Genomic DNA, 54,692 nt, shown 5'->3' on the forward strand with positions numbered 1-54,692 from the left:
AGATGTGTATAAGAGACAGGGCTAGAGGATTACAAGTCCACGCCCGCCGCGATCGCCTCGAGCTTGCGGATGCGCTCCTTGAGATCGGCGATCTCGATCCGCGCGCTCGCATTGGGCAGCGGTTGCGCTGGTGTCGGATCGCCGAACGCGTGGAGTTCCTGCTGCTTGAAGGCGAGCCAGCCGCGCCAGCCGGTCAGCGCGGCGCCGGTCAGCATCGCAAGCCCGGCGAGGCCGGCGGTGGCCATGGTGATGTAGAAGGTCGGGTCGGTCATCATCCCTGCTCCTGCAAAAAGGGTCATCGGTTAGGGCCGGTCGCGGAGCTTCTCGATCTCGCGATCGAGGCGGGCGCCGCTGTCGTTGTTGTCGGTGGCGAGGCGTTCGAGCACGGCGAGCCGCTCCTTCATCGCCCGCAGTTCGTCGCGCAGCCGGTCGTTCTCGGCTTGCGCTGCAGGATCGTCGCGGAAGCGGACGTCCTCGCCATGCTTGGTGTGGACCACGCCGTAGCGCGCCATCAGCACGCGGCCGAGCGTGACCACGACGATGATCGCGACGACCATTTCAAACGGGTTCATTTGGGTCACTCCTTCAAAAGGGTGGAACTGGACCGGCTTATTCGGCCGGGACGGCGGCTTCGCGAAGTTTGCGGCGGCGTGGGCGGTCGACGCTTTCGGTCGCCCAGACACCCCCCGCCGTGACGATGGCGAGCACGATAAAGAATGCGATCATGATATCCTCGGGGAGAAAGAGTTTGTTTGTAAAGAGTTAGTTGAGCGGTGCGTCGCGCAGCCGGTCGATTTCATGCGAGAGGTCGACGCCGCGGTCGGTGATGATCCGCTCGAGCACGCGGACGCGCTGTTCGAGCCGTTCGGTCTGCGCGGCATATTGCGCGGCCTTTTCGGCGACCAGCGTCGCTTCGATCTCCATGCGGCGCTCCTGATGGCGCAGCCACGGGCGGACGATGAAGATGCCGATCACGGCGCAGAGCGGGATGCAGATTGCGAAAATCGGGATGAGCAGTGCGATGGGGAAGCCCATGGCGGTATCCTTTCGGGATCAGCGCAGCGCGTCGATTTCGCGCGAGACACGCTCGGCGGGATCGGTGGCGATGCGTTCGAGCACCGCGAGGCGCTCCTCGAGCCGGCTGACCTGGCCGTGCAGCTTGTCGTTCTCGGCCTTGAGCAGGTCGGTCTGGCGGGTCAGGCTGAGATCGTCGCCGCGGTGGATCAATTCGCCCTTCTTTGTCTCGATCGGATAGCCGTGCTTGGCACGGACCCAGGTGTTCACGACCCAGGCGACGGGTCCGACCGTGATCGCCGCGACCGGGATCAAAAGTGCTAGGTTGCTCATGTGTTTTCCCCTGTTTGGCTTTGCCCCAAGCCCGGATCAGATCAGCGCAGGCTGTCGATCTCGTCGGCGAGGCGTGTGTTGCGGCTGGTGTACATCATCTCGATGTCGGCGAGGCGACGGTCGATGTCGCGGAACTTGCTGCGGACTTCGGCGGTCGAGCGCGTCGGGTTGGCGCGCACGCCCTGCCAGAACTTGGCGTCTTCGGCGCTATCGTAGAGGCCGAGCGGCTTCTTGTCGGCGACGCAGGCGATGATGATGTACGCCAGCAACACCCAGCCGCTGGTGACCAGCGTCAGCATCGCGGTGCCGACGCGGACGAGCGTCACGTCGATGCCGGTGTAATCGGCGATCCCCGAGCAGACCCCCAGCCATTTGCTGTTCTGCTTATCGAGGTAGAATTTGGTGCGGCTGGCGGACATTTCAGTTCCTCCGTGCTGGATCGTATGGGGTGGGCTCGGCGAGCGGCATGCTCGCGCGCCATTCGGGGTGATCGACGGCGATGATCCGCTCGACCGTGCCGAGGCGCTCCTCGAGCCGGCGGGCGAGCGAGTAGAGCTCGTCGAGCAGCTTCTCGTCTTCGTTGGTGATCTTGGGCGCCTGCCGCCACTTGGTGATGTAGTGCAGGATCACCCAGGGCATCCCGATGAAGAGCGTGCCGCAGACGGCGATGGGGACGAGGACGTCCTCCATCTCAGCCGTCCTTTCCGACGCGGGCCTTCATCGCGGCGAGTTCGGCCTCGACCTTCTCGGCCGACTTGAGCTCGGCGATTTCCTCGTCGAGCGTCTTGGGCGGGGCGCCGAAGCCGGCGACCTCGGCGCGGCCCTCGGCCATGTCGACACGACGCTCCATGATCTCGAAGCGGCTGAACGCGTCCTGCATCTTGGGCCCGGCGTAGAGGTCGCGCAGCTTGAAGCGGTTCTGCGCCGATTCGAGCCGCGTCGCGATCGAGTTCTGGCGGGTGCGTGCCTCGCGCAGCTTGCCGGTGAGCTTGGCGATGTCCTCTTCCGAGCTGCGCAGCGCCTCGTCGAGGACGCCGATCTCGCCGCTGAGCTGGCCGGCCATGTCGGCGGCCTTCTGCTTCTCGACGAGCGCAGCCTTGGCGAGGTCCTCGCGGCCCTTCGACAGCGCGAGCTCGGCCTTTTCGGTCCAGCTCTCCTGCAAGCTGCCGAGCTTGCTGATGTGGCGGCGCATTTCCTTCTGGTCGGCAATGGTGCGCGCGGCAGAGGCGCGGACTTCGACCAGCGTTTCCTCCATCTCGAGGATGATCATGCGGATCATCTTGGCGGGGTCTTCGGCCTTGTCGAGCAGGTCGGTGAAGTTGGCGGCGATGATGTCGCGGGTTCGGCTGAAGATGCCCATGATGTTACTCCTTCGGGGGGTACGCAGATACTGGCGAGAAAACTCAGGCGATCGTGTGGATCGCGGCAGGGGCGGCAGTGGCCGGGCCGACGGTGCCGACGATGGCGACCGACCCGATCAGGACGGTGGCGACGAGGGCGACGAAGATCTGGGCGACCGAGTTGCCCGACTTATATTCGCTGTTCATTTCGTGTCTCCTTGGCGGAAGTGCGGAGCCCCGTGGGGCGATGCCAACAGCTTTGCAGGGAGCGTGCCAGTTTTCGAAATGGCGGATTTGCGTGGGTTTGGGTGTGGTAGTTGAAAAACACACTTGCCAAGGCTTGGGATTTTACGCCAAGCGTTGGGAATGGAGCGAACGACCCAAGTGATCGGACAATCGGGCGCGTTTCTCGATGCGCTCGAACTCGCCAGCCGCGCGGCGGCGCTCGACCGGCCGGTACTCGTCATCGGCGAGCGCGGGACGGGCAAGGAACTCGTCGCCGAGCGCCTGCATCGCCTGAGCCCGCGCTGGGACCAGCCGCTCGTCATCATGAACTGCGCGGCGCTGCCCGAGACGCTGATCGAGGCCGAGTTGTTCGGGCATGAAGCGGGCGCGTTCACCGGCGCGACCAAGGCGCGGGCAGGGCGGTTCGAGGAAGCGCACCGTGGCACGCTGTTTCTCGACGAGCTCGGCACGCTATCGATGGCGGCGCAGGACCGGCTGCTGCGCGCGGTCGAATATGGCGAAGTGACGCGGATCGGGTCGTCGCGGCCGATGCGGGTCGACGTGCGGATCGTGGCGGCGACCAACGAGCATTTGCCCGACAAGGTCGCGCGGCATCAGTTTCGCGCCGATCTGCTCGACCGGTTGAGTTTCGAGGTGGTGACGTTGCCGCCGATGCGCGCGCGCGTGGACGACATTCTGGTGCTGGCCGAGCATTTCGGCCGGCGGATGGCGTCCGAGCTCGGGCGTGACCATTGGCCGGGCTTCACCAAACCGGCCGAAGCGGCGCTCGTCGCGTACCAATGGCCGGGCAACGTGCGCGAGCTGCGCAACGTGGTCGAGCGTGCGGTGTATCGCTGGGATCTGGACGGGCCGATCGACGCGATCCAGTTCGACCCGTTCCACTCGCCGCACCGGCCGGCGACAATGGTGTCGCTTGCCGAGCCCAGCGCAGTCGCACCAGCGGCACCGCCCGTCGCAGCGCCGCCGTCCGCGGCAGCCGCGGAACCGATGGATTACAAGGCGCGGCTCGCGCGCTTCGAGTGCGAGATGCTGCAGACGGCGATGGCCGAGAACCGCTTCAACCAGCGCGCGACCGCCGAGGCGCTGGGCCTCAGTTACGACCAGTTGCGCCACGCGCTGAAGCGCCACGGGCTGATTTCGGGCGCGGCGACAGAATCGGTTGCGTAACGAGCGGGCGGGACCCATTTGCCGGGCCTGACGTTTGCGTATCGAGCTTTACAGGAGAAGACCCATGGCTTTCGAACTTCCCCCGCTGCCTTATGCCTATGACGCGCTGGAGCCGACGATCTCGAAAGAGACGATGACCTTCCATCATGACAAGCATCATGCGGCTTACACGAACAAGCTCAACGAAGGCGTCGCTGCCGACCCGAAGCTCGAGGGCAAGACGATCGAGGAAATCCTCGGCATGATCTCGACGCTGCCGCCGCTCGTGCGCAACAATGGCGGCGGTTTCTGGAACCACGATTTCTTCTGGAAGATCATGGGCCCGGCCGGCTCGACCAAGCCGTCTGGCGCGCTCGCCGAGGCGATCGACGCCTATGGCGGCCTCGACAAGCTCAAGGACGATTTCAACACCAAGGGTGCGGGCCAGTTCGGTTCGGGCTGGGCGTGGGTGATCAAGGACGAGAGCGGCGCGCTGAAGGTCGTCTCGACGCCGAATCAGGACAACCCGCTGATGGACGACGCCAAGGACAAGGGCACGCCGATCCTCGCCAACGACGTGTGGGAGCATGCCTATTACCTCACCTACATGAACGACCGTCCGGGCTATCTGAAGGCGTGGTGGGACGTGGTGAACTGGGACGAAGCCGGCAAGCGGTTCGACGCGGCCTGAGCCACAGCGGCGGTTCAAACGATTGCAGTTGCACGCGGTGCAGTTGGTAGCGCGTACATTGCAGTTGCTAAGGATCCTGCTGCAGTGCACAAAGAGTGTGCCTTTCAGGCATCCTCTCCTAAAACTTTCACGGCCGGTCGAAAGACCGGCCTTTTTTTTGTTTGGGCGGCTGGTATAGCGAAATCGCTGTCGTAGCGCCGGATCAGAACACAAAAGACGGATGAGGGGCCGCCGGTCAAAACCGGCAACGGCGACACGATCGTGCGGGGGATCGAGCGAATGCGCTCTCCCCCGCGATTTGCAGGTATGGTCTAACTCTCCACGTCACCCCGGGCTTGTCCCGGGGTCTACCGTGCCGCGCGCACTTCGGGCGCAGAACGGGCATCCCGGTGGACCCCGGGACAAGCCCGGGGTGACGCTCAGGTAGCTTAATCTGCGCGAATCACTCCACTGGCGGGACGGGCGGGTCGTCCTGCGTGTTGAAGCCGTGCTTCATCAGCATCGGGACATTGGCGAAGGCGAAGATCAAGGTCAGCGGGATCACGCCCCACAGCTTGAAGCCGAGCCAGAAGGCGTAGCTGAATTCGTGGCGGACGATTTCATTGATGACCGCGAGGAAGGCGAAGAACAGCGCCCAGTTGATCGTCAGCTTGCGCCAGCCGGTCTCGTTCAAGCCGGGATAGGCAGCTTCGAGGAACAGGCTGAGCAGCGGCCGTCCGGTCACCAGGCCGAAGACCAGAATTGCCGAGAGCATCGCGTAGATGACCGTCGGCTTGATCTGGATGAATTCCTTATTGTGGAAATAGAGCGTCAGCCCGCCGAACACGAGCACCAGCGTCCCCGTCAGCCACAGCATGGGCGAGATCCGGCCCGAGCGGACGAGCGAATAGATCATCGCCGCGATGCTCGCGATCATGAACGCGGTCGTCCCCGCGATCAGTTTGACCATGTCGATTCCGGGCGTCAGGAAATTGACGAGGAAGAAGATCGCGATCGGGCCGATGTCGATCGCCAGGCGCTGCCCGGCGCCGAGCGGCTTCTTGGGGGAGGTAGGGGTCATTTGCGGACCCCTTCCACGCCGGCGATGATCCGCGCAACCTCGTTCGCGTCGAACGGGCGCAGATCGCCCATGCCCTCGCCGACGCCGATCGCGTGGATCGGCAGGCCGTATTGCTCGGCCGCCGCGACGAGCACGCCGCCGCGTGCGGTGCCGTCGAGCTTGGTCATCACGAGGCCGGTTACGCCGGCATCCTTCTTGAACACCTCGATCTGGCTGAGCGCGTTTTGCCCCGTCGTCGCGTCGAGCACGAGCAGCACGTCGTGGGGGGAATCGACGTTGAGGCGGCCGAGCACGCGGCGGATCTTCGAGAGTTCGTCCATCAGCTCGCGCTTGTTCTGCAGGCGCCCGGCGGTGTCGACGATCAGCACGTCGATGCCGGTGGCGGTCGCCTGCTTGACCGCCTCATAGACGATCCCCGCCGCGTCGCCGCCTTCTTTGCCTGAGATGATCGGCACGCCGGCGCGCTCGGCCCAGGTGGCGAGCTGGCCGATTGCGGCGGCGCGGAAGGTGTCGCCGGCGGCGAGCATCACGCCGTAATCCTGTTCCTTGAGCAGATGCGCGAGCTTGGCGATCGTCGTCGTCTTGCCCGAGCCGTTGACGCCGATCACCAAGATGACGTGCGGGCGCGGGAAGCCGGTGATCTCGAGCGGCTTGGCGACCGTATCGAGCACCTTCTCGATCTCCTCGGCGACGACGAGGCGGATGCCGAGATCCTCCATGTCGCGCTCGAACACGCCGGTCGACAGGCGGTGGCGGATGCGCGCGGCGGTTTGCGGGCCGAGGTCGGAGGCGATCAGCGCCTCCTCGATCTCGTCAAGCGTCGCGCGGTCGAGCGGGCCGGTGCCGAGCCCGGCGAGATTGCCGAGCAGCCGGTCGGAGGTGCGCTTGAACCCGCCGAGGAGTTTGTCGTGCCAAGTGGGGGTCATGCGATGATCTCTTGCAACTGCAACGGATTTTCCTTCCCCGGCGAAGGCCGGGGCCCAGGAGAAATGGCGGATGTTGGTGAGGGCTGGACTTCCCCACGGCCGTTCCACGACTGGGCCCCAGCCTGCGTCGGGGAAGCGGGGAGGGGAATGGCGCGAAGCGTGCTGCCGTTGGTGTCGATGATGCGAACGGTCTGCACCACCCCGACTGCCCGCGTGTCGAAGCGCACCTCGGCGAAACCGGGCGTATGGCCGCGATCGCCCGGTCGCTCGACCAGCACGTCCTGCGTCGTGCCGATCAGCCCGCTCAGCCACACCGCCTTGCGCCGCTCGCCAGCCGCGCGCAGCAGCGCCGCGCGCGTCTTGCGGACGGGCACGGGCACCGCCGGCATCCGTGCGGCAGGCGTGCCGTCGCGCTCCGAATAGGGGAAGATGTGCGCGTGGACCACGTCGCAATCGTCGATCAGCGCGAGCGTGTCGGCGAACATCGCATCGTCCTCGGTCGGGAAACCGGCGATCAGGTCCGCGCCGATCGTGATGTCGCCGCGCGCCGCCTTGAGGCGTTCGACCAGCGCGACGCTTTGGGCGCGCGCATGACGGCGCTTCATCCGCTTGAGGATCATGTCGTTGCCCGCCTGGAGCGAGAGGTGGACATGCGGCATCAGGCGCGGCTCCTGCGTCAGCAGCGCGAACAGGCGATCGTCGATCTCGATCCCGTCGAGCGACGACAGCCGCAGCCGTTCGAGCGCGGGAACGTGGCGGAGGATCCGCTCGACCAGCTGCCCGAGGCTCGGTGCGCCGGGGAGATCGGGGCCGTAGCTGGTGAGGTCGACGCCGGTTAGCACGATCTCGCGGTGGCCCGCATCGACCAGTCCCGCGATCCGCTCGATCACCGCGCCGGCCGGAACCGAGCGGCTGTTGCCGCGGCCGTAGGGGATCACGCAGAAGGTGCAGCGATGGTCGCAGCCGTTCTGCACCTCGACAAAGGCGCGGGCGTGCGCGGCGAAAGCGGGCGCAAGGTGCGAGGCGGTTTCGCGGACGCGGAGGATATCGCCGACGATCACCGGATCGGGGGCTGCCCACGCTTGCGCCGTCAGTTTCTCGGCGTTGCCGAGCACGCGGTCGACCTCGGGCATCGCAGCGAAGCTCGCCGGATCGATCTGCGCGGCGCATCCCGTCACCACCAACTGCGCCAGAGGCCGCTCGGCACGCGCGCGGCGGATCGCCTTGCGCGTCTCGGCGACCGCGCCGTTGGTGACGGCGCAGCTGTTGACGACGACCAGATCCCGCCCGCCAACAAGCGCGCGGATCGCTTCGCTTTCGGCGATGTTGAGGCGACAGCCGAGGGAGATGATCTGCGGTTCGGGCATTGCGTCGCGATCTAGGGGGCGTGGGGCGGTAAGTCCATGGATCGCGCGTCGCGGCGGCGGAAGGGCGGGCGCGGGAGTGGGTCGGCCTAAGGCTGGCGTCGACCTCTCCACGGGCCGCCCCACCCCCAGCCCCTCCTTTTCAGGGAGGGGGGTGAGAGGTCAGCCCGCGCGGCGTTCGTCGGGCTCGCCCGCTTCGCTCGCCGCGTTCTGCAACAAGCGCCGCTCGGCGAGCAGTCGCCGCGTGTTGGCGATGCTCGTCGGACGTCCGTAGAGATAGCCCTGGCCCTTCCCACAGCCGAGGCCGCGCAGCCGCTCCTCGACCGCGAGATCCTCGATCCCCTCAGCGGTGATCGGCAAATTGAGGCTGTCACCGAGCCGCGTGATCGCGGTGACGATCGCGGCGCTTTCGGTGTTCTCGGTCATCGACATGATGAAGCTCTTGTCGATCTTGATCCGATCGAACGGCAGCGCGCGCAAATGTGCGAGCGACGAATAGCCCGTCCCGAAATCGTCGAGCGCGAGCCGGATTCCCTGGTTCTTGAGGCTGCCGACGATCGATTGCGCGAGCGGGAGATTGTCGAACAACGCGGTCTCGGTGATCTCGATCTCGAGCCGGCTCGCCGGGAAGCCCGTCTCGGTCAGCACCTTGATGATCTTCTGTGCGAGCCATGCGTCGCGCAGCTGGCTCGGCGAGATGTTGACCGACAGCGACAGCGCCGCGTCCCAATCCTTCGCGGCAAGGAACGCCTGGCGCATCAGCGACAGCGAGAGATCGGCGATCATCCCGGTTTCCTCGGCGATCGGGATGAAGGTGTCGGGCACGATCAGCCCGCGCGTCGCATGTTCCCAGCGCGCCAGCACTTCGAACCCGCTTAGCCGGCCCGTCGTGAGGTCGATCTGCTGTTCGAAATAGGGGACGATCTCCTGGCGCGGGATCGCGTTGCGCAAGCCCACTTCGAGCTCGTTGCGCGCTTGCAGCTCGCGCTCCATCGACAGGTCGAACCAGGCGAAGCGGTTGCGGCCCGAATTCTTGGCGGCGTACATCGCGATGTCGGCCGAGCGCATCAGCGCGTCGATGCTCGCGCAATCGAAGTCCGAGCGGGAAATGCCGACCGAGACCGAAATGTGCAGCTGCAATCCCTCGATCCGGAACGGCTGGGCGAGTTGGCTGACGAGCTTTTCGGCGATCCGCTCGACGGTCGCGGGGTGCGCCGCATCGAACAGGAAGGCGCACGCGAATTCGTCGCCGCCGAAGCGCGCGGTGAGCGCGACGCTCGGCATCGCCTCGGCGATCTGCAGCGCGACCTGCTGGAGCAGCGCGTCGCCGGTCGCATGGCCGTGCATGTCGTTGACCATCTTGAAATGGTCGAGATCGAGCATCAGCAGCGCCATCGCCTTGTTGCGCGCCTGCGCCCGCACGAACATCGCGGCGCCTTCCTCGGCCAGGCTGCGGCGGTTGAGGAAGCCCGTGAGCGGATCCTTGGCGGCGAGCATCTGCGCGCGCTCCTCCGCGGCGGTGCGGATCGTCACTTCATGCGCGAGCTCGCGGTGGCGGCGCCAGCCGAACAGGATCAGCGCGACGTTGAGCAGCAGCGCGATCACCAGCGTCTGGTCGGGCCCTTCGCCGCCGTAGAAATAGCGCCGGACGGTGGTCGACAGTACCGAGCTGCCGGTCCCGACGAACAGCAGGATCGAGGCGACCGTAATCGCGCCGTTGAGGATCTCGCGGCGTTTGGGCGGGGCAGAGCTGCCCGCGTCGCTTGGTTCGCCACGTATCTCGACCGTCATAGAAAGCTGTCCACCCCACACTGAACCTGTCTCTTGTCATGACAGCCGTGTAGATCGCGTTAAGCCCGACGGTTGCGCGACGCATCGAAACGGCGTAGGGCGCGCCGATCGTTCCTGCACTGGAGCGTAAGGGCTGCCCCATGGGGCTACGCCGGCCGACGAGGTTTCGTCCGCCGGCGTTCTTTGCGTTACGGTGCGGCGGCGATGTTTTGGAAGGGTTTTTTCGGATGTTCGAGAGCCTGAGCGACCGTCTTGGCGGTGTGTTCGATCGGTTGCGGGGGCGTGGTGCGCTCACCGAGGCAGACGTGCGCGGCGCGATGCGCGAAGTGCGAGTCGCGCTGCTCGAGGCCGACGTCGCGCTGCCGGTGGCACGCGATTTCGTCGATAAGGTCACCGAACAGGCGGTCGGCCAGAACGTGCTGCGTTCGGTCACGCCTGGGCAGCAGGTCGTCAAGATCGTCAGCGATGCGCTGACCGAGATGCTCGGCGCAGAGGCCGCCGAGCTCGAACTCGGCGTGACGCCGCCGGCGATCATCATGATGGTCGGCCTGCAGGGCTCGGGTAAGACGACCAGCACGGCTAAGATCGCGCTGCGCCTCGCCAAGCGGCAGGGCAAGAAGGTCTTGATGGCGTCGCTCGACGTCAATCGCCCGAACGCGCAGGAACAGTTGGCCGTGCTCGGCACCCAGGCCGAAGTCTCGACGCTGCCGATCGTGGCGGGCCAGCAGCCGGTCGATATCGCGCGGCGCGCTGTGCAGGCGGCGAAGTTGCAGGGCTATGACGTCCTGATGCTCGACACCGCGGGTCGTCTCCACGTCGACCAGGCGCTGATGGACGAGATGCGCGCCGTCGCCGACGTCGCCAAGCCGAACGAGATCCTGCTCGTCGTCGACTCGCTGACCGGCCAGGACGCCGTCAACGTCGCGCAGAACTTCTCCGAGCAGGTTCCGCTCACCGGCATCGTGCTGACCCGGATGGACGGCGATGCGCGCGGCGGTGCGGCATTGTCGATGCGTGCCGTCACCGGCAAGCCGATCAAGTTCGCCGGCATGGGCGAAAAGCTCGACGCGCTCGAGGCGTTCGATCCAAAGCGCGTGGCCGGCCGGATCCTCGGCATGGGCGACGTGGTCGGGCTCGTCGAGCGCGCGGCCGAAGCGATCCAGGTCGAAGACGCCGAGAAGATGGCCGCCAAGATGGCCAAGGGGCAGTTCGATCTCGACGATCTGCGCGCGCAGCTCAAGCAGATGCAGCGGATGGGCGGCATCGGCGCGCTGGCGGGCATGATCCCCGGCATGGGCAAGGCCAAGGGCATGGTCGATCAGGTGGGCGGCGAGAAGGTGCTCGTTCGGATGGACGCGATCATCACCTCGATGACCGCCAAGGAGCGGCGCAAGCCCGAGCTGCTCAACGCCAAGCGCAAGATCCGCGTCGCCAAGGGCTCGGGCACGACCGTGCAGGACGTCAACAAGCTCCTGAAGATGCATCAGGAAATGGCCAACGCCATGAAGAAGATCAAGAAGATGGGCGGCCTTGCCGGCATGGCCAAGATGTTCGGCGGTGGCGGCGGCATGGGCGGCCTCGGCGGTGCGCTCGGCGGAATGGGCGGGATCGACCCGGCCAAGATGCTGAGCGGCGGCGGGGGCGGTCTTCCCGGCCTTGGCGGCGGCCAGACCAAGCTTCCCCCCGGCTTCGAGAATTTGCTCAAGAAGAAATAAGTTCAACCCGTTCAACAGATTAAAGCAAGAAGGTACTCTATCATGGCAGTCAGCATTCGTCTTTCGCGCGGCGGTTCCAAGAAGCGCCCGTATTACCGCATCGTCGTCGCCGATGCGCGCGCACCGCGCGATGGCCAGTTCATCGAGAAGATCGGCACCTACAACCCGCTCCTCGCCAAGGATGACGAGAAGCGCATCGTGCTCGACACCGAGCGTGCGACTTACTGGCTCGGCGTCGGCGCACAGCCGACCGACCGCGTCGCCCGCTTCCTCGACGTGAAGGGTGTGCGCGAGCGCGCTGCCCGCAACAACCCGAACAAGGGCAAGCCCGGCGAGAAGGCCGTCGAGCGCGTCGAAGAGCGCCAGAAGAAGCTCGACGATGCCGAGGCCGCCAAGGTCGCAGCAGCCGCCGCCGAGGAAGAAGCCAAGGTTGCAGCCGCTGCTGCTGCGGAAGAGGCCAAGGCCACTGCCGCTGCCGAGGCTGCTGAAGCCGCTGCCGCTGCCAGCCAGGCCGAGACCGAAGCTGTCGTCGCTTCGGAAGTAGAAGCCGCGACCGAAACCCCGACCCCGGAAGCCGAAGCCGTTGCTGAGGCGACCTCGGAAGAAACCCCGGCGAACGGCTGATGCAAAAGGACAACCCCGTCACGCTCGCCGTCATCATCGGCGCGCACGGCGTGACGGGGGAGGTCCGTCTCAAGGTCTTCACCGAGGATCTTGCTGCGTATACCGACTTCAACGGCGGCACGCTGTCGTTGAAGTCGGTGCGCCACGGCAGCAACGGCATGATCGCGCGGATCGCCGAAGTGACCGACCGCAATAAGGCCGAGGCCTTGCGCGGGACCGAGTTGACCGTACCGCGCTCGGCGCTGCCGCCGCTTGAGGACGGCGAATATTATCACACCGATTTGCTGGGCTTGCCTGCGGTTTCGACCACGGGCGAGGCGCTCGGCCATGTCGTCGCGATCGACGATTTCGGCGCGGGCGACGTGATCGAAATCGAACGGCCGTCCGAGGACGGCAAGCCGGGCAAGCGCTTTATGATCCCGATGAACGCCGACGCGGTGCCCGAATGGGATGCCGAAAAGCTCGTCGTCGAAGTCGGCTTTATCGTCTGAGCGGCTGTCGCTCGTCGAGCAGGTTGCGGATCGTCGTCGCGGCGACGCCCGCTTCGCCCATTGCGTGGCTGATCTGGTCGAGCCCCTTCACGACATCACCCGCCGCGAACAGGCCGGGGATCGAGGTGCGCTGGTGGTCGTCGACCTCGAGGCAGCCCTCGTCGGTTGCGTTGGCGCCCGCCGCGACCGCGAGCTTTGACCGGATCGTCGAGCCGAGCGCGGGATAAATGCTGTCGAAGCTGAGTTCGCCGTCTGGCGTGGTTACGACGATCTGGTCGCCCTCGACCTCGATCGGCGTGCAAGGCCCGTCGCGGTGGACGATGCCCGCTTCATCAAGCTTGGCGCGGCAGCTGTCGTCGAGATCGTGCGCGCCGCCGGGGGCGATCAGCGTGACGTCGCGGGTATAGCCGCGCAGGAACAGCGCCTCCTTCATGCCGTGCGTGCCCGTGCCGACGATGCCGACGCGCTTGTCGGTGACCTCATAGCCATCGCAGATCGGGCAATAGCGGATCAGGCCGCGTTCGAGCGCTGCGTCGTGCACGGCGTCGTCCATCGTCGGGCGGAGGTTGACCACACCGGTTGCCAGCAGCACCGAGCGGGTCGCAAAGCTCCGGCCTTCGACCTGCACCTCGAAATCATCGCCCTTCGGAACGATGGCGGTGACCTCGGCCTCTTCGCGCAGTGCGCCGAATTCGGCCGCCTGTTCGCGCATCAAGCGGAGCAGTTCGGTGCCCTTGATCCCGCCGGGATAGCCGGCATGGTTGTGCGTCCGCGGGATCAGCGCGGCGCGGCTGCTGCCGCAATCGAAGAGCCTGATCTTCAGATGAAAACGCGCGAGGTAGATCGCGGCGGTAAGGCCGGCGGGACCGGCGCCGATGATGATGCAATCGTCCATGGCTGCGATACGCGCGAGAGAGCAGGGCGTTCCTTGACGGGTTTGCGGAATGTATATACGCTTTGTATATACGAAGTTTGAGATGGGCGACGAATACACTGCTAAAACCTTCAAGTCCGGCAACTCGGTCGCGCTGCGATTGCCGAAGGCGTTGGGCGTGAAGGAGGGCATGGAGATGAAAGTGCGTGAGGATCGCGGCAGCTTCATCGTCGAGCCGGTCAACATCCCCAAGCGTAAGTTCAATATCGATAAGGTCTGGGGTATCGGCCAACATCTCGACCTGAAGCCCATCGCGAGCGAAGATCGCGTTTTTGAGCATCGCACCTTGCTGTCGGACGATCCTGATTGGCTTGCGCCGGTCGAACCTGAAGCGTGAAGTATCTTCTCGACAGCAATATCATCATCGCAGCGATTTCGGCATCGAGTTCTCGGTTGCGGGAGCGGATGGCGATGTGCGACGAGGATGATATGGTTACGTCGGCGATTGCCTATGCCGAGGTCGCGCATGGCGCGATGAATGGCAAGCCGCCGCCGCTTGACATTATCGACGCGTTTCTGGAGAGCATCCCGGTACTGCCGTTCGATCAGGCATCGGCTCGGATTTATGCAGCGCTTCCCTTCGTTCGGGCAAGCTACGAAAGGCTGATCGCGGCGCACGCTCTTGCTTGCAAGCTGACCATTGTCACCGGGAATGTCCGTGACTTTAAGGGTATTCCCGATCTTTGTGTCGAGGATTGGACGCTGGCATGACCTTCGCCGCGACTATCCTCACGCTCTACCCCGAGATGTTCCCCGGACCGCTTGGCCTGTCGCTCGCCGGCCGCGCGCTCGGTGAGGGCAGATGGAGCCTCGACGCGCGCAACATCCGCGATTTCGCGACCGACAAGCACAGCACGGTCGATGGCACGCCGGCGGGCGGCGGGGCGGGGATGGTGCTGCGCCCCGATATCCTCGCGGCAGCGATCGACAGCGTCCCCGCCGGGCGACCGCTGCTCGCGATGACGCCACGTGGGAGCCCGCTTACGCAGGCGCGCGTGCGCAGACTCGCCGAAGGTCCCGGCGTCACCATCCTCTGCGGGCGCTTTGAAGGCTTCGACGAACGCATCTTCGCCGCGCGCGAGATTGAGGAGGTGTCGATCGGCGACTATATCCTGTCGGGCGGCGAGATGGGCGCGCTCGTCCTGCTCGATGCTTGCATTCGGCTGCTCCCCGGCGTAATGGGCGCGGCTCACAGTGGCGTGGACGAGAGCTTTGAAACGGGGCTGCTCGAATACCCGCAGTACACCCGACCTTATGAATGGGAAGGGCGCACGATCCCCGAAGTGTTGCGATCGGGGGATCATGCGAGGATTTCGGCATGGCGCAAGCACATGGCCGAGACCGAAACACGGCTAAGGCGGCCGGATCTCTGGGAGCGCCATGAGGGTGCTCGGGTCCAGTCGCCCTCTGGCGCGCGACGAACGAAGAAGGACGCATGAGATGAATCTCATCCAGACGATCGAAGCCGAGAACATCGCGAAGTTTCTCGAGAACAAGAAGATCCCCGAATTCCGCCCCGGCGATACGCTGAAGGTCGGCGTGAAGGTGGTCGAAGGCGAGCGCACCCGCGTCCAGAACTACGAAGGCGTGTGCATCGCGCGTTCGAACAAGGGCATGGGTTCGAACTTCACCGTACGGAAGATTTCGTTCGGTGAAGGCGTCGAGCGCGTTTTCCCGCTGTATTCGCCGAACATCGACAGCATCGAAGTCGTCCGCAAGGGCGCGGTGCGGCGTGCGAAGCTGTATTACCTGCGTGGCCGCACCGGCAAGTCGGCGCGTATCGCCGAGCGTCGCGACACGCGTCCGGCCAAGACGGTCGCTGCCGCCGAGTAATCGGATCGCCAGCGCTGCAAGGCACAGGAAAGGGCGCGGGGATTTCGATCCCCGCGCCCTTTTTGTTTGTGCTTAGGCCTCGGCGCGGACCAGGGGCGCGTGGCGGTCGACCAGGATCGCGCTTGTCTGGTTCAGGCCGATCAGCTCGACGATCGTCCCGTGGCGCCGCATCTTGGTGACCAGATCCTCGAGCGTGCCGACCGCGGTCACGTCCCACAGATGCGCATGCGTCAGGTCGATGCGGACGGTCCGCGCCGTATCGCGCAGGTCGAACTGATCGGCGAAGATCTCGGCGCTGGCGAAGAACACCTGCCCCGACACGGTGTAGATGCGCGTATCGGTCGCTAGATCGAACGTGGTCTCGGCGCGCAGCAGCTTGGTCACCTTGAAGGCGAAGAACACGCCGCTGAGCAGAACGCCTACGCCGACGCCGGCGGAGAGATCGTGCGTCACCACCGTCACCACGACGGTCGCGAGCATGACGACGCCCGAGACTTTGGGATGCCGCGCCAGATCGGCGAGCGAGCTCCACGAGAAGGTGCTGATCGACACCATGATCATGATCGCCACCAGCGCCGCGACGGGCATCTGCGCGACCCACGGGCGGAGCGGCACCATGATGACGAGCAGGAACACCCCCGCCGCGAGTGTCGACAGCCGCCCGCGGCCGTCATAGCGGACGTTGCCGACGGTCTGGCCGATCATTCCGCAGCCCGCGATCCCGCCGAACAGTCCCGCCGCGACATTTGCGAGCCCGAGCCCGCTGCACTCGCGCGCCTTGGAGCTGGCGGTGTCGGTGAGATCGTCGACAACGCTCGCGGTCATCATCGATTCGAGCAGGCCGACCGCGGCCATCGCGAAGGCGTAGGGCGCGACGATGCGCAGCGTCGCCCAGTCGAGCGGGACGTTCGGCAAGGCGAACGCGGGCAAGGATGTGGGGAGCCGACCGAGATCGGCGACGGTGTGGATCGGCATCGGGAAGGCGATGCTGATCGCGGTCAGCACGACGATGCAGATCAGCGGGGAGGGGATCGCGGTCGTGATGCGCGGGAGGAGGTAGATGATCGCCAGGCCGCCCGCGATCATCGCATAGGTGTGCCAGGTGACGCTGAGCATCTGCGGCATCTGTGCCGAGAAGATCAGGATCGCGAGCGCGTTGACGAAGCCCGTCCTCACCGAGCGCGAGACGAAACGCAGCAGCACGTCGAGCTTGAGCAGCCCGAACGCAATCTGGAGCAGGCCGGCGAGCACCGTCGCGTAGAGCAGGAACTGCAGGCCGTGGCCGTGCACCAGCGCCGCCGCGACGAGCGCGACCGATCCGGCGGCGCCCGAGATCATCGCTGGGCGCCCGCCGAAAAAGGCGAGCACGATGCCGATGACGAACGAGGCGAATAGGCCGACTTCGGGGTCGATCCCGGCGACGAACGAAAAGGCGATGACTTCGGGGATCAAGGCAAAGGTGCCGACCAGACCGGCGAGGAGGTCGCGCCGGGCGCCACCGATGCCGCTGAACCATTCGGCGCGATACCGGGAAAGGGGAGAGCTGTTCATAAAAGGAGTGTCCGCAGAAATCGCAGCTGCGCCGACTCTCTGGAGCGGCGTCGAAAAAAGAATGCGATGTGCGTTGTCCGGCGGATCGGCGGCCGGAATAGCCACCCGGATTTGCACCGGGTCCATGCGAGTGCGCTCTAGATACTGCGGTTTGTGCTGCGGCGCAACACGGTGGGTCGCTACAGCACCCGCAACCCCAATTCTCCCAGCAACTGCCCGGCCTGCTCACGCGAGATCGTCGCGCCGCGGAACTGGCGCGCATCGACCAAGGCGATCCCGCCGAGATCACAGCCGCGCAGGTCGGCGCCGTCGAAGCGGCAGCCGGTGACCCCTGCGTCGCGCAGGCTGCACGCCTCGAACACCGCCGCGCGGAAATCGCTCTTGCGCAGATCGGCCTGGCCGAAGTCGATCTTGCGCAGCGTCTGCTTGCGGAAGGAGAAATTGGGCAGCTTGGCGTTGATCAGCAGCACTTCGTCGAGGCGCAGGTCGAACGCTTTGGCGTCGGACAGATCGGCGCCGGTGAGCTTGCAGCGTTCGAAGCTGGCGGCGGTCAGCGTGGCACCACGCAGGCTCACGTTGTTGAGATCGCTCGCCTCGAAGCGCGCGTCGGCGAGATCGGCGCGGGTCAACTGCGCGAAGGCGGCGCGGCACGAGATCCACGCCGTCGCCTCGAGCGGCGCGCCCGATAGGTCGGCGCGGCGCAGGCTGCACCGCTCGAAGCGCCAGTGCGACAGATCGAGCCCCGACAGGTCGGCGTCGTCGAGGTCGCAGTCTAGGAGATGCTGCGGGCCGTTCGCGATGAGGCGTTCGAGGTCGGCGCGTTGCAGCGGTTCTTCGCGCGACACGGTGGGGAGGGGGTCGGTCATCGCTCCTCCTAGCCCGATGCGACGCGCAGCGCGACCTACCGGAACGCGATCAGCTTGACGCTGTCGGGCAGCGGCGGGGTGGGGGCGTCGGGATGGTCGAGGCGCGCGGTGATCGCCTCGAAGATCGGGGTGATCACCGCGCCGTCGGGATGGTGGCCGGCACCGCGGATTACCGCGCTGAAGCCGTCGCGCTTTGCGAGGAACGCGGCCTTGTGGAGTTCCTGGCCCATCGCGACGGGGACGGTGTCGTCCGCGAGGCCGTGGATCAGGAAATAGGGTTCGTCGAGCTTGGGCACCGCAGCGAGATTGTCGTAGCGATCGGCGATGAAGCTGCGCGCGATCTTGGGCGCCATCGCGCGCAGGCCGGTGAAGGTGCCGATCGTCACCAGCGCATCGAGCTTCTGCCGCATCGCCAAGCCGAACGCGACACCGCCGCCGAGGCTGTGGCCGACGACGATTACGCGGTCGCTGCCGGCAAGGCGCTTGGCCTCGGCGTAGAACGCATCGGCATCGCGCCCGAGGCCGGCTTCGTCGGCTCGGCCGGGATTGCCCGAATAGCCGCGATATTCGGCGGCGACCACGCCATAGCCCGCGGCGATCAATGGTGCGAACCAGTCGAGCGAGCCCATCGCGCTCGACGCATTGCCGTGGAAGACGAGCAGAGTCGGCCTGCCCGGCCGCGGTGCGATTTCGGCGCCAGTGATGGCAAGGCCGTCGCTCGTCGTCAGCGTTACCCGCTGCGCGCTCGCAGGGAGCGGCGCGGCGGCGATCGGGGCGGTCGGCGCGGGGTAGATCCGGTCATGGATCAACTGGCTCGACACGGGGCTTGCCGCCGCGACGAGGAGCGCGGCGCCGAGCGCGACCAGACGGATACGTCTCTGTTGCATCGAATACCCTCGCAGCGCGGCTTTCCTTCCGAAAGCGGGATCGTGTAATGCTTGCATAACACACGTCATCGCGCTATACTTTGCGCGATTTGAGGCCATGGGGGGAAACATGTCCGACGTCGCGATCACCACTGCCGCCGAACCCGATGGCGCGCCGCGCATCGCGGTGCTCGATATCCTGCGCGGGGTGGCGATCCTCGGCATTCTGTTCATGAACATCAACGACATGGGGCAGTCGCTCTATGCCTCGTTCGACGATATCCGCCATCTCGGCTGGTCGGCGAGCGATCAGGTGGCGTGGTGGCTGCGCGAGGTGTTCGCCAACGGCACGGCGCGCTGCATGCTCGAGATGCTGTTCGGCGCAGGGATGGTGATCCTGACCGACCGTGTCGCCGAACGGGCGGGCGAAAGGGTCGTGCTGCGGCGCTACTATGTCCGCAACCTGATCTTGTTCGCCTTCGGGCTGGTCCATGTCTTCATCCTGCTCTGGCCTGGCGACATCCTGCACACCTATGGGCTGGCGGCATTGGTGGCGTTCCTGTTCCGGCGGTTGCGGCCGCGGCTGCTGATCATGATCGGGCTGACGCTCGCGCTGTTCCAGCTCGTCGGCGGCGGCTATTTCGGCTATTATCAGACGCTGCAGACGCGTGCGCAGGTCGCTGCGATCGAGGCCAAGGTCGCGGCGGGTGCCAAGCCGACCGCCGACGAGCGCAAGCTGCTCAAGAGCAAGGCCGAGAAGACCAAGAAGCGCGCCGAGACCAAGGCCAAATCGCGCAGCGACATTGCGGCGGAGGACGCCGCGCGGACCGGCACCTTCGCGACCTGGGCAGCGGCGCAATGGCACAGCTTTCTCGACATAGAATCGCAATTTCTCGAAGTGCTGTTCGTCTGGGAGGCGGCGAGCGTGATGCTGCTCGGCGCGGCGCTCTACAAGCTCGGCATCCTGCAGGGGCGGCGGTCGCGGCGCTTTTATGTCGGGATGGCAGTCATCGCCTATGGTGTCGGGATCCCGCTTCGCATGATCGGCGCGCACGAGCAGATGCAGTTCGGCAACGGCCCCTACACCTTCTGGGCGAGCTACGAGATTGCGCGTCAGGCAATGACGCTCGGGCATGTCGCGCTGATCAATCTGCTCGTCTCGACCGTGTTCGGCGCGCGGCTATTGCGGCCCTTCGTTGCGGCGGGGCGGACCGCGCTGTCGATCTACATCGCGCAGACGCTGATCTGCCTCTGGGTGCTGTATCCGCCGTTCGTCCTCGGCCTGTACGGCAAGATGAGCTGGGGGCCGCTGATGGTGACCTCGCTCGTGATCGACGCGGTGCTGCTGGTCGGTGCGAACCTGTGGGTGCGGCAGTACGACATCGCGCCGGTCGAATGGGCGTGGCGGTCGCTGGTCGAGCAGCGCGTGCTGCCATGGCGCAAGCGTCCGCGCGCGCCGCAGGCCGAGGGCGCGCCAGCACTCGCCTAACGTCCCTTTACCTGGCGCGCGGGGCCCGCGATAAGCGCGCTCCACCGCCCGTCTGGGGCGCGACAGGGACTGGAGATGCGGGATGCGGGCGAGTTGGGCTTTTGCGGGCGTGATGCTCGCCTGTGCGGCGGTGCCGGCCATGGCTGCTGATCCCGTCGCCACCCCGCTGACGCTGAAAGCGGTGTTCGGCAGCCCCGATCTCTCGGGCGTCCAGCCACGCGGCGTCAAGCTCTCGCCCGATGGCACGCTGCTTACCTCGCTGCGCCCGCGCGCCGAGGAGAAGGAGCGCTTCGACCTGTGGGCGCGCGATACGCGCACCGGCGTCGAGCGGATGTTGGTCGATTCGAAGAAGGTCGGCTCGGGCGCCGAACTGTCCGAGGCCGAGAAGATGCAGCGCGAGCGCGCGCGGATCGCGGGCTCGAAGGGGATCGTGACTTATGACTGGGCACCCGATGGCAAGACGATATTGGTGCCGATCGACGGCGATTTGTATCTCGCCGGCCTCGACGGCACCACGCGGCGGCTGACCAATGCGCCGGGTGACGGCGCGCTCAACCCGGTGATCAGCCCGAAGGGTGGCTTCGTCAGCTTCGTGCGCGGGCAGAACCTCTTCGTCCAGCCGCTTGGCGGCGGCGATGCGCGTGCCGTCAGCAGCGATGGCGGCGGAACGGTGCATTGGGGCGAGGCGGAGTTCGTCGCGCAGGAAGAAATGGACCGGCGGACGGGCTATTGGTGGTCGCCTGCCGACAGCCACATCGCGGTCGAGCGCTTCGACGAGGCGCCCGTCGGGATCGTCACGCGCGCTGCGATCGGCGCGAACGGGACCAAGGTCTATGACCAGCGCTATCCCGCCGCGGGCACGCCCAACGTCGCGGTCGCGCTGTACGTGATGAAGGCGGACGGGTCGGGGAAGGTCAAGGTCGATCTCGGCACTAACCCCGACATCTATCTCGCACGCGTCGACTGGACGCCCGACGGCAGCGCGTTGCTCGTCCAGCGCGAGAGCCGCGACCAGAAGACGCTCGACATGCTCAAGGTCGATCCTGCGACGGGCAAGGCCACGGTGCTGTTCACCGAGAAATCGGGCACGCGCAGCTGGTTGAACCTCTCCGACGCCTATCGTCCGATGAAGGATGGGAGCCTGATCTGGCGTTCGGAGCGGACCGGTTTCGGCCACCTCTATCGCTTCGACAAGGGCAGGTGGACCGCGCTGACCAAGGGCGACTGGGTCGTCCAGGCGCTGCTCGGCGTCGACGAGGCCAAGGGGCGGCTGTTCTTTACCGGTAATAAGGATGGCGTGCTCGAGCAGCACCTCTATTCGGTCGACATCGCGCGCCCGAACGTAATCACGCGCCTCACCGAAGCCGGCTGGTGGAACAACGGCACGATGGACGACGCCGCGACGCGGATGATCGTCTCGCGCTCGAGCCCGACCCAGCCGACGCAGGTCTATCTCGCCGATGTCGACGGCAAGCGGCTGTCGTGGATCAACGAGAATGCGATCAAGCCAGGGCATCCATACTACCCGTATCTCGCAAGCCACCAGCAGACCAAGTTCGGCACGATCAAGGCCGATGACGGCACTGAGCTCTATTACGAGATGATCACTCCGCCGCTCGAGCCGGGCAAGAAATACCCCGTCTTCTTCCAGCATTATGGCGGCCCCGGCACCGGGCAGCAGGTCACGCGCGGCTGGGGCGGCGCGTTGCCGCAGTACCTAGTGCAGCACGGCTATATCTATTTTCAGATCGACAATCGCGGCTCGTACAATCGCGGCAAGGCGTTCGAGGATCACATCTATCGCGCGATGGGGACGGTCGAGGTCGCCGATCAGCTCGCGGGTGCGAAGTTCATCAAGAGCCAGCCGTTCGTCGATCCCGCGAAGGTCGCGATCTATGGCTGGTCCTATGGCGGCTATATGACGCTCAAGATGCTCGAGGCGAACCAGGGCGTCTATGCGGCCGGCGTGTCGGGCGCGCCGGTGACGCAATGGGAGCAGTACGACACCCATTATACCGAGCGCTACATGGGCTCGCCGGTGGCGGACAAGCAGGCTTATCTTGCGTCGGACGCGCTCGGCAAGGCGCCTGACATAAAGGATCCGCTGCTGCTGATCCACGGCATGGCCGACGACAACGTCGTCTTCACCAACTCGACGGCGTTTGCGGCACGGATGCAGGCGACCGCGACGCCGTTCGAGATGATGTTCTACCCGGGCTATACCCACCGTGTGGGTGGGCCGGGGATCAGCGAGCATCTGTGGGGGACGATCCTGACGTTCCTCGACCGGAATGTGAAGGACAAGAAGTAGGGGCGGGCGTTCTTCGCCCTCTCCGTCATCCCCGCGCAGGCGGGGATCCATTGTTACGGATGCTCTCTGCCGGCGAGACCAGCCAGAATGGATTCCCGCCTACGCGGGAATGACGGAGGAGGAGGCAACTCTACGGCTCGCCCTTAGTCCTCAGCACACCGTTCCCATAAGGCGGCTCTATCATGCGCTTCCTGACAACCTTCCATCTCTGGCCGTTCCTCGACACCGTCGTCAGCTATCTCGTCGCCTTCATCCTCGGCACGCTGATCGGTGCAGAACGCCAGTATCGCCAGCGCACCGCGGGCCTTCGCACCAATGCGCTCGTCGCGCTTGGATCGGCGGCGTTCGTCGATCTCGGGCAGCGGCTCGGCGGCGACGTCGAGTCGATCCGGATCATCGCCTATGTCGTGTCGGGGATCGGTTTCCTCGGCGCGGGCGTGATCATGAAGGAGGGGATGAACGTCCGCGGGCTCAACACTGCGGCGACGCTCTGGTGCTCGGCCGCGGTCGGCGCGATCGCGGGGAGCGACATGATCGCCGAGGCGGTGCTGCTGACCGGCTTCGTCATCCTCGCCAACACGATGCTGCGCCCGCTGGTCGACGCCATCAACCGCATCCCGCTCGAGGGGCGCAGCGTCGAGGCGACGTATAGCGTGACGATCACCACCGATGCCGAGGACGCCGGCCCGATGGGCGACTTGCTGACCGAGCATCTCGAGACCGCGCAGCTGCCCGTCGCCGAACTCGACATCATCTCGCGTGGCGAGGACCGAGTGGAGATTGTGGCCAAGCTCGTCAGTACCAATATAGCGGTCAGCGAGCTCGATGCGCTGACCGATCATCTCGCAACGGTGCATGGAATAACCCATGCGACCTGGCAGGCGCGCACGCACGATTAGCAAAGCGATTGGACGCGCCGGCGTAATGTCGCTACGGGCGCGTTCCGAATTGGAGGAAGTTATGGGTTATCGGATCGTGGTCGCGGGCGCGACGGGCAATGTCGGGCGCGAAATGCTCAATATTCTGGCGGAGCGCGAGTTCCCGCTCGACGATATCGCCGTCGTCGCGTCGTCGCGCAGCCAGGGCGACGAGGTCGATTTCGGCGAGACGGGCCGGAAGCTCAAGGTCCAGAATATCGACCATTTCGATCCGACCGGCTGGGACATGGCGCTGTTCGCGATCGGCTCGGAGGGGACCAAGATCCACGCCCCGCGCTTTGCGGCTGCCGGCTGCACGGTGATCGACAATTCGTCGCTCTACCGGATGGACCCCGACGTGCCGCTGATCGTGCCGGAAGTGAACCCCGATGCGATCGCGGGCTATACCAAGCGCAACATCATCGCCAACCCGAACTGCTCGACCGCGCAGATGGTCGTGGCGCTCAAGCCCTTGCATGATTTCGCCAAGATCAAGCGTGTCGTCGTCTCGACCTATCAGTCGGTGTCGGGCGCGGGCAAGGCGGGGATGGACGAGCTGTTCGAGCAATCGCGCAACATCTTCGTCGGCGATTCGGCCGAAGCCAAGAAGTTCACCAAGCAGATCGCGTTCAACGTGATCCCGCACATCGACAGCTTCCTCGACGACGGATCGACCAAGGAAGAGTGGAAGATGGTGGTTGAGACCAAGAAGATCCTCGACCCCAAGATCAAGGTCACCGCGACCTGCGTGCGCGTGCCGGTGTTCGTCGGGCATTCGGAATCGATCAACATCGAGTTCGAGAACGAGATCTCGGCTGCACAGGCGCAGAAGATCCTGCGCGAGGCGCCCGGCGTGATGCTGGTCGATAAGCGCGAGGACGGTGGCTATGTCACGCCGGTCGAATGCGTCGGCGAATATGGGACCTTTATCAGCCGCGTGCGCGAGGATTCGACCGTCGAGAATGGCTTGTCTTTGTGGTGCGTTAGCGACAATCTCCGCAAGGGTGCGGCGTTGAACGCAGTGCAGATCGCGGAGCTGCTCGGGCGGCGGTATCTCAACAAGGGGGACTGATGATCGGACTCGGTTTGCTGGCAGTCGCGGCGGTGCACATGTGTCCCGTCGCGAATGCGCGCTACGTCCTGCGCAGCAATCCGGGTGTCACGCTCCATTTCGAAAATGCGCCGATCAACGACGACTGGCCGCAAGGCGTGGTGGTGGCTATCCACGGCGTAAAGACTGGGCGCACCAGTTACTGGCTGCCTTGGTATGGCGGCACCGACGGTGGGCGCCACATCCGCGGGACCGCATTGCTCGATCGGTCGAAAGATTTGGAGGCGCAGCGACGGGTGGAGCGCAGGGGAGACCTGGACTTCTTCCTCCTCGATTCCCGCTATCGCTTCTTGTCTAGCCTGCCCAAGCGCGGCAGCGCCGCGCCAGCGCATCTGCTGATCCCCAACCTGGATCTCTGGCATTTCTTCGACGCTGCCGGACAGCGTGACGACTCGCCGCGGGCCTTTTTCGACCTTGTGGGATGTCATCGGTCGACGGCACATGATCGCGGGAAGGACGCCATCCTGCCGTCTGTCGCATGATGCTCGGTTGCTGTGACGGTTCGGCGCGGGCACGCTCCGTAGACCCAGCCCGCGTGTATGATCTGTATCACCGTCAGCAGCTTCGACGACCCGTCGCGCTTCCGCCCAATGCAGCATTTCTCGCCCGAGACTTGGCACGCGGCATGGCTCGACACTAAGGACCTTCCGACGACGCCGCGCGTGGCGGATAACCCCTCCACGGCCGATCGATGGATGAAAGCGCTTGGCAAACTCCCCGACTGAACCGCAGTTCTTCGAGAGCTTCGATGACACCCGCCTGGCATGGCGCGAAATGGGCGAGGGGCGCCCTGTCGTGCTGATCCACGGCTTCTTCTCGAACGCGACGATCAACTGGATCAAATATGGCCACGCCGCGAAGATCGCCGAGGCCGGTTTCCGCGTGATCATGCCCGATCTGCGCGCGCACGGCGACAGCGCCAAGCCGCATGATGCCGCCAGCTATCCGCCCGACGTGCTGATGCGCGACGGCTTCGCGCTGATCGAGCACCTCGGGCTCTCCGATTATGATCTCGCGGGCTATTCGCTCGGGGGGCGCACCACGATGCGGATGCTCGCCAATGGCGCGACGCCGCGGCGCGCGGTGCTGTCGGGGATGGGGCTCGAGGGCATCCTTCACACCTCGGGGCGCGGGCATTATTTCCACAACGTCCTGACCAACCTCGGCAGCTTCGCGCGCGGGAGCAGCGAGTGGCTGACCGAGGCGTTCCTCAAGACCACGGGCGGCGATCCGGTTGCATTGCTGCGGATCCTCGACACCTTCGTCGATACGCCGGCCGAGGCGATCGCGGCGATCGAGACGTCGACCCTCGTGGTCACCGGCGTCGACGACGAAGACAATGGCTCGGGCGAGGCGCTCGCCGAAGCGATGCGGCATGCGACCTTCCAGTCGGTGCCGGGCAACCATATGAGCGCGGTGCTCAAGCCCGAGCTCGGCGCGGCAATCGCAGAGTTTCTCGCGGCTTGACCGGGCGCGGGATGCGGCACAGATTGCCGCATCACGTAAAACGGGGCTTTCCATGATCCGCACAGGTATTTCTTCGCTCGCGCTCGTTCTGGCGCTGGCGACCACGCCGACGCTCGCCGCGGCCGCGCCGGCGCCCGCTGCTGCGACGGCCGCACCGACCACCGCCGAGGCCGATGCCTTCGTCGCGCGTGCGGAAAAGGAGCTCGCGGATTTCTCTACCCCGGCGCAGCAGGCGGCGTGGATCAACGCGACCTACATCACCGATGACACCGATGCGATCGCCGCCAAGTTCGGCGCCGAGGGCACCGAGATGCAGGTCCGCCTCGCGCTCGAGGCCGCGAAATATGCGAGCCTGCCCGGCCTGTCGTTCGACACCAAGCGCAAGCTCGACTTGCTTCGCAACGGCCTGACGCTGCCCGCACCGACCACGCCGGGTGCTGCAGCCGAGCTGTCGACGATCGTGACCAAGCTCGGCTCGGATTATGGCAAGGGCAAGGGAACGCTCGACGGCAAGCCGATCAACGGCAGCGACATCGAGGCGGCGATGGGCGAGGTGCGCGATCCTGCCAAGTCGAAGGAGATGTGGGTCAGCTGGCACGACGCCGTCGGCGCGCCGATGCGCAAGGATTTCGCGCGCGAGGTGGTGATTGCCAACCAGGGCGCGAAGGGGCTCGGTTATGCCGATGTCGGCGCGCTGTGGCGCTCGGGCTACGACATGACACCGGCTCAGTTCGAGGCGACCACCGACACGCTGTGGAAGCAGGTCGAGCCGCTCTACAAGGCGCTCCACACCTATGTCCGCTGGAAGCTCAACGCCAAATATGGCGACGCGGTGCAGCCCAAGACCGGCGCGATCCGCGCCGACCTGCTCGGCAACATGTGGGCGCAGGAATGGGGCAATATTTATGATGTCGTCGCCCCGGCAGGCGCGGGCGATGTCGGCTACGACGTCGGCGAGCTGCTCAAGGCCAAGCGCTACGATCCGATCAAGATGTTCAAGACCGGCGAGGGCTTCTATTCCTCGCTCGGCTTCAAGCCGCTGCCCGATACGTTCTGGGCGCGCTCGCAGATCATCAAGCCGGCCGATCGCGAAGTCGTGTGTCATGCCTCGGCGTGGGACGTCGACAGCGTCAACGATCTGCGCATCAAGATGTGCACCAAGGTCAATGGCGACGACTTCGTCACGATCCATCACGAGATGGGGCATAATTACTATCAGCGCGCGTACAACGCGCAGCCCTTCCTCTATCGCAACGGCGCGAACGACGGCTTCCACGAGGCGATCGGCGATTTCGTCGCGCTTTCGATCACGCCCGATTATCTCGTCAAGATTGGCCTGCTCGATCCCGCCAAGGTGCCGAGCCCCGACAAGGATATCGGCCTGCTGCTCAAGCAGGCGATGGACAAGGTCGCCTTCCTGCCATTCGGCCTGCTGGTCGACAAATGGCGTTGGGGCGTGTTCTCGGGCGCGACGCCGGAGGCGCGGTATGAGAAGAGCTGGAACGACCTGCGGCTGAAGTATCAGGGGATCGTCCCGCCGGTGCCGCGCGACGAGACGCGCTTCGATCCGGGCGCGAAATACCATGTCGCGGCGAGCGTGCCCTATGCGCGCTACTTCCTCGCGCGGCTCTACCAGTTCCAATTCTATCAGGCGGCGTGCAAGCAGTCGGGCTGGACCGGGCCGCTGCATCGCTGTTCGTTCTACGGCAACAAGGAAGTCGGCGCGAAACTCGACGCGATGCTCGCGATGGGCCAGTCGAAGCCGTGGCCCGAGGCGCTGCAGGCGTTCACCGGCAGCCGTGAGCTGTCGGGCCAGGCGATGGTCGAGTATTTCGCGCCGCTCAAGGCGTGGTTGGACAAGCAGAACCAGGGGAAGCCAAGCGGATGGTAACGTCCTTCCTGATCATGGCCGTTCTCGCGGGCCAGGCCGTCACCGGCGGGAGCCCGCCTGTGACGGTTGAGATCGTTGCGTCTGGGCATGTCGAAACGCCCGCAGATCGCTTTCGCGTCTCGGGCAACGTCCTCGCCTGCGGTGCTACAAAGGCCGAGGCGGATGCGGCGTTGGCGCGCAAGGTCGCAGAGCTCGAAGCGAGCCTGCGCGCCATTGGCGTCACCAAGGCGCAGCCGCTCGAACGGCCCTCGCTCGCCGGGATGATGGGGGCGATGTCCGGCACGCGCGGGTCGTATGGTTGCAATACGGTCGATTTGAAGGATTTGCTCGCCAGTCCCGGAGCGGCGACGAAGCCGAAGCCGGCTGAGCGGGTCGGTGCGAATGCGCCGGTTTCGTTTGACGCGCCAAGTCGGTCCGTGGCGATGCGCGCGATTGCGGCGCTTACGGCGGCCGATGCGAAACCGTCCGAAAAGCCGATCGCGATCTTGATCGACGATACGACAGCGCGGCGTGCGGCCAAGCAGCAAGCATTGACCAAGGCAAGGCAGGAAGCTGCTGCGTACGCCGTGTCGCTTGGATCCGGACCTGCCACGCTGACCAGAATCAGCGAGAAGCAGGACTGGAACTCGACCGATTTTGCGGGCCAGATGGTCCGGATGATCGGCCTCGCCGCCTCGGCTCCCGGCGACTCCGTGGCGACCGATGTGACGTTGACGGTAGAATTCAGGCTGGGCGAGCGGTGAACGATGTGTGATCGGCCGCACGACGTCCGATCACCGTCCTGACTTATTCCGGAACCGTGCCTTCATCGGCGATCCCGGCTTCGAACGACGCGCTTGAATCGGTGCCATCGGCCTGATGCGCGTGCGCGCCGGGGTTGAGCTTTTCGTCGCGCGGCGTGCTCGAGCGCAGGGCGAAGAGCGCGGCGGTGGCGGCGGCGCCGATCGCGGCGATCCCGCCGACGACGGTGGCTTTGCCCCAGCGGCTCCCTGACTTGGCGCGCGGCGTGGTTGCGGCGGCGGCAGTCGTCTTGGCAGGCGCCTTGCGCGCTGTCGCTGGCTTGCTTGCCGTCGCGCGCGTCGAGGTCGTCGGACGCGGCTTGGCGGGCTTGCGCGGGGCAGGGGCCTTGGCTGGAGTGGCCTTTACCGTGGTTTCAACTGGCGTCTTGCTGGTGGCCGCTGCCTTGCGCGGGGTGGCGGGCTTGGCCTTGGCCGGTGGGGGCGGCGTCGCAGATGCGTCCGCCGCCGGGCGCTTGGACTCGGTATCGGTCGGCTTTTTGGGCGGCGTTGCCATGGGGTCGTCCTTGTTCGTTGAGCTTGCGTAACGCACGAAGCCGCCGGGGTGTCCCCCCAACGGGGCGTGGCTTAGCGGAAGGGGGGTTCGTTGAACGCGCGGAGCTTGCGGCTGTGGAGCTTCTGCCCCTCGCGGCGCAATTCCTCGCACGCCTCGATGCCGATCCGCATATGCTCGCTGATCGCGCGTTCGTAGAAGCGGTTGGCTTGCCCCGGCAGCTTCAATTCGCCGTGGAGCGGTTTGTCCGAGACGCACAGCAGCGTCCCATAGGGCACGCGGAAGCGATAGCCCTGCGCGGCGATCGTCGCCGATTCCATGTCGATCCCGACCGCGCGGCTGAGCGAGAAGCGCAGAGCGCTGCGCGAATATTGCAGCTCCCAATTGCGGTCGTCGGTGGTGACGATCGTGCCGGTGCGCAGCCGCCGCTTGAGTTCGTCGCCCGACTGGCCCGAGATCGTCTCGGCGGCACGCGCGAGCGCGAGCTGGACCTCGGCGATCGCGGGGACGGGAATCGCGGGCGGCAGCACGTCGTCGAGCACGTGATCGTCGCGCAGATAGGCGTGCGCGAGCACGTAATCGCCGATCCGCTGGCTCGGGCGAAGGCCACCGCAATGGCCGATCATCAGCCACGCCTCTGGCCGCAGCACCGCCAGATGGTCGCAGATCGTCTTGGCGTTTGCCGGCCCGACGCCGATATTGACGAGCGTGATCCCGGTGCCGTCCGCCGCCATCAGATGATAGGCCGGCATCTGGTGGCGCCGCCATGCGCTGGTATCGGCGAGCGCCGCCTCGACATCGTCGCCCGCGCGCAGCAGCACGCCGCCCGCACCCGACACGCCACTGTAGCGCGACGGTGTGCCGTCGGATCCAGGCGCGAGCTGGCTGAACGCCCAGCGGACGAACTCGTCGACATAGCGGTGATAGTTGGTGAACAGGACGTAGCGCTGGACATGCTCGGGCGGCGTCCCGGTGTAATGCCGCAGCCGCGCGAGCGAGAAGTCGGTGCGCAGGCCATCGAACAGCGCGAGCGGGCGCGCGCCGTCGCTGACTTCGTATAGGCCGTCGGCGATCTCGTCGCCGATATGCGCGAGCTCGGTTGCCGGGAAATAGCGCGCGAGTTCGACTGCGGAGACTTGGTCGAGGCTGAGCGCGTGGCCGGGATCGATCACATACGGGAAAGGGATTTCCTGCCGCCCCGCGACCGCCTCGACCGTGACGTCGTAATCCTCGATCAGCAGCGTCAACTGTTCGGTGAGATAGTCGGCAAAGATCGCGGGCTTGGTAACGCTGATCGCGTAATCGCCCTCGGTGACGAGCCGGCCGAACGATCGCATTGGCGTCGGCCGGTCGCTCCCACCGCGATAGTGAAGGTGGATTTCGGGATAGGCGAAGCTGCCATCGTGGCGGCTTTCGGGTGCGGGTTGTTCGCCCGTCGCGAGATAGGCGGTCAGCGCCTGCTGAAGCCGCGCCACCGAGGCGCGATAGAGCCGATCGAGTTCGGCGACGATGTCGGATGCTTGCGTCATCCCAAAGGGCTAAACCGGGACCGTTACGCTGGCAAGTCGGCGCCACCCCGACGTTGGCCGGGATGGCACGCGATCTTGAGGCTGTCAGGCCTTCGCGTCTGTCTTGGTCGGCTCGTCATCCTTGGCGAGCAGCTTGCTCGCCCCGAACGCCGCACCAGCGATCGCCGCTGCTGCACCTGCCGCGATTCCGGCAGCGGCAAGCGGGTTGGCCTTGGCCGCGTCGACCGTCGCGGTGAACGCCTCGGTCACGGCGTCCTTGGCCTGCTCGAACAGACCTTCGGCCTGCTCGATGATCGTTTCGGTCGTGCTGGCCGCGGACTTGGTCGAATCGATTTTGTCGTCGCTCATGGCACTGCCCTTTCCAATGAACTCATCCCTAGCAACTCATTGAGACGGGCCAGGTTCCGTGAGCGCGATCGGCGCGGCGTCGCGATCGCTCGCTTCGCCGCGACGAGGGTCAGATTTCGCTCAGCAGATGCTCGGCCGACGAGACTTCGAACGCGCCGGGGGCTTCGACGTTGAGCTGCTCGACGACGCCGTCGTTGACGAGCATCGAATAGCGCTGGCTGCGCTCGCCCATGCCGAACTTCGAACCGTCGAAGGTCAGGCCGACGGCCTTGGCGAAATCGGCATTGCCGTCGGCGAGCATCACGATATCGCCAGCGTCGCTCGCCTTGCCCCATGCGCCCATTACGAAGGCATCGTTGACCGAGGTGAACGCGATCTCGTCGACGCCCTTGGCCTTGAGTTCGGCAGCCTTGTCGACGAAGCCGGGCAGGTGACGCGCCGAGCAGGTCGGGGTGAAGGCGCCGGGTACCGCGACCAGCGCGACCTTGCGGCCCTTGAAGAACTCGTCCGAGCTGATTTGATCGGGGCCATCGGCCGTGGCCTTGGTGAGGGTGATGCTCGGGATACGGTCGCCGACGCTGATCGTCATGGAAATCTCTCCTGTTGCGCCGCCCGGTGAAGAAAGTGCGAGCGGCGCGCCGTACGTCGTGCAGGCGGGCGCGAATTTCAAGCGTGGCGAGCCGCGCGGCACGGGCCTATGTTCGTTGGATGGATCAAGCGACTTTCCTTACCGGCCAGTTTTTGCTGGCGATGCCCGGGATCGGCGACCCGCGCTTCGATCATGCCGTGATCGCCATGTGCGCGCATGACGCGGACGGCGCGCTCGGCATCGGGGTCGGCACGGCGATCGAGGGGCTGGGCCTACACGCCGTGCTCGAGCAGCTCGAGATCGATCCGGGCGTCGCGCCCGATGCCCCGGTGCATTTCGGCGGCCCGGTCGAGCCGCGGCGCGGCTTCGTGCTCCACACGCTCGATTGGGCCGGGCAGGATACGATCGAAGTGGCCGGCGCGGCGGGTGCGCTGTGGGGGCTGTCGGGGACGATCGACGTGCTCAAGGCGATTGCCGAGGGCCGCGGCCCGTCGCGCTGGCTTGTCGCGCTCGGCTATGCCGGGTGGTCCGAGGGGCAGCTCGATGGCGAGATGACGCGGCATGGCTGGTTCAACGTCGAGGCGACGCCGGATCTCTTGTACGACGTCGCGGCCGACGCCCGCTGGGAGGCGGGTTTTGCGATTGCCGGGATCGATCCGCGCCTGCTGGTCAGCGAGGCCGGGCGGGCCTGATCGCCAGCGCAGTGGATGACGCGTGCGGGCCTCTTGCACTGCGCGTTCCGGCGCGCGACACAGGTGTCGAGAAAAGGGGCATAAAGTGTTGAAGATATGGATTGGGCTGTTGCCGTTTGTGGCCGTGGTCGTGCCGGCTGCCGCAAAAAGCGGGTCTTCGCCGCCGATCGCGCCCGATATCCGCTATGCCGCGGCCGCCGCCTGGGTCAAGCCGCCCCCGTCGCCGACGACGGCACCGACGCCGCCCGAAGCGCCGGTACGGGTCGCGTATTTCGACACGCAGGAGCGTATAACCGCTTCTGGCGAGGATGTGTTCACCGCCTATAGGATGAAGATTCTTAAGCCTGAGGCGCTGCCGGCCGGCAACGTCAGCGTCACCTGGAACCCGAGCGCAGGGCAGGCGACGGTGCATTATCTGCGCATCCTACGCGACGGCGTGCCGACCGACGTCCTCAAGACCGCCAGATTCCGCATCATTCAGCGCGAAAATGGGCTCGAGCAGTCGATACTCGACGGGATGTTGACCGCGACCCTGCAGACGCCGGGCTTGGCGGTCGGGGATGAGATCGAATTCGCCGTCACAATTCACCAGCGCGATCCCACGCTCGGCGATCATGCCTTCGGCGTTCGGCAGCTTCCGGTCCAAGGGACGCCAGGCGCGTTTCGGCTGAGCGTCGCGTGGCCAGCGACGCGCGGGCTGATGCTGAAGACCAGCAAGGATCTTGCGGTCGTCGCCCCGGTTACGACCGGAGCCGAAAAGGCGGTCGTCTACGAACTGCGTGACCCCGTGGGCGCGATTGCGACCGAAGGCGCACCGCCGCGCATGGACGTGCGACGGTTGATCGAATATTCCGATTTTACGACCTGGCGCGACGTGTCGAGGACCGTCGCGCCGCTCTATACCAAGGCGTCGCAGATCGCGCCCGGATCTCCGCTCGGCGCCGAAATTGCCAAGATCGCCGCCGCGTCGAGCGATCCCGTCGCGCGCACGGAGGCTGCGCTCAAGTTGGTGCAGGAGCGCGTTCGCTACGTCTATGTCGGTTTGAACGGCGGCAATTATACGCCGGCGACGGCAGACGAAACATGGCAGCGGCGCTTCGGCGATTGCAAGGGCAAGACGGTGTTGCTGCTTGCGGTGCTTCGCGAGCTCGGCATTGCCGCCGAGCCGGCGCTGGTCGCTTCCAACGGTGGCGACGGCACCAACGAGCATCTGCCCAATCCTGGGTTGTTCGACCATGTTCTGGTCCGTGCCCGTGTCGGTGCCGCAAGCTATTGGCTCGACGGGACGCGGATGGGGGATTCGTACCTCGATGTCGTATCGCCGCCCATCTTCCGTTGGGCGCTGCCGCTTACTGCGGCCGGAAGCGACCTCGAGGCCGTGCCCGCGCGGCCCTTCTCGCTCCCGCAACTCGTCGCAATAGTCGATGTCGACGCCAGCAGCGGATTCGACAAACCTGCGGTCGCCAAGGTGCAGCATGTCCTACGCGGAAACGAAGCGTATCAGATCCGCACGCAGCTCGGCGCCATGTCGGCCGAGGACGGAAATCGTGCGCTCAAGGCCTATTGGCGCCAGCAATTCGACTGGGTCGAAGCCGGTGAGGTTACATGGCGCTACGACGAGCGGCACGCCGCGCTCGTGCTGTCGATGCGCGGCGAGGGCAAGCCGGAGTGGACCGGCGACGCGCTCAAGGGGCACAGCCTCGTCGTCTATGGCGCCGGCTTCGTTCCGCCGGACAAGCTGGTGCGTCCCAAGGAGCAGGATCAGACGGCGCCATGGGCTACCGAATTTCCACGCTACCGCTGCTGGGCGACGACTATCCGGCTACCGGCGCCTGGGGCGAAGTGGTATTGGACCTATGCCGCCACGCCCGTCGATCGCACGCTCGGCGGTGTCGCCTATTTCCGGGCGTCGGGCATCCGCGGCACGGTGTTGCGCACGGTGATGAGCCGGGAGGTTCTGGTCCCCGAAATCAGTGCGGCCGAGGCGACGTCGGTCAACACGCAGATTGCCGGGTTCGACAACAATATGTCGACCGTATCGCAGGAGGCGAACAAGAACGGCGTGATGACCGCTGAGCGCGACCCCTTGCCGTTCGGTGATACTGCCGACTGGCTCGGGCTGCAGACCGCATGTGCCCGGCCGGGCCGATGACGGCGCTTCGCGAAGACATATAAAGACATCTTTATATTTGATCCGGAGGCGTTTTGCGGGTAGGGGCGCGGCATCACACAACCGGAGATAGCCCCGTGGCCACCGTTCTCGACCGCCCTGCGAACGACTATGTCGTCGCCGACATCACGCTTGCCGATTTCGGTCGCAAGGAAATCAACATCGCCGAGACCGAGATGCCCGGCCTGATGGCGCTGCGCGAGGAATTCGCCGCATCGCAGCCGCTCAAGGGCGCGCGCATCACCGGTTCGCTGCACATGACGATCCAGACCGCAGTGCTGATCGAGACGCTGACCGCGCTCGGCGCCGACGTCCGCTGGGCGACGTGCAACATCTTCTCGACGCAGGACCATGCCGCTGCCGCGATCGCCGCGACGGGCGTCCCCGTGTTCGCGATCAAGGGCGAGAGCCTCGCCGACTATTGGAACTATGTCGGCGACATCTTCAACTGGGGTGCAGACGCCGACAAGGGTGGCAACGGCCAGACCGCCAACATCATCCTCGACGATGGTGGCGACGCGACGATGTTCGCGCTGTGGGGCGCCAAGCTCGAAGCCGGCCACACGATGGGCGAGCCCGAGAATGACGAGGAAGTCGAATTCCAGCGCGCATTGAAGGCGTTCGTCGCGAAGTATCCCGGTTACCTGACCGAGACCGTCAAGAACCTGAAGGGCGTTTCGGAAGAGACCACGACGGGCGTCCACCGCCTGTACGAGATCGCCAAGAAGGGCGAGCTGCCGTTCCCGGCGATCAACGTCAACGACTCGGTGACGAAGTCGAAGTTCGACAACCTCTACGGCTGCAAGGAATCGCTGGTCGACGCGATCCGTCGCGCGACCGACGTGATGCTCGCCGGCAAGGTCGCTTGCGTCGCCGGTTTCGGTGACGTCGGCAAGGGTTCGGCGCAGTCGCTCCGCAACGGCGGCGCGCGCGTGATGGTCACCGAAGTCGATCCGATCTGCGCGCTGCAGGCCGCGATGGAGGGCTTCGAAGTCGTGACGATGGAAGAGGCCGTGACTCGCGCGGACATCTTCTGCACCGCGACCGGCAATGCTGACGTCATCACCGCCGAGCATATGGCGGCGATGAAGCCGATGTCGATCGTCTGCAACATCGGCCACTTCGACTCGGAGATCCAGATCGCCGCGCTGTCGAACTATGAGTGGGACGAAGTGAAGCCGGGCACCGACCTGGTGAAGTTCCCCGATGGCAAGCAGATCATCATCCTCGCCAAGGGTCGTCTGGTGAACCTCGGCTGCGCCACGGGCCACCCGTCGTTCGTGATGTCGGCATCGTTCACCAACCAGACGCTCGCGCAGATCGAGCTGTGGACCAAGGGCGAGAACTACAAGAACGAAGTCTACGTCCTGCCGAAGCACCTCGACGAGAAGGTCGCCGCGCTCCACCTCGAAAAGCTCGGCGTGAAGCTCTCGCAGCTGACCCCGAAGCAAGCTGGCTATATCGGCGTTCCGGTCGAAGGCCCGTTCAAGCCCGACCACTACCGCTACTAAGGACGTGGCGCCCACGGGCGCCGCTCCAACAAAAAAGCCGCATCCGCTCAAGAGCGGGTGCGGCTTTTTCGTGTTCGGGATCCGGTCCCGGTCGCGCTGGGCGCGATCGGGCGGAGAACTACTTGGGCGTGACGATGCTCGGCCCGAGGTTGGCGATAACGTCATGCGCGTCGAATGCGCGGATGTTGTCCTTGGGCTTCGGACCCTTGCCGATCACGATCTCGGCATTGGCTTCGTATTTGTCGATCGTGTTGACGTCGATCCCGCGGTCGAAGAATGGATCGCCGAAATACGGATCCCAGCTGCGCCAGCCGAAGCCGCGGCCGCGATAGCGCCAGCTCGGGCCCCAATAGCCGCCACCGAAACCGCCACCATAACCGAACCCGCCGCCATACCCGCCGATTCCGGGCGTGGTATAGGTGCGCGTCTTCTTGTCGACTTCGCGATCGGCGAAGACGAAATAATCGCCACCGTTCTGCACCGTCAGTTCGGCTGCGCGATACAGCAAATACTTTTCGACCGTGTCGCGCGCGGTGTAGCTGTTGCCCGAGAAGCTGACCATGAAGCGGTTCGCCTCGATCTGGCGATCGCTATAGCCCGAGCGTTCGAAGCCGCGTCCGACCGCGGGGCCATAGGTGGATTCGGTAGCGCAAGCGGACGTCAGCAGGGTGACGGCGCCGAGCGCGACCACCAGGGATTTTCTAAGCGTTGGGGAAGCTATCGGCATTTCGATCTCCAGAGGCGGTCCAGTGCGGCGAACCGTGCCGTGCGGGCCATGAAGCGCAGAACGATCGAGGTGGCGCAAGGCTCCGCCAATCTTCTGGTCGCGTCACCGATAGCGCGGGCCACATGAACCGCAACTGACGCGGCGATGACGAATGCGGAAATCCGTTCGTCGATGCGACGAACCGTTTTGTCGCAGCCGGGGACGGTATCTGGCGGTTCTCTCGCGCTGGCGCCGTCACGGTATCGAGAGCGATTGCAGGCGGGGGCGTCTTGCGGTCGGCTCGGGAGGATGGCCATGCGGATTGCGCTCGGGATTTCGTTGGGACTAATCGCCGCGACCATGCCGGTCGCCGCATCTGCCGCGCCGGCAGACGCGCTCGATTCACCGCTGTCCACGGTCGTCGAACGGATGTTGCCCGTCGAGGCGAAACTCTCCCCCGATTTCCGCGTGCGCACCGATCTGCTGACCACTTCGACAAGCATCAGCCCGCTTGGCGATCCTACAGGCCCGATGCAGCATCGCTTCGCGAGCTCGATGATCGATTATTATCCGCTCGGCGGCAGCGGCCTGCGGCTCTCCGCCGGCATGCGCTTCTTCCAGGTCGCCAATTTCCTCAAGGACGCCGAGAAGGCGACTGCTGGCCTGCTGTACAACCCGCGTCTGCCTGGCAGCGGCAATGCGGTGCGGACTGGCTTCAACCGCCACACGCCCGCCGCGACGGTCGGTTATACGGGCACCTTCAAGAACGCGCTGTTCGGGGTCGAGGTCGGCAGCCTGATCGGCAACGCCAATGCCAATTTGCCGCGCGCCATGGACCGCCTGAGCAACCGCGCGCGCGGCGGGATGAATCCGATCGCCAATGTGGTGTTCGGGCTGCGGTTCTGAAGTGGGCGATACGCCACCGTTTGTGGGACTGACGATGAGGACGATCTTGAATCTCGCGCTGGGTGTCTGCGGCGCGATGCTGGCACTTCCGAGCGTGGCGCAGGCCGGCGGCATCATGGGCACCGATGCCGCGCATTGCAGCTCGGGCAAGGGGCCGGCGATCCAAGTCAACGTGCTCGATCTCAAGGACCGTCGCGGGCAGCTCAAGCTCGAGCTCTATCCCGCGAACGACGCCGACTTCATGCGCTCCGACACCGAGTTGCTCGCCGAGGGCAAGGTGTTCCGCCGCGTGACCGTCGACGCGCCGGTCGCCGGGCAAGTCGCGATGTGCATCCGCGTGCCGCATCCGGGGCGCTATGCGCTGCTGTTCCTCCATTCGCGCCGCGCGCAGGACAAGTTCGACTTTTGGCAGGATGGCGTCGGGCTGCGTAGCAACACCCGCATCGGCCGCGCGCGCCCGCCGCTCGCCAATGCGACGGTCGAGGTGGGCAACGGGGTTTCGGTACTCGATATCGAGACGCAATATCTGCGCGGACTCCGCGGATTCAGCCCATTGCGATAAAAGCGCATTACGGGCCTTGCGCGTTCGCGAAACCCGCTGCTATAGGCACGCCACTGCAGTGTTCCCCGATAGCTCAGCGGTAGAGTAGGTGACTGTTAATCACTTGGTCGTTGGTTCGAATCCAACTCGGGGAGCCATTTTCCAGCGCAGTGCGTGACCCGCAGCCTAACGCTTAGGCGCGGTCACCATCTCCCCGAAATCAGCGTTTGGCTCCGCACTCGCCGCGATGCGTCGCGCGGGTCAAGCCGCGAATTGTTCCATCGTAATCCGATCGTCGAGCGCGTGCTCGGGATCGAACAGCAGTGTCAGCTCGCGCGTGCGGTCGATCATGATCTCGACGCGCGCGACATCGCGAATCTCGCGCTGATCGGCCACCGCGCTGACGGGGCGTTTGGCGGGTTCGAGCACGCGCAGCGTGATCCGCGCCTTGTCGGGCAGGATCGCGCCGCGCCAGCGCCGCGGGCGGAACGGGCTGATCGGCGTCAGCGCGAGCATGTTCGAGCCGAGCGGCAGGATCGGTCCTTGCGCCGAAAGATTGTACGCGGTCGATCCGGCCGGTGTGGCGACCAAGATGCCGTCGCACGCGAGCTCGGGCAACACGATGCGGTCGTTGACGGTGACCTCGAGCTTGGCGGTCTGGCGCGTTTCGCGCAGCAGCGAGACTTCGTTGATCGCGGGGAGCGCGAAGCTTTCGCCGCCCACCGTCGTCGCGGTCATCGCCAGCGGCACCACCTTGAACGCCTTGATTCGCTCTAGCCGCGCATCGAGCCCGTGCGGGCGCCACTCGTTCATCAGGAACCCGACAGTGCCGAGGTTCATCCCGAACACCGGCACGACCGGCTTGCGCCGTTCGAGCATGGCGTGGAGCGTCTGGAGCATGAACCCGTCACCGCCGAGCGCGACGATCAGTTCGGCGTCCTCGACGGGCACCCAATCGTGTGCGTCGGACAGCATTGCGGCGGCGTCCTGCGCGGCCTGGGTCGGGGACGCGACCAGCGCGCGGCGCGCGCCGGCCATGTTGGCGGAAACTGTCATGGCGCGTTCCCGCTGGTGGTGTGCGGCGCTGCCACGACCGCCGGCGCGAAGCCACGCACAGCGCGGGCCTTGCGGTCGGGACGGTCGGCAAGAACAGGCGCGCTGGTCATCTTGCTTGGAGCTAGGGCTTCGGATCGAGCGTCACAAGGGCGATTGCGGCGGTAACACCCTCTTCTTTAACCCAAGACGGCGCATTAGGGTCGTTGCATGACCGGTACGCCCAACGCCCCGCTTTTCATCCTGTCGTTCCGACAGCGCGACGAACTGGCGTCCTTGGCGGCGGGCGCTGGCTGGCAAGTCGTCGCCGCGCGCCGGGCGGGCGGGGCCGAGCGACGCTTCCTGTCGAGCGGCGCCGCGGTGGCGGTGATCGATGCGCGCGGTGCGCCGGCCGACGGGGTGTATGCGGCGCGCACGATGAGCGGCGCGGTCGAGGCGAATGGTGGCGCGCTGCTCGCTTTGGTTTCGCGCGGCGAGGCGGCGACGATCGCCGCGCTTTATGGCGCGGGGGCCACGCATTTCCTGGCGAGCCCGTTCAGCGAGGCTGAATTCCTCCAGGCGGTCCGCTTTGCCGCGCGTCATGCCGAGCGGATGGCACGCGAATGGGCGGCAGGGCCGGTTTTCGCGCCGCTCGGCTGGCGCTACGATCTGATCAGCCGGACGCTCATTCTCACGCCGGGGCTCGCAGCTTTGCTCGCGATCGACGACGAGCCGAGCGTGCGCGCGATGCTGCGACGGCTCGACCGCGGTGATCGCATCGCTGCCGTGGCGGCGCTGCGCCGGGTCTCGGCCAACCGTCCGGCCACCGCCTTTGCGCATGATTCGGACCTGACGACGGTCGGGCGCGTGGTGCAGCATCTCCAGCTCGACGCCGATGGCGGGCGGATCGACGCCGTGGTCGAACCGCTCGGCAGCGCGCCCGAGCCGGCCGCCGAGCTGCGCGAATCGCTTGCCGGCGCGCGCGATGCGGGGAGCGCGCGGCGCTGGCTGACGCGGCGGCTCGCCGACGAGGCCGGCGCGCCGCTGCACGCGATGCTGATCGCGCTCAATCGCTTCGACATGGTCAATACAGCCTATGGCCGCGCGACCGGCGACGCCTTGCTCAGCAGCGCGCAGAAGCGGATCGACGATGTCGTGCGCGACATGCTCGGGCGCGACGCGCTGATCGTACGGCTCAGCGGGTCGACCTTCCTGGTTGCGGCCCGCAGCATCCGGTTGCGGATCGATCTCGTGGTCGAGCGAATCGCGCACGCTCTGGCGCGTCCGTTCGTGACGGGCGATTCGATCGCCGTGCTCGGTTGCCGGATTGGGCTGGCCGAGGCCCTGCCGGACGATAGCGCGGCAAGCCTGTTGCGCCGCGTCAGCGAGGCGCTGGCCGACGCGCGCGAATCCGATACCGCGACGATGCGCGTCGCCGACGCCGAGCAAGGCGACGCGCCGATCGATCAGCTTGCGGTCGAGCTCAACCATGCGCTCGAGCGCGGCGAGATTGGCGTGCTGTACCAGCCGCAGGTGTCGGTCTCGACCGGGGCGATCGTTGGTGTCGAGGCCTTGGCACGCTGGGAGCATGGCGTGCTCGGCACGATCGGCGCCGAGACGCTGTTCGCCGCGGCGGCACGGGCCGATCTCGAGATCGGCCTGTCGGACCATATCCAGCGCGTCGTTCTCGCGCAGGCGGCGGCGTGGCCTGTGGCCCTGGCGGGCTTGCGCCTGTCGCTCAATCTGACCGCAGCCGATATCGCGCGGCCGGGTTTCGCCGACCTGTTTCTCGACCGCGTCGATGCCAGCGGCTTTCCGCGGACGCGGCTGACGCTCGAAATTACCGAGAGCGGGCTGATCGAGGATCTCGGCATCGCCTCGGCCTTGCTGTCGGTGCTGCGCGGGGCGGGGTGCCGGATCGCGATCGACGATTTCGGGACGGGCTATTCGAGCCTCGCCTATCTCAAGGCATTGCCGCTCGATTATCTCAAGATCGACAAGAAGCTCGCGCAGGACATTACCGGGTCGGCGCGCGACCGGATCGTGGTGCGCGGCGTCATCGACATGGCGCGCTCGCTCGGGCTGACGGTGATCGCCGAGGGGGTCGAGACGCAGCCGCAACTCGAGGCGCTGGCGGCCGAGGGGTGCCAGATCTATCAAGGGTTCCTGTGCGCCGAACCGATCTCGGTCGAGGCACTCGAGGCGCTGGTCGCGCGCTAGCTGGAGGTACCGGAATGAAGCGTCTTGCCTTGGGAATGTTCCTCGCCGCAGTGCCGCTTGCGGCCAACGCGACCCCGCCAGCGCCCGTGGCGCAGCGAGCGCCACAAGCGGGCGTCGAGGCGGCGATGGCCGATAGCGCGGCGGGCTGGAATGCGGGCGATCTCGCGCGCTTCATGGCGGTGTATTCGGACGCACCCGAGACCAGCTTCGTGACGAAGACCGGCGTGCTGCGCGGCAAGGCAGTGATGGCTGAGCGCTATCGGACCAAATACGACTTCGCCGACGTCGGCAAGCGCGGCGTGCTGAGCTTCGTCACGCTCGACTTCCGGCTGCTCGATCGCGGTCATGCGCTCTATATCGGCCGCTACACGCTGCGCGCCGCCGATGGCAAAGAACAGTCGGGGATGACCTCGCTGGTGTTTCGCAGGGAGCGGGCGGGGTGGCGGATCATCGCCGACCATAGTTCGTGACCTCACCGTTCCCCGGCGAAGGCCGGGGCACAGCAGCGCGCCGAAGCTGAGCGGGCGCAGCGCCCGATGCTCTTCCGCTCCGCTACTGGGCCCCGGCCTTCGCCGGGGAACCAACTGGGCAGGGCGCGTTACCCCGCCGCCTTGGCCAACCCCTTCGACAGTTGCAGCGCGCCGTGTAGCCGCGCCTTGGGATCGCCCCAAGTCCGCGTTACCACCAGCTTGCTGTCGGGCCGCAACCGCGCGACGCCGTCGAGCTTGGCGACCCATGCCAGCAGCCCCTCGACGTTCGGCGGCTTGTCGTCGAAGAAGGTGACGAGCGCGCCCTTGGGGCCGACGTCCATCTTGGCGACGCATGCCTTCTTGGCGTTCAGCTTGATCTCGATGATGCGGATCAGGTTCTCGGTCGGTGCGGGGAGCTTGCCGAAGCGGTCGATCAGCTCGGCGGCGAACGCCTCGACCTGGTTCTGGTCCTCGAGATCGTTGAGGCGTCGGTACAGCCCCATCCGCAGGTCGAGATCGGGGACATATTCCTCGGGGATGAGGATCGGCGCGTCGACCGTGATCTGCGGCGAGAAATCCTTCGGGCGCAGTCGCTGGCCGCCGGCCTTGGCGTCCATGATCGCTTCTTCCAGCATCGACTGGTAGAGTTCGAAGCCGACTTCCTTGATGTGCCCCGATTGCTCGTCGCCGAGCAGATTGCCCGCACCGCGCTGGTCGAGATCGTGGCTGGCGAGCTGGAAGCCCGCCCCCAGCGTATCGAGATCGCTCAGCACCTTGAGCCGCTTCTCGGCGGTCTGGCTGAGCGTGCGGTTCTCGGGCGTGGTGAGATAGGCATAAGCGCGCGTCTTGGCGCGTCCGACACGGCCGCGCAGCTGGTAGAGCTGGGCGAGGCCGAAGCGGTCGGCGCGGTGGATGATCATCGTGTTGGCGCTCGGGATGTCGAGCCCGCTCTCGACGATCGTGGTCGAGATCAGCACTTCGAACTTCTTGTCGTAGAAGGCCGACATCCGCTCCTCGACCTCGCTCGGCGCCATCTGGCCGTGCGCGACGACGTAGCGCACCTCGGGCACGCGATCGCGCATGAACGCCTCGATCTCGGGCAGGTCCGCTATCCGCGGGGTGACGAAGAAGCTCTGGCCACCGCGATAATGCTCGCGCAGCAGCGCTTCGCGCAGCACGACCGGGTCCCACGGCATGATATAGGTGCGCACCGCCAGGCGATCGACCGGCGGGGTCTGGATCACCGACAGCTCGCGGATGCCCGACATCGCCATCTGCAGCGTGCGCGGGATCGGCGTCGCGGTGAGCGTGAGGACGTGGACGTCGGTCTTGAGGCCCTTCAGCCGTTCCTTGTGCGTGACGCCGAAGCGCTGCTCCTCATCGACCACGACGAGCCCGAGCCGCTTGAACTCGATCCCCTTGGCGAGGATCGCGTGCGTGCCGATCACGACGTCGATCGTGCCATCGGCGAGGCCGGCCTTGGTCGCCTTCGCCTCCGCGCCGGGGACGAGCCGCGACAGCCGCCCGACATTGAGCGGGAAGCCTTCGAAGCGCGCGGTGAAATTGTTGAAATGCTGGCGCGCGAGGAGGGTGGTCGGGCAGACCACCGCGACTTGGAGCCCGGCCATCGCTGCGGCGAAGGCACCGCGCAACGCGACCTCGGTCTTGCCGAAGCCGACGTCGCCGACGACGAGGCGGTCCATCGGCGTGCCCTTGAGCAGATCGCCCATCACGTCCTCGATCGCGCGGTCCTGGTCGTCGGTTTCCTCGTACGGGAAGCGGTCGACGAAGGCGGCATAGCCGCTGTCGCGGTCGATCGTCTCGGCGGGGCGGAGTGCGCGTTCGGCGGCGGTGGCGATGAGCTCGCCCGCGATCTCGCGGATCCGCTCCTTCATCTTCGACTTGCGGCGCTGCCAGGCTTCGCCGCCGAGCCGGTCGAGGCTCGCGCCTTCGCTGTCCGAGCCGTAGCGGCTGAGGACTTCGAGGTTCTCGACGGGGACGAACAGCTTGTCGCCGCCGGCATAGGTGAGCGCGACGCAATCGTGCGGCGCCTGGCCGACGGGGATCGAGGTCAGGCCCTCGTAGCGGCCGATGCCGTGGTCGGCATGGACGACGAGATCGCCCGGCGTGAGCATCGCCAGCTCGGCGAGGAAGGCGTCGGCCGATTTCTTGCGCTTGGCGCGGCGGACGAGGCGGTCACCGAGCATGTCCTGCTCGGTGAGGAGCGCGACTTGGGGGCTAGAGAAGCCGTGGTCGAGCGGCAGGATGATGAGCGCTACCGTCGCGCCGTGTCCTCCCCTCCCGCAGGCGGGAGGGGGGAAGTAGGAGCAGAAGCGCCGAGCGCCTCCTGCCACGTGTCCACCAGCTTGAGGTTTGTCGCCCCGTGATCGCGCAGCAACCCCGCCAGCCGCTCGCGCGCGCCCGCCGAATAGCTCGCCAGTACGGCTTTGCGCCCATCGCGCTCGAGCGTGCGCAAATGATGCACCACCGCCTCGTACACGTTCGCGCCATTCGCGCGCTCGGCCCCGAAATCGCGCGGTCCGTCGACGCCGAAGTCGAGCACGCTCGCACTCTCGGGCTCATGGAATGCGGTGATGCGGTGCGCCGGCGCCTCGTCGAGCCGCGCCGCGAAGTCCTTCGCCGTCAGATACAGCGCATCGACCGGCAGCGGACGATAGCTGCCGGGATCGCTGACCTGCGCCTTGACGCGGTTGGCGTGGTAATCGGTGATCGCCTCGAACCGCTGCTCGGCCGCCGCGACCGACCCTGCGTCGCGCAGGATGACGGCATCGTCGCCGAGATGGTCGAACAGCGTCGTGAGCTTGTCTTCGAACAGCGGAAGCCAATGCTCCATCCCTGCAAGACGCCGACCTTCCGAGATCGCCTGGTACAGCGGATCGCCCGTCGCGGTCGCGCCGAAGCGCTCGCGATAGCGCGCGCGGAAGCGCTTGATACTGTCCTCGTCGATCAGCGTTTCCGAGGCGGGGAGCAGGATGAAGCCGTCGACGCGCCCCGTCGTGCGCTGGTCGGCGGGATCGAACGTGCGGACGCTCTCGATCTCGTCGCCGAAGAAATCGAGCCGCAGCGCGTGCTCCTCGCCGCTCGGGAATAGATCGACCAGGCCGCCACGCACCGCGAATTCGCCCGAATCGGCGACGGTCTCGACGCGGACATAGCCGTTCGCTTGCAGCTGCGCGGCGAGCTTGTCGCGACCGATCCGCTCCTTGGGCGCGAGCTTGGCGACGAGCTGGCGGATGCGGAACGGCGTCAGCGTGCGCTGCGCCACCGCGTTGACCGTTGTGAGCAGGAGCTGCGGGCCCTTGATCGGCTGCTGCAGCCGGTGGAGCGTCGCCATGCGCTCGGCCATCACCCGCAGCGTAGGGGAAGCGCGATCGTACGGGAGGCAGTCCCACGCCGGGAAGGTCAGGATCTCGAGCTCGGGCGCGAAGGTCTGCGCGGTCGCGGCGATCGCGCGCATCGCAGCTTCGTCGGGCGCGACGAACACCGCGCGCGACTTGGCGGCGCGGGCGAGGTCGGCGAGCAGCCACGGCTCGAACCCGGTCGGCACGCCGGCGAGCGTGAGTGGGGTCTTGGCGGTGAGGATCGTGTTGAGGTTTGGCATCGGTACTTTCGAGGTCCGTCACCCCGGCACACGGCCGGGGAACGAGAGACTATTCCGCGATCGGCACGTAGTTGAGCGCCTGCAGCGCCTCGAGGATCGATCCGCGATAGCGTTCGGGGCAGGTATCGGTCCCGATCGCCCACGCCATGATATCGACGTCCTGCTCCTCGAGCAGCTCCTCGACCAGCGTGAGCTCGGCACCGTCCCAGCCCGCCGAGCGCGCATCGAAGAAGCCGCCGATCAGCAGATCGGCTTCCTTGGTGCCGCGGTGCCAGGCGCGGAAGCGCAGGCGTTTCAGGCGGGTCTCGCGGTCCATGCTCGCTCCATACAGAAATGCCCGACACCGACCGACAGCGGAACGCTGGCGGCGGAAGCCGGGTGGGGGTAGAGGACCCAGATAGTCATGCGACCCGATATCCTCAATCCATTGTTCGCCGAAGTCACGGCGCTGAAGGGCATCGGCCCGGCACTCGCCAAACCGCTCGACCGGCTCGGCCTGTCGCGCGTCGTCGATGTCGCCTTCCATCTGCCGACCGGCTGGGTCGATCGTCTCGCGCGTGAAGAGCTCGACATGGCCGATGCCGGGCGGGTGATCGCGATCACGCTGACCGCGCAATCGTACCGCTCGAGCGCGGGGCGCGGGCCGACGCGGGTCCATGCGACCGATGCGCTCGGCAACGTCGTCAGCCTCGTTTATTTCGGCGGGAATTCGGGCTGGGTGAAGAAGTTGCTGCCGGTCGGCGAGCCACGCCGCGTATCGGGGCGGCTCGAAATGTACGGGCAGGATCTGCAAATGGTCCACCCCGACTATGTCCTGCCGCTCGAGGAAGCCGGCGACACGCCCGAGCGCGAGGCGATCTATCCGCTGTCGGAGGGGATGACCTCGAAGCGCCTCGGCCAGCTCGCCGCGCAGGCGATCGAGCGCGCGCCAGACCTGACCGAATGGATCGAGCCTGGGTTACTCGCCAAGCAGCAATGGCCCGCCTGGCGTGAGGCGCTGGCGCGGATCCACGCCGATCCCTCCGACGCGATGGCGCGCGAGCGGCTGGCGTACGACGAAATCTTTGCCAACCAGCTGGCACTGATGCTTGTGCGCCAATCGTCGCGGGCAAGGCGGGGACGGGCGCTCGCGGGGACCGGCAAGCTGCGCGATGCGCTGCGGCTGCCCTATGAGCTCACCGGCGCGCAGGCGCGTACCGTGCGCGAGATCGAGGGCGATCTCGCCCAGCCGCAACCGATGCTGCGCTTGCTGCAGGGCGATGTCGGCTCGGGCAAGACGCTCGTCGCGACGCTCGCGATGCTCGTCGCGGTCGAGGCGGGCGCGCAGGCGGCGTTGCTCGCGCCGACCGAGATCCTCGCGCGCCAGCATTACGAATCGCTGCGCCGCACGCTCGCCGGGCTGCCGGTCGAGGTCGCGGTGCTCACCGGGCGCGACAAGGGCAAGGTGCGCGAGGCGACGCTGATGGGGCTCGCCGCGGGGACGATCGACATCCTGATCGGCACGCACGCGATCTTTCAGGAGGCGGTCGCGTACAAGGATCTCGGGCTCGTCGTGGTCGACGAGCAGCATCGCTTCGGCGTCGCGCAGCGGATGATGCTCCAGGCCAAGGCCAAGGCTGCACCGCATTTGCTGGCGATGACCGCAACGCCGATCCCGCGCACGCTGACGCTCGCCAATTATGGCGAGATGGACGTCAGCCAGCTCGACGAGATGCCCCCGGGCAGGCAGCCGATCGAGACGCGCGTGATTTCCGAGGACCGCCTTGCCGATGTCGTCGATGCACTCGGCCGACATTTGTCGGATGAGGGCCAGGCATACTGGGTCTGCCCGTTGGTCGAGGAAAGCGAGAAGAGCGACATGGCCGCCGCCGAGGCGCGCGCCGAGACGCTGCGTGCGCGCTTCGGCGACCGTGTCGGGCTGGTCCACGGCAAGATGAAGCCCGCCGAGAAGGACGCGGTGATGAGCGCGTTCTCGGCCGGGCAGCTCGGCGTGCTCGTCGCGACGACGGTGATCGAGGTCGGGGTCGACGTCCCCAATGCGACGCTGATCGTGATCGAACATGCCGATCGCTTCGGGCTTGCGCAGCTCCACCAGCTGCGCGGTCGTGTCGGGCGTGGCTCGGGCAAGTCGAACTGCCTGCTGATCCGCGGCGGGTCGCTGAGCGAAACGTCGCGCGCGCGGCTCGCCTTGATGCGCGAGACGACCGATGGCTTCCGCATCGCCGAGGAAGATCTGCGCTTGCGCGGAGCAGGGGAGCTGCTCGGCACCAAGCAATCGGGCGAGGCGGGCTTTCGTTTGGCCACGCCCGACATGCTGATGACGCTCCTTCCGGTCGCGACGGATGATGCGCGGCTGCTGATCGACCGCGACGGCGGGCTCGAGGGTGCACGCGGGCAGGCGGCGCGCACCGCGCTCTATCTGTTCGAGCGCGATGCCGGGGTTGCGCTGTTGCGGTCCGGCTGAGCGCTACTTCGCCTTCAACAGCACCGCGAGCAGTTCGTAATATTCGGGCAATGCGATCGCCACGTCGAGTTCGCACCCGATCCGCCCGCCCAGCGCCCAGCGAATCTCGGCGACCACCACCCCGACCACCGGAAGCGTGACGCGAAGCCGATCGCCGACGCCGTAGCTCAGGTCGCACCGCGCCATCAGCCCGGCGGCCGAGAGATTCACGATCAGCAAGGAGAGTTGCCGCGCGTCGGGCCCGAACGCCCGTGCGCGGTAATGTACTTCGTCGCGGACGAGCGTCCGGCTCTCCGCTGTCGCCAAGTCCAACGCCTTACCCATTACAAGCCCCCTCTTGGGTGGCCTTGACGCTAGGGCCGCGGGTGTGAAGCAGTACGGAACGAACCCGCTTAACAGCGGATTACCCGAACTGTGGCGCAATCAGCCGCGGACGAGCAAGCCGTGGTTCTTCTTGCCAGCCGCGATTCGCACCGGCGCATCGCCGACGCTGACGATCATCGCTTCGTCGCTGACCTTGTCGGCGCCGACGCGGGCGCCACCGCCCTTGATCAGCCGCTTCGCTTCGCCCTTCGACGCAGCGAAGCCCAGGCCGATCAGCGCGTCGACGATGCCGATATCGCCGCTCACGGTGAAGGTCGGCAGCGAGCCGCCTGCCGCCCCTTCCTCGAAGGTCCGGCGCGCGGTTTCGGCCGACTCGATTGCCGCGGCTTCACCACGGCACATCGTGGTCGCGGCATTGGCGAGGATGATCTTGGCGGCATTGATCTCGGCGCCCTCGAGCGCCTCGAGCCGCGCGATCTCGTCGAGCGGCAGATCGGTGAACAGCCGCAGGAAGCGCCCGACGTCGCGGTCGTCGGTATTGCGCCAGAATTGCCAGTAATCGTAATGCGGCAGCTGGTCCTCGTGGAGCCACACCGCGCCCGACATGGTCTTGCCCATCTTCCCGCCGTCGGCGGTGGTGATCAGCGGCGTCGTGATGCCGAACACCTCGGTCCCGTCCATCCGGCGCGAGAGCTCAATCCCGTTGACGATGTTGCCCCACTGGTCCGATCCGCCCATCTGCAGTCGGCATCCGGCGCGGCGTGACAGTTCGAGGAAGTCGTAGGCTTGGAGGATCATGTAGTTGAATTCGAGGAACGACAGCGACTGCTCGCGGTCGAGCCGCAGCTTGACCGAGTCGAACCCGAGCATGCGATTGACCGAGAAATGCTGGCCGACGTCGCGCAGGAACGGGATATATTCGAGCTTGTCGAGCCACTCGGCATTGTCGAGCATGATCGCGTCGCTCGGCCCGTCGCCAAAGGTCAGGAAGCGTTCGAAGATGCGGCGGATCGAGGCGACGTTGTGCGCGATCCCGTCATGGTCGAGCAGCTTGCGCGCTTCGTCCTTGAAGCTCGGGTCGCCGATCTTGCCGGTGCCGCCGCCCATCAGCACGATCGGCTTGTGCCCCGCCTGCTGGAGCCGGCGCAGCAGCATGATCTGCACCAGGCTGCCGACATGGAGCGAGGGCGCGGTCGGATCGAAGCCGATATAGCCCGGCACGACCTGCTTCGCCGCAAGCGCATCGAGCGCCGCCGCGTCGGTGGTCTGGTGGATATAGCCGCGCGTCGACAGCAGGCGGAGGAGATCGGAAGTGTGCTCGGTCATTCCGCGCGCATAGCCGATTTTTGCGTTCGTTAAATCCCCGGCAATTGCCGTTGCGGATCGACCGGTGTGCGGCCCTTGCGCATTTCGAAATGAACCTCGGGCCGGCTCGCCGCGCCCGAATCGCCCGACAGCGCGATCGTCTGGCCGCGCTTGACCGCCTGGCCGCGCCGGACGAGCAGCTGACTGGCATTGGCGTAGACCGTCGTCCAGCTCGAGCCGTGCTTGACGATCACCAGCCCGCCGAGCGTCGGAACCCCGCTGCCGGCATAAGCCACGACACCGTCGGCCGAGGCGAGAATTGGCGTGCCGAGCGGCACCGCGATGTTGACGCCGTTGAACTTCTCGCCCGAGGCGCCCGGGCCGAAGCGCGTGATGATCTTGCCGTGGACCGGCCAGGCGAAGCCGCTCGTCAACTGCGCCGGCTCGGCAAGCGCTTGCGTCGGCGCGAGCACGCGGCGCGGTGAGGCGGTCGGCTGGGCGGGGCGCTGGTTGGCGGCGAGCGCGGGCTCGCTGCCGGTGAGGATATCATCGATGTCGAGCGTGAAGGCGGCGGCGCGCTCGGCCGCCGAACTGCCGCCAGCGGTACCCGGGATCAAAACGCGCATCCCGACGCGCAGCGTGTAGGGCGCGGTCAAATCGTTGACGGCGATGATCCGCGACCAATCGACCGCATAGGCGCGCGCGATCGCGATGCCCGTCTGGCCCGCGCGCACGAGATGATAGCGCCCGCCCGGGATCGTCAGCCGCTGGCCGGCGCGCACCACGAAGGGCGGAGGCAGTTGATTCGCGCGCGCGATCGCTTCGGATCCGCCGCCGGTGCGATCGGCAATCGCGCGCAGCGTGTCGCCAGGGCGGACGAGATAGGTCGTCGTATCGATCGTCGCGGCATCGGCGGTGACGGGGCGGGCTTGCCACGCCGGCAAGGGCGCGGGGAGGGCGGAGACGCGCTCGTCGATGCGGCGGGGTTCGTAGCGCTCGGGCTGTGTATCTTCGCGCGGGCCGGTCCGGTCGTCGCGCCACGCCGTATCCTGGCGATCGCGCGGCGGGCGATACCCGCGGTCGGGTCGGTCGGGATTGGGAATACACGCGCCGAGCGTCGTCAACAGCAGCATTGCCGCCCAGCCGTATTCCCTGCCCCGCACCATCCCCGTCCCCCTGATCGCCCCCACCGTTACGTATAAAGCTGGTTAAGCATAGCGAGCGACGCGTGATGTGTCAGGTCGAGATGCAAGGGCGTCACCGCGATGAACCCGTCGGCCACGGCTTCGAGATCGGTCGAATGCGCCGGCGTGTCGATCGGCGGACCGAGCGCGAACCAGTGATAGTCATAGCCGCGCGGATCGCGGTTGGTGACGATCTGCAAGCGGCCATAGTCGCGCAGGCCCTGTTGCGCGATCCGGATGCCCTTCACCGCATCGGCCGCGCCTGCCGGGAAATTGACGTTGACGAGCGTGCGCGGCTCGAGGGGTGCATCGATCAGCGGGCGCAGCACGCGCTCTCCCCATGCCGCGGCGGCATCGAACGGGACGGTGTCGCCCATGCCCTGCTTGTCATAGACCTGGCTCAGCGCGATCGAGCGAACGCCCGCGAGCGCGCCCTCCATCGCCGCCGAGACGGTGCCCGAATATGTCACGTCCTCGGCAAGGTTGGCGCCGCGATTGACTCCCGACAGGATCAGGTCTGGCTTGTGATCGGCCATGATCCTGGCGAGCGCCATCATCACCGCATCGGTTGGCGTGCCCGCGACGGCGAAGCGCTTCTCGCCGTGCTGGCGAACGCGGATCGGCCGGGTGAGCGTCAGCGAATGGCCCGCGCCCGATTGCTCGTCGGCGGGGGCGACGACCCACACATCGTCCGAGAATTTCGCGGCGATCGTTTCCAAGATTTTGAGGCCGGGGGCGTGATAGCCGTCATCGTTGGTGAGCAAGATGCGCATCGGATCTCTTTCAAATTCGAACCAACTCCCGTTCGCCCTGAGCTTGTCGAAGGGCTGCTCGCCACACATTCCGAAGTGTGTGTGGCGAGCAGTGCTTCGACAGGCTCAGCACGAACGGTTTGGGTCAGTGCTTGGGCTCCAACCGCGTCACGCCACCCATATAGGGTAGCAGCGCCTCCGGCACCGTGACGCTGCCGTCCGTATTCTGATAATTCTCGAGCACTGCCACCAACGTCCGCCCGACCGCGAGGCCCGAACCGTTGAGCGTGTGGACGAACTCGGTCTTCTTCTCGCCAGCGACGCGGTAGCGCGTGTTCATCCGCCGCGCCTGGAACGCGCCGGTGTTCGAGCACGAGCTGATTTCGCGATACGCGTTCTGGCCCGGCAGCCAGACTTCGAGGTCGTAGGTCTTGCGCGCGCCGAAGCCCATGTCGCCAGTGCACAGCAGCAGCTTGCGATAGGGCAGGTTGAGGCGTTCGAGGATCGTCTCGGCGGCGCGGACCATGCGCTGGTGCTCGGCCTCGCTGTCGTCGGGGCGCACGACGCTGACGAGCTCGCATTTCTCGAACTGGTGCTGGCGGATGAAGCCGCGCGTGTCGCGCCCCGCCGCGCCCGCTTCGGAACGGAAGCACAGCGTGAGCGCGGTCAGCCGCAGCGGGAGCGCGCTTTCATCGAGCAATTCGCCCATCACGCTCGCAGTCAGGCTGACTTCGCTCGTCGGGATGAGCCAGCGATCGTCGGTCGTGCGAAAGCTGTCCTCGGCGAACTTCGGCAGCTTGTCGGTGCCGTACATCGCCTCGTCCTTGACGAGTACGGGCGGGTTGCATTCCTCATAGCCATGCTCGCGTGTTTGAACGTCGAGCATGAACTGGCCGAGCGCACGGTGCAGACGCGCCATGTCGCCGCGCAGGAAGGTGAAACGCGCACCCGAGAGGCGCGCGCCGGTCTCGAAATCCATGCCGAGCGCAGGGGCGAGATCGGCATGTTCGCGCGGCGTGAAGTCGAAACCGCGCGGGGTGCCCCAGCGGGCGACTTCGACATTCTCTTCTTCGCCCGCGCCGTGCGGGACATCGTCGGCGGGCAGATTGGGGATGATCTCGAGCGCGGCCTTGAGCTGTGCCGCGACATCCTTTTCCTCGGCCTCGATCGCGGGCATCCGCTCCTTCAACGCGGCGACCTCGGCCATCAGGCTGGCGGCGGTGGCGTCGTCCTTCTTGGCCTTGGCCGCACCGATCGCCTTCGACGCTTCGTTGCGGCGCGCCTGGCCGGTCTGCGCTTCGGTGATCAGCGCGCGGTGGCGCTCGTCGAGCGCGACCAGCCCGGCAGCGAGCGGCGACAGCCCGCGACGCGCGAGCGCGGCATCGAAGGCGGCAGGGTTTTCGCGGATCGATCGGATATCATGCATGGTCGCAGGCTATGCCCAGCCTGCCGCACGCGCGCAACCCGCGCGGCACGCGGCGCGTTGCCCGACATACCACCAACCATAAGAGGCCAGCGCCCATGCAGATTTCCCACAACGCCGTCGTGCTCGTCGCCGATGGCCGCAAGTCGCTGTTCCTGCGCAACGAGGGCGATGCGACGCATCCCAACCTCGTCGTCGAGCGCGCGGTCGAGCAGATCAATCCGAGCGACGGCGAGCAGAAGACCGACCACGCCGGACGCTCGTCGTCGAGCGTCGGTGGCGGCCACAATTCGATGGCCGAGGTCGATTTTCACCAGCAGGAGGAAGATCGCTTCGCCGCCGACACCGCCGCGCTGCTCAAGAAGCGTGCGCTGGCGAACGATTACGACCAGCTGTTCGTCGTCGCCCCGCCGCGGACGCTCGGCGAGCTGCGCAAGCATTATCACAGCGAAGTCAGCGCGCGGTTGAGCGGCGAGCTCGACAAGGATCTTACCGGACACCCGATCGACCAGATCGAAAAGGCGCTGCAAGCCGCCTGAAACAAAACGGGCTCCCGCGATGGTCGCGGGAGCCCGTTTGTATTCGCGCGATCAGCCGGTCAGGCGGCGATGGCGTTCCGCTTGGTGAAGCGCTTGCGCGCAACGAGCGCTGCCGCCGCTGCGCCGAACAGCAGGACCATCGGCGGCGCGGGCACTGGTGCGGGCGGGCCATCGGGATTGCCGGGGGTGCAGTTCGCGCCGCAGCTCGAGCTGCCATAGCTGCTGCTGCCCCAATTGCTGCTCGAATTCCAACCGTGGCTGCTCGATCCATAGCTGCTCGAGCTAGCCGACGAGGTGCTCGTGCTCGATCCGTTCGACGAACTGGCCGACGAGACATTGCCGCTCGAGGCCGAGGAGACGTTGCCGCTCGACGAGGTCGACGACGAGGAGGCCGACGAAACGTTACCGCTCGAGGAGGTCGATGACGAGACATCGCCGCTGCTGCCGCCGGACGCGGAGGAGACGTTGCCGCTCGACGACGATCCGCCCGTCGACGACGTGCTCGACACGGTCGCGCCGCCGGTGCTGCTCGAGGATCCGCCGCTGCCGCCCGACGACGAGGTGCTGGAGACTGCACCACTCGACGTGGAGGAGCCGCCGGTCGAGGTCGAGGAACCGCCGGTCGAGGTCGACGAGCCGCCAGTCGAGGTCGACCCGCCGCTGGTGGACGAACTGGTCGAAGATCCGCCCGACGATACGTTGACGACGGTGCCGCTGCTGCCGGTCGACGTCGACGAGATCGTGATGTTGCCGCCGCCTCCGCCGCCACCGCCACCACCGAAGAAGCCTCCAGCAAAAAAGCCGCCGCCGCCGCCGAAGCCGCCGCCGATCACCGCTGGGCCATAGCCGCCCGGCGACCCGTTAAAACCGTTGAACGCGGGCGGCAGCGGGATCGGCGCGCCCTGCGTCGTCACCACGACCACCTGCGGTGGCGGGGTGGTACGCGTCGTCGTCACGACTCGACGGACCCGGCGCACCGAGGCCACCGCCGTCTTGCGTACGATTCGCTTGGTCTTGTGAACATAGGCCGTGCGGGCCCGAGACGAATCCGCGACATGCACCGCGCCGCCGCCGACGATCGCGCCGCCGCACGCACAG

The 54,692-nt window shown here is 66.3% G+C and carries 56 protein-coding genes, 1 tRNA gene, 2 pseudogenes and 1 other annotated feature; of the genes and pseudogenes, 29 read left to right on the top strand and 30 right to left on the bottom strand.

Annotated elements, in window-relative coordinates:
- Positions 1–29 precede the first annotated feature (29 nt).
- From QN347_RS07240 to QN347_RS07275, 8 genes are all read right to left on the bottom strand, one after another.
- Positions 30–272 (bottom strand): hypothetical protein, encoded by a 243-nt coding sequence (locus QN347_RS07240; RefSeq protein WP_133187436.1) that lies wholly within the window; start codon positions 270–272, stop codon positions 30–32.
- A gap of 30 nt (positions 273–302) precedes the next feature.
- Positions 303–572: a hypothetical protein gene (locus tag QN347_RS07245; protein WP_133187438.1), complete on the bottom strand. Its 270-nt coding sequence runs from the start codon at positions 570–572 to the stop codon at positions 303–305.
- Between the two features lie 190 nt (positions 573–762).
- Positions 763–1,035: a hypothetical protein gene (locus QN347_RS07250; RefSeq protein WP_322159600.1), complete on the bottom strand. Its 273-nt coding sequence runs from the start codon at positions 1,033–1,035 to the stop codon at positions 763–765.
- Positions 1,036–1,053: 18 nt separating this feature from the next.
- Positions 1,054–1,347, bottom strand: a complete 294-nt coding sequence (locus QN347_RS07255) for a hypothetical protein (protein ID WP_133187443.1) — start codon at positions 1,345–1,347, stop codon at positions 1,054–1,056.
- Positions 1,348–1,388: 41 nt separating this feature from the next.
- Entirely contained in the window at positions 1,389–1,766 is a 378-nt protein-coding gene (pspC, locus tag QN347_RS07260) for an envelope stress response membrane protein PspC (protein WP_133187445.1), read from the bottom strand.
- Between the two features lies 1 nt (position 1,767).
- Positions 1,768–2,037: an envelope stress response membrane protein PspB gene (pspB, locus tag QN347_RS07265; protein WP_133187447.1), complete on the bottom strand. Its 270-nt coding sequence runs from the start codon at positions 2,035–2,037 to the stop codon at positions 1,768–1,770.
- 1 nt (position 2,038) lies between these two features.
- The gene (gene pspA / locus QN347_RS07270; protein WP_322159597.1) at positions 2,039–2,707 is read right to left on the bottom strand and encodes a phage shock protein PspA; all 669 of its coding nucleotides are present in this window, start codon (positions 2,705–2,707) and stop codon (positions 2,039–2,041) included.
- A 43-nt stretch (positions 2,708–2,750) separates the two neighbouring features.
- Positions 2,751–2,894: a hypothetical protein gene (locus QN347_RS07275; protein WP_165954450.1), complete on the bottom strand. Its 144-nt coding sequence runs from the start codon at positions 2,892–2,894 to the stop codon at positions 2,751–2,753.
- Positions 2,895–3,053: 159 nt separating this feature from the next.
- On the opposite strand from QN347_RS07275, the gene pspF reads away from it, so the two are divergent.
- Both pspF and QN347_RS07285 read left to right on the top strand, forming a co-directional pair.
- A complete protein-coding gene (pspF, locus tag QN347_RS07280) occupies positions 3,054–4,100 on the top strand; it encodes a phage shock protein operon transcriptional activator (protein ID WP_322159595.1) in 1,047 nt (348 codons plus the stop codon).
- A gap of 64 nt (positions 4,101–4,164) precedes the next feature.
- A complete protein-coding gene (locus QN347_RS07285) occupies positions 4,165–4,770 on the top strand; it encodes a superoxide dismutase (RefSeq protein WP_322159593.1) in 606 nt (201 codons plus the stop codon).
- Positions 4,771–5,212: 442 nt separating this feature from the next.
- On the opposite strand, the gene QN347_RS07290 is transcribed toward QN347_RS07285, so the two are convergent.
- From QN347_RS07290 to QN347_RS07305, 4 genes are all read right to left on the bottom strand, one after another.
- On the bottom strand, positions 5,213–5,830 hold the full coding sequence (locus QN347_RS07290; protein WP_322159592.1) for an inner membrane-spanning protein YciB: 618 nt from the start codon (positions 5,828–5,830) through the stop codon (positions 5,213–5,215).
- Positions 5,827–6,756 carry a signal recognition particle-docking protein FtsY gene (gene ftsY, locus QN347_RS07295; protein WP_133187457.1) on the bottom strand — a complete coding sequence of 310 codons (930 nt, stop codon included), beginning with the start codon at positions 6,754–6,756 and terminating at the stop codon, positions 5,827–5,829. Before ftsY ends, QN347_RS07290 begins: the two co-directional genes overlap by 4 nt.
- On the bottom strand, positions 6,753–8,123 hold the full coding sequence (mtaB, locus tag QN347_RS07300) for a tRNA (N(6)-L-threonylcarbamoyladenosine(37)-C(2))-methylthiotransferase MtaB (RefSeq protein WP_322159590.1): 1,371 nt from the start codon (positions 8,121–8,123) through the stop codon (positions 6,753–6,755). The genes ftsY and mtaB overlap by 4 nt, the downstream gene beginning before the upstream one ends.
- Before the next feature lie 159 nt (positions 8,124–8,282).
- Positions 8,283–9,911 (bottom strand): putative bifunctional diguanylate cyclase/phosphodiesterase, encoded by a 1,629-nt coding sequence (locus QN347_RS07305; RefSeq protein ID WP_322159588.1) that lies wholly within the window; start codon positions 9,909–9,911, stop codon positions 8,283–8,285.
- A 227-nt stretch (positions 9,912–10,138) separates the two neighbouring features.
- Between QN347_RS07305 and ffh the strand changes: the two genes are divergently transcribed.
- From ffh to rimM, 3 genes and pseudogenes are all read left to right on the top strand, one after another.
- Complete coding sequence (gene ffh / locus QN347_RS07310; protein ID WP_322159586.1) at positions 10,139–11,626, top strand: signal recognition particle protein; 1,488 nt, start codon at positions 10,139–10,141, stop codon at positions 11,624–11,626.
- Between the two features lie 42 nt (positions 11,627–11,668).
- Positions 11,669–12,109 (top strand): annotated as a pseudogene (rpsP, locus tag QN347_RS07315) (30S ribosomal protein S16); the annotation flags it as partial.
- 140 nt (positions 12,110–12,249) lie between these two features.
- Positions 12,250–12,741 (top strand): ribosome maturation factor RimM, encoded by a 492-nt coding sequence (gene rimM / locus QN347_RS07320; RefSeq protein WP_133187467.1) that lies wholly within the window; start codon positions 12,250–12,252, stop codon positions 12,739–12,741.
- Here rimM and QN347_RS07325 read toward each other — a convergent pair.
- Positions 12,731–13,636 (bottom strand): NAD(P)/FAD-dependent oxidoreductase, encoded by a 906-nt coding sequence (locus tag QN347_RS07325; RefSeq protein ID WP_322159583.1) that lies wholly within the window; start codon positions 13,634–13,636, stop codon positions 12,731–12,733. The genes rimM and QN347_RS07325 overlap by 11 nt on opposite strands.
- 82 nt (positions 13,637–13,718) lie before the next feature.
- Here QN347_RS07325 and QN347_RS07330 point away from each other — a divergent pair, with 82 nt between their 5' ends.
- Genes QN347_RS07330 through rplS form a run of 4 tightly spaced genes read left to right on the top strand, consistent with a single transcriptional unit; the run spans position 13,719 to position 15,508 of the window.
- On the top strand, positions 13,719–14,012 hold the full coding sequence (locus tag QN347_RS07330) for an AbrB/MazE/SpoVT family DNA-binding domain-containing protein (RefSeq protein WP_206365635.1): 294 nt from the start codon (positions 13,719–13,721) through the stop codon (positions 14,010–14,012).
- Positions 14,009–14,386 (top strand): type II toxin-antitoxin system VapC family toxin, encoded by a 378-nt coding sequence (locus QN347_RS07335; RefSeq protein WP_322159581.1) that lies wholly within the window; start codon positions 14,009–14,011, stop codon positions 14,384–14,386. The genes QN347_RS07330 and QN347_RS07335 overlap by 4 nt, the downstream gene beginning before the upstream one ends.
- Positions 14,383–15,114 (top strand): tRNA (guanosine(37)-N1)-methyltransferase TrmD, encoded by a 732-nt coding sequence (trmD, locus tag QN347_RS07340; RefSeq protein ID WP_322159579.1) that lies wholly within the window; start codon positions 14,383–14,385, stop codon positions 15,112–15,114. The genes QN347_RS07335 and trmD overlap by 4 nt, the downstream gene beginning before the upstream one ends.
- A 1-nt stretch (position 15,115) precedes the next feature.
- A complete protein-coding gene (rplS, locus tag QN347_RS07345) occupies positions 15,116–15,508 on the top strand; it encodes a 50S ribosomal protein L19 (protein WP_010186138.1) in 393 nt (130 codons plus the stop codon).
- 72 nt (positions 15,509–15,580) lie between these two features.
- Here the strand turns inward: rplS and QN347_RS07350 are convergent, their stop codons facing one another.
- From QN347_RS07350 to QN347_RS07360, 3 genes are all read right to left on the bottom strand, one after another.
- Positions 15,581–17,059 carry a SulP family inorganic anion transporter gene (locus QN347_RS07350; protein ID WP_322159577.1) on the bottom strand — a complete coding sequence of 493 codons (1,479 nt, stop codon included), beginning with the start codon at positions 17,057–17,059 and terminating at the stop codon, positions 15,581–15,583.
- A 71-nt stretch (positions 17,060–17,130) separates the two neighbouring features.
- Positions 17,131–17,186, bottom strand: a sequence feature (sul1 is cis-regulatory element that is thought to sense ions involved in sulfur or methionine metabolism; They are found in Alphaproteobacteria).
- A gap of 52 nt (positions 17,187–17,238) precedes the next feature.
- Positions 17,239–17,925: a pentapeptide repeat-containing protein gene (locus QN347_RS07355; protein WP_322159575.1), complete on the bottom strand. Its 687-nt coding sequence runs from the start codon at positions 17,923–17,925 to the stop codon at positions 17,239–17,241.
- 35 nt (positions 17,926–17,960) lie between these two features.
- Complete coding sequence (locus QN347_RS07360) at positions 17,961–18,812, bottom strand: alpha/beta hydrolase (protein ID WP_322159573.1); 852 nt, start codon at positions 18,810–18,812, stop codon at positions 17,961–17,963.
- A gap of 109 nt (positions 18,813–18,921) precedes the next feature.
- Here QN347_RS07360 and QN347_RS07365 point away from each other — a divergent pair, with 109 nt between their 5' ends.
- The 9 genes from QN347_RS07365 to QN347_RS07405 all read left to right on the top strand — a co-directional run bounded on the left by QN347_RS07365 (position 18,922) and on the right by QN347_RS07405 (position 28,720).
- Positions 18,922–20,280, top strand: a complete 1,359-nt coding sequence (locus QN347_RS07365) for a DUF418 domain-containing protein (protein ID WP_322159572.1) — start codon at positions 18,922–18,924, stop codon at positions 20,278–20,280.
- An 82-nt stretch (positions 20,281–20,362) separates the two neighbouring features.
- Positions 20,363–22,591: a S9 family peptidase gene (locus QN347_RS07370; protein WP_322159570.1), complete on the top strand. Its 2,229-nt coding sequence runs from the start codon at positions 20,363–20,365 to the stop codon at positions 22,589–22,591.
- Positions 22,592–22,773: 182 nt separating this feature from the next.
- Entirely contained in the window at positions 22,774–23,490 is a 717-nt protein-coding gene (locus QN347_RS07375; protein ID WP_322159569.1) for an MgtC/SapB family protein, read from the top strand.
- Between the two features lie 61 nt (positions 23,491–23,551).
- On the top strand, positions 23,552–24,580 hold the full coding sequence (locus QN347_RS07380; protein WP_322159567.1) for an aspartate-semialdehyde dehydrogenase: 1,029 nt from the start codon (positions 23,552–23,554) through the stop codon (positions 24,578–24,580).
- On the top strand, positions 24,580–25,101 hold the full coding sequence (locus tag QN347_RS07385) for a hypothetical protein (protein WP_189676918.1): 522 nt from the start codon (positions 24,580–24,582) through the stop codon (positions 25,099–25,101). The genes QN347_RS07380 and QN347_RS07385 overlap by 1 nt, the downstream gene beginning before the upstream one ends.
- Positions 25,102–25,158: 57 nt before the next feature.
- On the top strand, positions 25,159–25,344 hold the full coding sequence (locus tag QN347_RS07390) for a hypothetical protein (RefSeq protein WP_322159564.1): 186 nt from the start codon (positions 25,159–25,161) through the stop codon (positions 25,342–25,344).
- Positions 25,325–26,086 (top strand): alpha/beta fold hydrolase, encoded by a 762-nt coding sequence (locus QN347_RS07395; protein WP_322159562.1) that lies wholly within the window; start codon positions 25,325–25,327, stop codon positions 26,084–26,086. Before QN347_RS07390 ends, QN347_RS07395 begins: the two co-directional genes overlap by 20 nt.
- Positions 26,087–26,138: 52 nt before the next feature.
- Positions 26,139–27,977, top strand: coding sequence for a M2 family metallopeptidase (locus tag QN347_RS07400; protein ID WP_322159560.1), 1,839 nt, complete (start codon positions 26,139–26,141; stop codon positions 27,975–27,977).
- 14 nt (positions 27,978–27,991) lie between these two features.
- Positions 27,992–28,720 carry an SIMPL domain-containing protein gene (locus QN347_RS07405; RefSeq protein ID WP_323494005.1) on the top strand — a complete coding sequence of 243 codons (729 nt, stop codon included), beginning with the start codon at positions 27,992–27,994 and terminating at the stop codon, positions 28,718–28,720.
- 43 nt (positions 28,721–28,763) lie between these two features.
- Here the strand turns inward: QN347_RS07405 and QN347_RS07410 are convergent, their stop codons facing one another.
- The 4 genes from QN347_RS07410 to QN347_RS07425 all read right to left on the bottom strand — a co-directional run bounded on the left by QN347_RS07410 (position 28,764) and on the right by QN347_RS07425 (position 31,733).
- On the bottom strand, positions 28,764–29,270 hold the full coding sequence (locus tag QN347_RS07410) for a hypothetical protein (RefSeq protein ID WP_322159556.1): 507 nt from the start codon (positions 29,268–29,270) through the stop codon (positions 28,764–28,766).
- A 71-nt stretch (positions 29,271–29,341) separates the two neighbouring features.
- Entirely contained in the window at positions 29,342–30,796 is a 1,455-nt protein-coding gene (locus QN347_RS07415; protein ID WP_322159555.1) for an AMP nucleosidase, read from the bottom strand.
- Between the two features lie 84 nt (positions 30,797–30,880).
- A complete protein-coding gene (locus QN347_RS07420) occupies positions 30,881–31,144 on the bottom strand; it encodes a hypothetical protein (protein ID WP_322159553.1) in 264 nt (87 codons plus the stop codon).
- 109 nt (positions 31,145–31,253) lie between these two features.
- Positions 31,254–31,733, bottom strand: coding sequence for a peroxiredoxin (locus QN347_RS07425; RefSeq protein ID WP_133187507.1), 480 nt, complete (start codon positions 31,731–31,733; stop codon positions 31,254–31,256).
- A gap of 119 nt (positions 31,734–31,852) precedes the next feature.
- Between QN347_RS07425 and QN347_RS07430 the strand changes: the two genes are divergently transcribed.
- From QN347_RS07430 to ahcY, 3 genes are all read left to right on the top strand, one after another.
- Positions 31,853–32,425 carry a YqgE/AlgH family protein gene (locus QN347_RS07430; protein WP_322159551.1) on the top strand — a complete coding sequence of 191 codons (573 nt, stop codon included), beginning with the start codon at positions 31,853–31,855 and terminating at the stop codon, positions 32,423–32,425.
- Between the two features lie 88 nt (positions 32,426–32,513).
- Positions 32,514–34,577, top strand: a complete 2,064-nt coding sequence (locus QN347_RS07435; protein ID WP_323494004.1) for a DUF3857 domain-containing transglutaminase family protein — start codon at positions 32,514–32,516, stop codon at positions 34,575–34,577.
- Positions 34,578–34,672: 95 nt separating this feature from the next.
- Positions 34,673–36,106: an adenosylhomocysteinase gene (gene ahcY, locus QN347_RS07440; RefSeq protein WP_133187511.1), complete on the top strand. Its 1,434-nt coding sequence runs from the start codon at positions 34,673–34,675 to the stop codon at positions 36,104–36,106.
- Positions 36,107–36,224: 118 nt separating this feature from the next.
- Here ahcY and QN347_RS07445 read toward each other — a convergent pair whose 3' ends face one another.
- Positions 36,225–36,833: a CC0125/CC1285 family lipoprotein gene (locus tag QN347_RS07445; protein WP_133187513.1), complete on the bottom strand. Its 609-nt coding sequence runs from the start codon at positions 36,831–36,833 to the stop codon at positions 36,225–36,227.
- 294 nt (positions 36,834–37,127) lie between these two features.
- Here QN347_RS07445 and QN347_RS07450 point away from each other — a divergent pair, with 294 nt between their 5' ends.
- The 3 genes from QN347_RS07450 to QN347_RS07460 all read left to right on the top strand — a co-directional run bounded on the left by QN347_RS07450 (position 37,128) and on the right by QN347_RS07460 (position 38,417).
- On the top strand, positions 37,128–37,718 hold the full coding sequence (locus QN347_RS07450) for a hypothetical protein (protein ID WP_322159550.1): 591 nt from the start codon (positions 37,128–37,130) through the stop codon (positions 37,716–37,718).
- Between the two features lie 34 nt (positions 37,719–37,752).
- The gene (locus tag QN347_RS07455; RefSeq protein ID WP_322159548.1) at positions 37,753–38,280 is read left to right on the top strand and encodes a DUF2141 domain-containing protein; all 528 of its coding nucleotides are present in this window, start codon (positions 37,753–37,755) and stop codon (positions 38,278–38,280) included.
- A 62-nt stretch (positions 38,281–38,342) separates the two neighbouring features.
- A tRNA-Asn gene (locus tag QN347_RS07460) sits at positions 38,343–38,417 on the top strand.
- A 103-nt stretch (positions 38,418–38,520) separates the two neighbouring features.
- On the opposite strand, the gene QN347_RS07465 is transcribed toward QN347_RS07460, so the two are convergent.
- Positions 38,521–39,315: an NAD kinase gene (locus tag QN347_RS07465; protein WP_240699022.1), complete on the bottom strand. Its 795-nt coding sequence runs from the start codon at positions 39,313–39,315 to the stop codon at positions 38,521–38,523.
- Between the two features lie 207 nt (positions 39,316–39,522).
- Here QN347_RS07465 and QN347_RS07470 point away from each other — a divergent pair, with 207 nt between their 5' ends.
- Together QN347_RS07470 and QN347_RS07475 are read left to right on the top strand one after the other, a co-directional pair.
- The gene (locus QN347_RS07470) at positions 39,523–41,511 is read left to right on the top strand and encodes a GGDEF domain-containing phosphodiesterase (RefSeq protein WP_322159546.1); all 1,989 of its coding nucleotides are present in this window, start codon (positions 39,523–39,525) and stop codon (positions 41,509–41,511) included.
- A 14-nt stretch (positions 41,512–41,525) separates the two neighbouring features.
- A complete protein-coding gene (locus QN347_RS07475) occupies positions 41,526–41,981 on the top strand; it encodes a YybH family protein (protein ID WP_322159544.1) in 456 nt (151 codons plus the stop codon).
- Positions 41,982–42,109: 128 nt separating this feature from the next.
- Here QN347_RS07475 and mfd read toward each other — a convergent pair.
- Positions 42,110–45,603, bottom strand: a pseudogene (mfd, locus tag QN347_RS07480) (transcription-repair coupling factor).
- Positions 45,604–45,652: 49 nt separating this feature from the next.
- Entirely contained in the window at positions 45,653–45,919 is a 267-nt protein-coding gene (locus QN347_RS07485; RefSeq protein WP_133187525.1) for a succinate dehydrogenase assembly factor 2, read from the bottom strand.
- Positions 45,920–46,006: 87 nt separating this feature from the next.
- Here QN347_RS07485 and recG point away from each other — a divergent pair, with 87 nt between their 5' ends.
- Positions 46,007–48,067, top strand: a complete 2,061-nt coding sequence (gene recG / locus QN347_RS07490; RefSeq protein WP_322159540.1) for an ATP-dependent DNA helicase RecG — start codon at positions 46,007–46,009, stop codon at positions 48,065–48,067.
- Between the two features lie 3 nt (positions 48,068–48,070).
- Here the strand turns inward: recG and QN347_RS07495 are convergent, their stop codons facing one another.
- From QN347_RS07495 to serS, 5 genes are all read right to left on the bottom strand, one after another.
- Positions 48,071–48,391: a PilZ domain-containing protein gene (locus QN347_RS07495; RefSeq protein WP_133187529.1), complete on the bottom strand. Its 321-nt coding sequence runs from the start codon at positions 48,389–48,391 to the stop codon at positions 48,071–48,073.
- A 99-nt stretch (positions 48,392–48,490) separates the two neighbouring features.
- On the bottom strand, positions 48,491–49,717 hold the full coding sequence (gene tyrS, locus QN347_RS07500) for a tyrosine--tRNA ligase (RefSeq protein WP_322159538.1): 1,227 nt from the start codon (positions 49,715–49,717) through the stop codon (positions 48,491–48,493).
- 29 nt (positions 49,718–49,746) lie between these two features.
- Positions 49,747–50,862: a M23 family metallopeptidase gene (locus QN347_RS07505; RefSeq protein ID WP_322159536.1), complete on the bottom strand. Its 1,116-nt coding sequence runs from the start codon at positions 50,860–50,862 to the stop codon at positions 49,747–49,749.
- Between the two features lie 26 nt (positions 50,863–50,888).
- Entirely contained in the window at positions 50,889–51,653 is a 765-nt protein-coding gene (gene surE, locus QN347_RS07510) for a 5'/3'-nucleotidase SurE (protein ID WP_322159534.1), read from the bottom strand.
- Positions 51,654–51,777: 124 nt separating this feature from the next.
- A complete protein-coding gene (gene serS / locus QN347_RS07515) occupies positions 51,778–53,058 on the bottom strand; it encodes a serine--tRNA ligase (RefSeq protein ID WP_322159533.1) in 1,281 nt (426 codons plus the stop codon).
- Positions 53,059–53,153: 95 nt separating this feature from the next.
- On the opposite strand from serS, the gene QN347_RS07520 reads away from it, so the two are divergent.
- Positions 53,154–53,594, top strand: a complete 441-nt coding sequence (locus QN347_RS07520) for a host attachment family protein (protein ID WP_189676936.1) — start codon at positions 53,154–53,156, stop codon at positions 53,592–53,594.
- A gap of 59 nt (positions 53,595–53,653) precedes the next feature.
- On the opposite strand, the gene QN347_RS07525 is transcribed toward QN347_RS07520, so the two are convergent.
- Positions 53,654–53,749, bottom strand: a complete 96-nt coding sequence (locus QN347_RS07525) for a PEP-CTERM sorting domain-containing protein (protein WP_133187541.1) — start codon at positions 53,747–53,749, stop codon at positions 53,654–53,656.
- A gap of 139 nt (positions 53,750–53,888) precedes the next feature.
- On the opposite strand from QN347_RS07525, the gene QN347_RS07530 reads away from it, so the two are divergent.
- Positions 53,889–54,440 (top strand): hypothetical protein, encoded by a 552-nt coding sequence (locus QN347_RS07530; protein WP_322159531.1) that lies wholly within the window; start codon positions 53,889–53,891, stop codon positions 54,438–54,440.
- Positions 54,441–54,692: the final 252 nt, after the last annotated feature.

Origin of the sequence: Sphingomonas sp. 10B4, from assembly GCF_035019905.1 — a bacterium.
GTDB classification, from domain to species: domain Bacteria; phylum Pseudomonadota; class Alphaproteobacteria; order Sphingomonadales; family Sphingomonadaceae; genus Sphingomonas; species Sphingomonas glacialis.

Coding starts and splice junctions, on each gene's coding strand:
- QN347_RS07240 (WP_133187436.1), bottom strand. CDS start 272: ATGACCGACCCGACCTTCTACATCACCATGGCCACCGCCGGCCTCGCC.
- QN347_RS07245 (WP_133187438.1), bottom strand. CDS start 572: ATGAACCCGTTTGAAATGGTCGTCGCGATCATCGTCGTGGTCACGCTC.
- QN347_RS07250 (WP_322159600.1), bottom strand. CDS start 1,035: ATGGGCTTCCCCATCGCACTGCTCATCCCGATTTTCGCAATCTGCATC.
- QN347_RS07255 (WP_133187443.1), bottom strand. CDS start 1,347: ATGAGCAACCTAGCACTTTTGATCCCGGTCGCGGCGATCACGGTCGGA.
- pspC (WP_133187445.1), bottom strand. CDS start 1,766: ATGTCCGCCAGCCGCACCAAATTCTACCTCGATAAGCAGAACAGCAAA.
- pspB (WP_133187447.1), bottom strand. CDS start 2,037: ATGGAGGACGTCCTCGTCCCCATCGCCGTCTGCGGCACGCTCTTCATC.
- pspA (WP_322159597.1), bottom strand. CDS start 2,707: ATGGGCATCTTCAGCCGAACCCGCGACATCATCGCCGCCAACTTCACC.
- QN347_RS07275 (WP_165954450.1), bottom strand. CDS start 2,894: ATGAACAGCGAATATAAGTCGGGCAACTCGGTCGCCCAGATCTTCGTC.
- pspF (WP_322159595.1), top strand. CDS start 3,054: ATGGAGCGAACGACCCAAGTGATCGGACAATCGGGCGCGTTTCTCGAT.
- QN347_RS07285 (WP_322159593.1), top strand. CDS start 4,165: ATGGCTTTCGAACTTCCCCCGCTGCCTTATGCCTATGACGCGCTGGAG.
- QN347_RS07290 (WP_322159592.1), bottom strand. CDS start 5,830: ATGACCCCTACCTCCCCCAAGAAGCCGCTCGGCGCCGGGCAGCGCCTG.
- ftsY (WP_133187457.1), bottom strand. CDS start 6,756: ATGACCCCCACTTGGCACGACAAACTCCTCGGCGGGTTCAAGCGCACC.
- mtaB (WP_322159590.1), bottom strand. CDS start 8,123: ATGCCCGAACCGCAGATCATCTCCCTCGGCTGTCGCCTCAACATCGCC.
- QN347_RS07305 (WP_322159588.1), bottom strand. CDS start 9,911: ATGACGGTCGAGATACGTGGCGAACCAAGCGACGCGGGCAGCTCTGCC.
- ffh (WP_322159586.1), top strand. CDS start 10,139: ATGTTCGAGAGCCTGAGCGACCGTCTTGGCGGTGTGTTCGATCGGTTG.
- rimM (WP_133187467.1), top strand. CDS start 12,250: ATGCAAAAGGACAACCCCGTCACGCTCGCCGTCATCATCGGCGCGCAC.
- QN347_RS07325 (WP_322159583.1), bottom strand. CDS start 13,636: ATGGACGATTGCATCATCATCGGCGCCGGTCCCGCCGGCCTTACCGCC.
- QN347_RS07330 (WP_206365635.1), top strand. CDS start 13,719: ATGGGCGACGAATACACTGCTAAAACCTTCAAGTCCGGCAACTCGGTC.
- trmD (WP_322159579.1), top strand. CDS start 14,383: ATGACCTTCGCCGCGACTATCCTCACGCTCTACCCCGAGATGTTCCCC.
- rplS (WP_010186138.1), top strand. CDS start 15,116: ATGAATCTCATCCAGACGATCGAAGCCGAGAACATCGCGAAGTTTCTC.
- QN347_RS07350 (WP_322159577.1), bottom strand. CDS start 17,059: ATGAACAGCTCTCCCCTTTCCCGGTATCGCGCCGAATGGTTCAGCGGC.
- QN347_RS07355 (WP_322159575.1), bottom strand. CDS start 17,925: ATGACCGACCCCCTCCCCACCGTGTCGCGCGAAGAACCGCTGCAACGC.
- QN347_RS07360 (WP_322159573.1), bottom strand. CDS start 18,812: ATGCAACAGAGACGTATCCGTCTGGTCGCGCTCGGCGCCGCGCTCCTC.
- QN347_RS07365 (WP_322159572.1), top strand. CDS start 18,922: ATGTCCGACGTCGCGATCACCACTGCCGCCGAACCCGATGGCGCGCCG.
- QN347_RS07370 (WP_322159570.1), top strand. CDS start 20,363: ATGCGGGCGAGTTGGGCTTTTGCGGGCGTGATGCTCGCCTGTGCGGCG.
- QN347_RS07375 (WP_322159569.1), top strand. CDS start 22,774: ATGCGCTTCCTGACAACCTTCCATCTCTGGCCGTTCCTCGACACCGTC.
- QN347_RS07380 (WP_322159567.1), top strand. CDS start 23,552: ATGGGTTATCGGATCGTGGTCGCGGGCGCGACGGGCAATGTCGGGCGC.
- QN347_RS07385 (WP_189676918.1), top strand. CDS start 24,580: ATGATCGGACTCGGTTTGCTGGCAGTCGCGGCGGTGCACATGTGTCCC.
- QN347_RS07390 (WP_322159564.1), top strand. CDS start 25,159: ATGATCTGTATCACCGTCAGCAGCTTCGACGACCCGTCGCGCTTCCGC.
- QN347_RS07400 (WP_322159560.1), top strand. CDS start 26,139: ATGATCCGCACAGGTATTTCTTCGCTCGCGCTCGTTCTGGCGCTGGCG.
- QN347_RS07405 (WP_323494005.1), top strand. CDS start 27,992: ATGGCCGTTCTCGCGGGCCAGGCCGTCACCGGCGGGAGCCCGCCTGTG.
- QN347_RS07410 (WP_322159556.1), bottom strand. CDS start 29,270: ATGGCAACGCCGCCCAAAAAGCCGACCGATACCGAGTCCAAGCGCCCG.
- QN347_RS07415 (WP_322159555.1), bottom strand. CDS start 30,796: ATGACGCAAGCATCCGACATCGTCGCCGAACTCGATCGGCTCTATCGC.
- QN347_RS07420 (WP_322159553.1), bottom strand. CDS start 31,144: ATGAGCGACGACAAAATCGATTCGACCAAGTCCGCGGCCAGCACGACC.
- QN347_RS07425 (WP_133187507.1), bottom strand. CDS start 31,733: ATGACGATCAGCGTCGGCGACCGTATCCCGAGCATCACCCTCACCAAG.
- QN347_RS07430 (WP_322159551.1), top strand. CDS start 31,853: ATGGATCAAGCGACTTTCCTTACCGGCCAGTTTTTGCTGGCGATGCCC.
- QN347_RS07445 (WP_133187513.1), bottom strand. CDS start 36,833: ATGCCGATAGCTTCCCCAACGCTTAGAAAATCCCTGGTGGTCGCGCTC.
- QN347_RS07450 (WP_322159550.1), top strand. CDS start 37,128: ATGCGGATTGCGCTCGGGATTTCGTTGGGACTAATCGCCGCGACCATG.
- QN347_RS07455 (WP_322159548.1), top strand. CDS start 37,753: ATGAGGACGATCTTGAATCTCGCGCTGGGTGTCTGCGGCGCGATGCTG.
- QN347_RS07465 (WP_240699022.1), bottom strand. CDS start 39,315: ATGACAGTTTCCGCCAACATGGCCGGCGCGCGCCGCGCGCTGGTCGCG.
- QN347_RS07470 (WP_322159546.1), top strand. CDS start 39,523: ATGACCGGTACGCCCAACGCCCCGCTTTTCATCCTGTCGTTCCGACAG.
- QN347_RS07475 (WP_322159544.1), top strand. CDS start 41,526: ATGAAGCGTCTTGCCTTGGGAATGTTCCTCGCCGCAGTGCCGCTTGCG.
- QN347_RS07485 (WP_133187525.1), bottom strand. CDS start 45,919: ATGGACCGCGAGACCCGCCTGAAACGCCTGCGCTTCCGCGCCTGGCAC.
- recG (WP_322159540.1), top strand. CDS start 46,007: ATGCGACCCGATATCCTCAATCCATTGTTCGCCGAAGTCACGGCGCTG.
- QN347_RS07495 (WP_133187529.1), bottom strand. CDS start 48,391: ATGGGTAAGGCGTTGGACTTGGCGACAGCGGAGAGCCGGACGCTCGTC.
- tyrS (WP_322159538.1), bottom strand. CDS start 49,717: ATGACCGAGCACACTTCCGATCTCCTCCGCCTGCTGTCGACGCGCGGC.
- QN347_RS07505 (WP_322159536.1), bottom strand. CDS start 50,862: ATGGTGCGGGGCAGGGAATACGGCTGGGCGGCAATGCTGCTGTTGACG.
- surE (WP_322159534.1), bottom strand. CDS start 51,653: ATGCGCATCTTGCTCACCAACGATGACGGCTATCACGCCCCCGGCCTC.
- serS (WP_322159533.1), bottom strand. CDS start 53,058: ATGCATGATATCCGATCGATCCGCGAAAACCCTGCCGCCTTCGATGCC.
- QN347_RS07520 (WP_189676936.1), top strand. CDS start 53,154: ATGCAGATTTCCCACAACGCCGTCGTGCTCGTCGCCGATGGCCGCAAG.